General features: G+C 69.1%; 53 protein-coding genes and 1 riboswitch. Of the genes, 24 read left to right on the forward strand and 29 right to left on the reverse strand.

What is annotated here, in order from left to right:
* Nucleotides 1-333: SDR family oxidoreductase (locus AB0J91_RS26650; protein ID WP_363874000.1), on the forward strand; the 333-nt coding region annotated here is incomplete at its 5' end.
* Nucleotides 334-409: 76 nt separating this feature from the next.
* Here AB0J91_RS26650 and AB0J91_RS26655 read toward each other — a convergent pair.
* The 6 genes from AB0J91_RS26655 to AB0J91_RS26680 all read right to left on the reverse strand — a co-directional run bounded on the left by AB0J91_RS26655 (nt 410) and on the right by AB0J91_RS26680 (nt 6,265).
* Nucleotides 410-1,081, reverse strand: coding sequence for a helix-turn-helix domain-containing protein (locus tag AB0J91_RS26655; RefSeq protein ID WP_363874003.1), 672 nt, complete (start codon nt 1,079-1,081; stop codon nt 410-412).
* A 46-nt stretch (nt 1,082-1,127) separates the two neighbouring features.
* Nucleotides 1,128-2,084 (reverse strand): alpha/beta hydrolase, encoded by a 957-nt coding sequence (locus AB0J91_RS26660; RefSeq protein WP_363874006.1) that lies wholly within the window; start codon nt 2,082-2,084, stop codon nt 1,128-1,130.
* Complete coding sequence (locus AB0J91_RS26665; protein WP_363874009.1) at nt 2,068-2,610, reverse strand: gamma carbonic anhydrase family protein; 543 nt, start codon at nt 2,608-2,610, stop codon at nt 2,068-2,070. The genes AB0J91_RS26660 and AB0J91_RS26665 overlap by 17 nt, the downstream gene beginning before the upstream one ends.
* A 30-nt stretch (nt 2,611-2,640) precedes the next feature.
* Nucleotides 2,641-4,044: a 2-hydroxycarboxylate transporter family protein gene (locus AB0J91_RS26670; protein WP_363874012.1), complete on the reverse strand. Its 1,404-nt coding sequence runs from the start codon at nt 4,042-4,044 to the stop codon at nt 2,641-2,643.
* A gap of 122 nt (nt 4,045-4,166) precedes the next feature.
* Nucleotides 4,167-5,030 carry a hydroxymethylglutaryl-CoA lyase gene (locus AB0J91_RS26675; protein ID WP_363874015.1) on the reverse strand — a complete coding sequence of 288 codons (864 nt, stop codon included), beginning with the start codon at nt 5,028-5,030 and terminating at the stop codon, nt 4,167-4,169.
* Nucleotides 5,030-6,265, reverse strand: a complete 1,236-nt coding sequence (locus AB0J91_RS26680) for a CaiB/BaiF CoA-transferase family protein (RefSeq protein WP_363874018.1) — start codon at nt 6,263-6,265, stop codon at nt 5,030-5,032. Before AB0J91_RS26680 ends, AB0J91_RS26675 begins: the two co-directional genes overlap by 1 nt.
* A 373-nt stretch (nt 6,266-6,638) precedes the next feature.
* Between AB0J91_RS26680 and AB0J91_RS26685 the strand changes: the two genes are divergently transcribed.
* On the forward strand, nt 6,639-6,764 hold the full coding sequence (locus AB0J91_RS26685; protein ID WP_363791396.1) for a hypothetical protein: 126 nt from the start codon (nt 6,639-6,641) through the stop codon (nt 6,762-6,764).
* A 185-nt stretch (nt 6,765-6,949) separates the two neighbouring features.
* Here the strand turns inward: AB0J91_RS26685 and AB0J91_RS26690 are convergent, their stop codons facing one another.
* The 5 genes from AB0J91_RS26690 to AB0J91_RS26710 form a co-directional block, all read right to left on the reverse strand.
* Entirely contained in the window at nt 6,950-7,744 is a 795-nt protein-coding gene (locus tag AB0J91_RS26690; protein ID WP_363874021.1) for an SDR family oxidoreductase, read from the reverse strand.
* Between the two features lie 3 nt (nt 7,745-7,747).
* Entirely contained in the window at nt 7,748-9,097 is a 1,350-nt protein-coding gene (locus AB0J91_RS26695; protein ID WP_363874024.1) for an MFS transporter, read from the reverse strand.
* A gap of 97 nt (nt 9,098-9,194) precedes the next feature.
* Nucleotides 9,195-10,193 (reverse strand): alcohol dehydrogenase catalytic domain-containing protein, encoded by a 999-nt coding sequence (locus AB0J91_RS26700; RefSeq protein WP_363874027.1) that lies wholly within the window; start codon nt 10,191-10,193, stop codon nt 9,195-9,197.
* Between the two features lie 31 nt (nt 10,194-10,224).
* Nucleotides 10,225-10,764 carry a 2,4'-dihydroxyacetophenone dioxygenase family protein gene (locus AB0J91_RS26705; RefSeq protein ID WP_363791390.1) on the reverse strand — a complete coding sequence of 180 codons (540 nt, stop codon included), beginning with the start codon at nt 10,762-10,764 and terminating at the stop codon, nt 10,225-10,227.
* Nucleotides 10,765-10,919: 155 nt separating this feature from the next.
* Nucleotides 10,920-11,732, reverse strand: coding sequence for an IclR family transcriptional regulator (locus tag AB0J91_RS26710; protein ID WP_363874030.1), 813 nt, complete (start codon nt 11,730-11,732; stop codon nt 10,920-10,922).
* 367 nt (nt 11,733-12,099) lie between these two features.
* On the opposite strand from AB0J91_RS26710, the gene AB0J91_RS26715 reads away from it, so the two are divergent.
* The 8 genes from AB0J91_RS26715 (at nt 12,100) to chrA (ending at nt 20,163) form a co-directional block, all read left to right on the forward strand.
* On the forward strand, nt 12,100-13,452 hold the full coding sequence (locus AB0J91_RS26715) for an MFS transporter (RefSeq protein ID WP_363874033.1): 1,353 nt from the start codon (nt 12,100-12,102) through the stop codon (nt 13,450-13,452).
* 62 nt (nt 13,453-13,514) lie between these two features.
* Nucleotides 13,515-14,447, forward strand: a complete 933-nt coding sequence (locus AB0J91_RS26720) for a 3-keto-5-aminohexanoate cleavage protein (protein WP_363874036.1) — start codon at nt 13,515-13,517, stop codon at nt 14,445-14,447.
* A gap of 11 nt (nt 14,448-14,458) precedes the next feature.
* Nucleotides 14,459-15,439, forward strand: coding sequence for a 3-hydroxyacyl-CoA dehydrogenase family protein (locus tag AB0J91_RS26725; protein ID WP_363874039.1), 981 nt, complete (start codon nt 14,459-14,461; stop codon nt 15,437-15,439).
* Between the two features lie 50 nt (nt 15,440-15,489).
* Nucleotides 15,490-16,581 (forward strand): LacI family DNA-binding transcriptional regulator, encoded by a 1,092-nt coding sequence (locus tag AB0J91_RS26730; protein ID WP_363874042.1) that lies wholly within the window; start codon nt 15,490-15,492, stop codon nt 16,579-16,581.
* Between the two features lie 17 nt (nt 16,582-16,598).
* Complete coding sequence (locus AB0J91_RS26735) at nt 16,599-17,630, forward strand: 2-dehydropantoate 2-reductase (RefSeq protein ID WP_363874045.1); 1,032 nt, start codon at nt 16,599-16,601, stop codon at nt 17,628-17,630.
* Nucleotides 17,631-17,764: 134 nt separating this feature from the next.
* Nucleotides 17,765-18,268 (forward strand): Chromate resistance protein ChrB, encoded by a 504-nt coding sequence (locus tag AB0J91_RS26740; RefSeq protein ID WP_363874048.1) that lies wholly within the window; start codon nt 17,765-17,767, stop codon nt 18,266-18,268.
* Nucleotides 18,265-18,696, forward strand: a complete 432-nt coding sequence (locus AB0J91_RS26745; protein ID WP_363874051.1) for a chromate resistance protein ChrB domain-containing protein — start codon at nt 18,265-18,267, stop codon at nt 18,694-18,696. Before AB0J91_RS26740 ends, AB0J91_RS26745 begins: the two co-directional genes overlap by 4 nt.
* Before the next feature lie 42 nt (nt 18,697-18,738).
* Nucleotides 18,739-20,163: a chromate efflux transporter gene (chrA, locus tag AB0J91_RS26750; protein ID WP_363874054.1), complete on the forward strand. Its 1,425-nt coding sequence runs from the start codon at nt 18,739-18,741 to the stop codon at nt 20,161-20,163.
* A gap of 12 nt (nt 20,164-20,175) precedes the next feature.
* On the opposite strand, the gene AB0J91_RS26755 is transcribed toward chrA, so the two are convergent.
* On the reverse strand, nt 20,176-20,862 hold the full coding sequence (locus tag AB0J91_RS26755; protein WP_363874057.1) for a hypothetical protein: 687 nt from the start codon (nt 20,860-20,862) through the stop codon (nt 20,176-20,178).
* Between the two features lie 90 nt (nt 20,863-20,952).
* Nucleotides 20,953-21,126: riboswitch (cobalamin riboswitch) on the forward strand.
* A gap of 26 nt (nt 21,127-21,152) precedes the next feature.
* Between AB0J91_RS26755 and AB0J91_RS26760 the strand changes: the two genes are divergently transcribed.
* Nucleotides 21,153-21,347: a CbtB-domain containing protein gene (locus tag AB0J91_RS26760; RefSeq protein WP_363791368.1), complete on the forward strand. Its 195-nt coding sequence runs from the start codon at nt 21,153-21,155 to the stop codon at nt 21,345-21,347.
* Between the two features lie 11 nt (nt 21,348-21,358).
* Nucleotides 21,359-22,108 carry a CbtA family protein gene (locus AB0J91_RS26765; protein ID WP_363874060.1) on the forward strand — a complete coding sequence of 250 codons (750 nt, stop codon included), beginning with the start codon at nt 21,359-21,361 and terminating at the stop codon, nt 22,106-22,108.
* Between the two features lie 119 nt (nt 22,109-22,227).
* Here AB0J91_RS26765 and AB0J91_RS26770 read toward each other — a convergent pair whose 3' ends face one another.
* From AB0J91_RS26770 to AB0J91_RS26780, 3 genes are read right to left on the reverse strand one after another with little or no spacing between them, the layout of a single operon-like run.
* Nucleotides 22,228-23,562 (reverse strand): MFS transporter, encoded by a 1,335-nt coding sequence (locus tag AB0J91_RS26770; protein ID WP_363874063.1) that lies wholly within the window; start codon nt 23,560-23,562, stop codon nt 22,228-22,230.
* 37 nt (nt 23,563-23,599) lie between these two features.
* Nucleotides 23,600-24,601 (reverse strand): PDR/VanB family oxidoreductase, encoded by a 1,002-nt coding sequence (locus AB0J91_RS26775; RefSeq protein ID WP_363874067.1) that lies wholly within the window; start codon nt 24,599-24,601, stop codon nt 23,600-23,602.
* On the reverse strand, nt 24,601-25,734 hold the full coding sequence (locus AB0J91_RS26780; protein ID WP_363874070.1) for an aromatic ring-hydroxylating dioxygenase subunit alpha: 1,134 nt from the start codon (nt 25,732-25,734) through the stop codon (nt 24,601-24,603). Before AB0J91_RS26780 ends, AB0J91_RS26775 begins: the two co-directional genes overlap by 1 nt.
* Before the next feature lie 110 nt (nt 25,735-25,844).
* On the opposite strand from AB0J91_RS26780, the gene AB0J91_RS26785 reads away from it, so the two are divergent.
* A complete protein-coding gene (locus AB0J91_RS26785; protein ID WP_363874073.1) occupies nt 25,845-26,429 on the forward strand; it encodes a PadR family transcriptional regulator in 585 nt (194 codons plus the stop codon).
* 147 nt (nt 26,430-26,576) lie between these two features.
* Here the strand turns inward: AB0J91_RS26785 and AB0J91_RS26790 are convergent, their stop codons facing one another.
* From AB0J91_RS26790 to AB0J91_RS26825, 8 genes are all read right to left on the reverse strand, one after another.
* Nucleotides 26,577-27,344: a GntR family transcriptional regulator gene (locus tag AB0J91_RS26790; protein WP_363874076.1), complete on the reverse strand. Its 768-nt coding sequence runs from the start codon at nt 27,342-27,344 to the stop codon at nt 26,577-26,579.
* Nucleotides 27,341-28,168 (reverse strand): carbohydrate ABC transporter permease, encoded by an 828-nt coding sequence (locus AB0J91_RS26795; protein WP_363874079.1) that lies wholly within the window; start codon nt 28,166-28,168, stop codon nt 27,341-27,343. The genes AB0J91_RS26790 and AB0J91_RS26795 overlap by 4 nt, the downstream gene beginning before the upstream one ends.
* The gene (locus AB0J91_RS26800; RefSeq protein WP_363874082.1) at nt 28,158-29,159 is read right to left on the reverse strand and encodes a sugar ABC transporter permease; all 1,002 of its coding nucleotides are present in this window, start codon (nt 29,157-29,159) and stop codon (nt 28,158-28,160) included. The genes AB0J91_RS26795 and AB0J91_RS26800 overlap by 11 nt, the downstream gene beginning before the upstream one ends.
* Nucleotides 29,156-30,529, reverse strand: a complete 1,374-nt coding sequence (locus AB0J91_RS26805; RefSeq protein ID WP_363874085.1) for an ABC transporter substrate-binding protein — start codon at nt 30,527-30,529, stop codon at nt 29,156-29,158. Before AB0J91_RS26805 ends, AB0J91_RS26800 begins: the two co-directional genes overlap by 4 nt.
* 17 nt (nt 30,530-30,546) lie before the next feature.
* Nucleotides 30,547-31,674: an ABC transporter ATP-binding protein gene (locus tag AB0J91_RS26810; RefSeq protein WP_363874088.1), complete on the reverse strand. Its 1,128-nt coding sequence runs from the start codon at nt 31,672-31,674 to the stop codon at nt 30,547-30,549.
* Between the two features lie 3 nt (nt 31,675-31,677).
* Nucleotides 31,678-32,517 (reverse strand): metallophosphoesterase, encoded by an 840-nt coding sequence (locus tag AB0J91_RS26815; RefSeq protein WP_363874091.1) that lies wholly within the window; start codon nt 32,515-32,517, stop codon nt 31,678-31,680.
* Nucleotides 32,514-33,266: a tyrosine-protein phosphatase gene (locus tag AB0J91_RS26820; RefSeq protein ID WP_363874094.1), complete on the reverse strand. Its 753-nt coding sequence runs from the start codon at nt 33,264-33,266 to the stop codon at nt 32,514-32,516. The genes AB0J91_RS26815 and AB0J91_RS26820 overlap by 4 nt, the downstream gene beginning before the upstream one ends.
* 206 nt (nt 33,267-33,472) lie before the next feature.
* On the reverse strand, nt 33,473-34,147 hold the full coding sequence (locus AB0J91_RS26825) for a TetR/AcrR family transcriptional regulator (RefSeq protein WP_363874097.1): 675 nt from the start codon (nt 34,145-34,147) through the stop codon (nt 33,473-33,475).
* Between the two features lie 276 nt (nt 34,148-34,423).
* Between AB0J91_RS26825 and AB0J91_RS26830 the strand changes: the two genes are divergently transcribed.
* From AB0J91_RS26830 to AB0J91_RS26855, 6 genes are all read left to right on the forward strand, one after another.
* Nucleotides 34,424-35,218 carry an enoyl-CoA hydratase-related protein gene (locus tag AB0J91_RS26830; protein WP_363874100.1) on the forward strand — a complete coding sequence of 265 codons (795 nt, stop codon included), beginning with the start codon at nt 34,424-34,426 and terminating at the stop codon, nt 35,216-35,218.
* Between the two features lie 38 nt (nt 35,219-35,256).
* Nucleotides 35,257-36,405 (forward strand): acyl-CoA dehydrogenase family protein, encoded by a 1,149-nt coding sequence (locus AB0J91_RS26835; RefSeq protein WP_363874103.1) that lies wholly within the window; start codon nt 35,257-35,259, stop codon nt 36,403-36,405.
* A 69-nt stretch (nt 36,406-36,474) separates the two neighbouring features.
* Entirely contained in the window at nt 36,475-37,221 is a 747-nt protein-coding gene (locus tag AB0J91_RS26840) for a 3-oxoacyl-ACP reductase family protein (RefSeq protein WP_363874106.1), read from the forward strand.
* Between the two features lie 75 nt (nt 37,222-37,296).
* Entirely contained in the window at nt 37,297-38,502 is a 1,206-nt protein-coding gene (locus tag AB0J91_RS26845) for an acyl-CoA dehydrogenase family protein (RefSeq protein ID WP_363874109.1), read from the forward strand.
* A gap of 9 nt (nt 38,503-38,511) precedes the next feature.
* On the forward strand, nt 38,512-39,288 hold the full coding sequence (locus AB0J91_RS26850) for an enoyl-CoA hydratase-related protein (RefSeq protein ID WP_363874112.1): 777 nt from the start codon (nt 38,512-38,514) through the stop codon (nt 39,286-39,288).
* Between the two features lie 49 nt (nt 39,289-39,337).
* Nucleotides 39,338-41,017, forward strand: coding sequence for an AMP-binding protein (locus tag AB0J91_RS26855; protein WP_363874115.1), 1,680 nt, complete (start codon nt 39,338-39,340; stop codon nt 41,015-41,017).
* A 32-nt stretch (nt 41,018-41,049) separates the two neighbouring features.
* Here the strand turns inward: AB0J91_RS26855 and AB0J91_RS26860 are convergent, their stop codons facing one another.
* A complete protein-coding gene (locus tag AB0J91_RS26860; protein ID WP_363874118.1) occupies nt 41,050-41,493 on the reverse strand; it encodes a hypothetical protein in 444 nt (147 codons plus the stop codon).
* Nucleotides 41,494-41,990: 497 nt separating this feature from the next.
* Nucleotides 41,991-44,312, reverse strand: coding sequence for a LuxR C-terminal-related transcriptional regulator (locus AB0J91_RS26865; protein WP_363874121.1), 2,322 nt, complete (start codon nt 44,310-44,312; stop codon nt 41,991-41,993).
* Between the two features lie 549 nt (nt 44,313-44,861).
* Between AB0J91_RS26865 and AB0J91_RS26870 the strand changes: the two genes are divergently transcribed.
* The 4 genes from AB0J91_RS26870 (at nt 44,862) to AB0J91_RS26885 (ending at nt 50,339) form a co-directional block, all read left to right on the forward strand.
* Nucleotides 44,862-46,259 (forward strand): family 2B encapsulin nanocompartment shell protein, encoded by a 1,398-nt coding sequence (locus AB0J91_RS26870; protein WP_363874124.1) that lies wholly within the window; start codon nt 44,862-44,864, stop codon nt 46,257-46,259.
* On the forward strand, nt 46,256-47,320 hold the full coding sequence (locus AB0J91_RS26875) for a family 2 encapsulin nanocompartment cargo protein terpene cyclase (protein ID WP_363874127.1): 1,065 nt from the start codon (nt 46,256-46,258) through the stop codon (nt 47,318-47,320). Before AB0J91_RS26870 ends, AB0J91_RS26875 begins: the two co-directional genes overlap by 4 nt.
* An 18-nt stretch (nt 47,321-47,338) precedes the next feature.
* Nucleotides 47,339-48,184, forward strand: a complete 846-nt coding sequence (locus AB0J91_RS26880) for a geranyl diphosphate 2-C-methyltransferase (protein WP_363874130.1) — start codon at nt 47,339-47,341, stop codon at nt 48,182-48,184.
* 268 nt (nt 48,185-48,452) lie between these two features.
* Entirely contained in the window at nt 48,453-50,339 is a 1,887-nt protein-coding gene (locus tag AB0J91_RS26885) for an ABC transporter ATP-binding protein (RefSeq protein WP_363874133.1), read from the forward strand.
* A gap of 24 nt (nt 50,340-50,363) precedes the next feature.
* Here the strand turns inward: AB0J91_RS26885 and AB0J91_RS26890 are convergent, their stop codons facing one another.
* The 4 genes from AB0J91_RS26890 to AB0J91_RS26905 form a co-directional block, all read right to left on the reverse strand.
* A complete protein-coding gene (locus tag AB0J91_RS26890) occupies nt 50,364-51,257 on the reverse strand; it encodes a carbohydrate ABC transporter permease (protein WP_363874136.1) in 894 nt (297 codons plus the stop codon).
* Between the two features lie 32 nt (nt 51,258-51,289).
* Nucleotides 51,290-52,228, reverse strand: a complete 939-nt coding sequence (locus tag AB0J91_RS26895) for a sugar ABC transporter permease (RefSeq protein ID WP_363874139.1) — start codon at nt 52,226-52,228, stop codon at nt 51,290-51,292.
* A 136-nt stretch (nt 52,229-52,364) separates the two neighbouring features.
* Nucleotides 52,365-53,747, reverse strand: a complete 1,383-nt coding sequence (locus AB0J91_RS26900; protein ID WP_363874142.1) for an ABC transporter substrate-binding protein — start codon at nt 53,745-53,747, stop codon at nt 52,365-52,367.
* 68 nt (nt 53,748-53,815) lie between these two features.
* Nucleotides 53,816-54,895: an ATP-binding cassette domain-containing protein gene (locus AB0J91_RS26905; protein WP_363874145.1), complete on the reverse strand. Its 1,080-nt coding sequence runs from the start codon at nt 54,893-54,895 to the stop codon at nt 53,816-53,818.
* A 527-nt stretch (nt 54,896-55,422) separates the two neighbouring features.
* Between AB0J91_RS26905 and AB0J91_RS26910 the strand changes: the two genes are divergently transcribed.
* A complete protein-coding gene (locus AB0J91_RS26910) occupies nt 55,423-56,235 on the forward strand; it encodes an MBL fold metallo-hydrolase (protein WP_363874148.1) in 813 nt (270 codons plus the stop codon).
* The last annotated feature ends 12 nt before the right edge of the window (nt 56,236-56,247 follow it).

Genomic DNA, 56,247 nt, shown 5'->3' on the forward strand with positions numbered 1-56,247 from the left:
GGTGCGACGAAGGCCGATCAGGCGCACCAGGTGCGGCTGCTGGCCGCGGAGCTGGGCGAGCACGGCATCCGGGTCAACGGCGTCAACCCCGACGGCGTGGTGCGGGGGTCGGGCATCTTCGCCGGCGGCTGGGGCGCGCAGCGCGCCGCGGTCTACGGCGTCGCGGAGGACGAACTCGGTGCGTTCTACGCGCAGCGCACCCTGCTCAAGCGCGAAGTGCTGCCCGAGCACATCGCCGCAGCGGTGTTCGCCCTCACCGGCGGTGAGCTGACCCGCACCACCGGGCTGCACGTGCCCGTCGACTCCGGCGTCGTCGGCGCGTTCCTGCGCTGAACGAACCGCACCCGGCTGCGGGGCCGGCGAACCCGGCCCCGCAGCGCCGGTCGCATGGTGATCGGCGCCCCGGCGATCAAGCGCGGTCGAGGGCTTCCGACAGCCGCGCGGCGGCGCCGATCACCGCATCGCCGTAGAGGGCGCCGGGGCCCGTGTCGCCGACCCGGAGCACGGGCGCGGAAACGCAGACCGCCGCGACCGTCTCACCCGACTGGCGGCGGACCGGGGCGCTGACCGAGCACAGGCCCGGTGTCCGCCGGGAGATGCTCTCAACCCATCCCGGAGCCGTCGTCGGTTCGGTGAGGACGATGGCGGCCGAGCCGCCCGCCGTCAGCGGGAGCAGCGTTCCGACCGGGACCGAGGCGCGAAGTTCGGCAGCGGAATCCACGCTCGCCAGGCACAGCCGGTGTTCGCATCGCCGAACCCAGATCTGCACGGTTTCCCCGGTCTCCTGCTGCAGGTCCGTCAGCACAGGGCTGGCGATCTGCTCGAGGAACGGGAGCGAGAACCGTGCTCCCAGGCGCAAGCGCCCGTCCTCGTCGCGGCTGAGCAGCCCGTGGGTCACCATCGACGTGACCAGGCGGTGCGCGGTCGGAACGGACAGTCCCAGGTACCGCGCGAGCTCCGATGCCGTCATCCGCTCCAGCTTGACGGCATCGAGCACGGCGACGGCCCGGTCCAGCACGCCCACCCCGGTGGACGGGATGACAGGCCCGGTTTCCGCCTCTGCGAGAGGATCGATCGTCACGTCTACAGGGTAGGGCGGGACCCGGAGGTGGGCGGGTGTGGAGTCGTCACTCATCGGTCCGCGCCGGGTCCGAACCGCTCGGCCCAGAGCTCTGCAGGTGCGCGCCGAAGAAGTCCGCCACGGAGGCGAAGTCGAACAGCACCTCCGCGTCGCCGCGTCCGGCGTTGCGCACGGCCCGTGCTGGTTGTTCGGCGATCAGTCGCCCCGCGTCGTGCAGGCCGGCGGTGTCGACGTCGTTCTCGTCGGCGGGGTTGAGGAAGGCGTGTCCGAAGCCGGTCACGGTGATCAGCTCGCTGTCGTTCCCGGCGGCCAGCAGCCTCTCGTGCAGACGGATGCTGTGCTGCGGGTTGACCAGGAGGTCCGCATCGCCGCAGCAGATCTGGAATGGCGGAGCGGGCCCGGCGACCTGCAGCAGCGGGCTCGCGGCTCGTGCCAGTTCGGGCAGGTCGGCCGGCCGACCGCCGAGCAGCAGCTCTTCCGGCGACGCGCCGCCCAGCGCGGGAATCGTGACGGACGGGCGCGGTGCCCCATCGGTGAGGTCCGTCAGCGGATAGGCGGTGGCGACCGCGCGGATCGGCACCGCCGGACCGTCCGGCTCCCCGGGCAATGCGGGGACGTGGGCCATCAGCCCGGCCAGCGCTGCGAGGTGCCCGCCGGCGGAGGCGCCCCACACGCCGATCGAACCTGAATCGAGGCCGAGCTCGGCGCCGTGGTGGTGCAGGTGGCGCAGCGCCGCCCGGACATCCCGCAGCTGGGCCGGGAAGGGAGCTTCGTGGCTGAGCCGGTACTCCAGCGAGGCGAGCGCGATTCCCCGCGAGGTCAGCGCGGTGATGTCGGCAGGCAGCCGCTTGCGGTCTCCGCGCATGAAGGCGCCGCCGTGCAGCCAGGCGACCACCGGGTGCGGTCCTGGCGCCGCGGGCAGGACCAGGTCGAGCATCAGGTCCCGCCCGCGGTGCCGGGCCACCACGACGTCCTGCGACGCGGTCCTAGCCGAGCGGGGCATCGGGCACCTCGGCGATCTCCCGGTGCTGCCGGGTGAGGTCCCGGTACACGGCGGCGTTGTGGCGCAGGTGTTCCAGCTCCGCGTCGCGCAGCTCCCGGCGCACCTCGGCCGGCACGCCTGCGACCAGGGACCGTGGTGGAACTTCCATGTTTTCGGGAACGAGCGCGTTCGCCGCGACCAAGGACTCGGCGCCGATGACGGCGCCGTTGAGCACGGTGGCGTTCATGCCGATGAGGCACCCGTCCTCGACGGTGCAGCCGTGCAGGACGGCACCGTGACCGACCGACACCCCGTCGCCGATCCGAGCCGGGGAGCCGGGATCGGCGTGCACCGTGGCACTGTCCTGCACGTTGCTGCCGACGCCGACTGAGACCGACTCGGTGTCGGCACGCAGGACCGCGCCGTAGAACACCCCGGTGCCGGCTCCGACGACCACCTCGCCGACGACCGTGCCGGTGTCGGCGACCCATGCGGTCGGGTCGACCTCGGGAGTCCGGCTTCCGATCGCCAGGACGTTCCGACGCATCGTGGTTCTCCTTCTTCTCGCGTTGCGGGGTCAGATGGCCGCGGCGAGCAGTGGTGCGATGAGCGAGGTCACGAACAGCACTACCGCTCCGCCGAGCCGGTTGGTCAGGGCGGCGAAGGGCATCAGGTGCATCCGGTCAGCGGCGCTGAGGACCGAGACGTCCCCGCTGCCGCCGGTGTCGGCCATGACCAGGCCCGGGGTGATCGCGGCCTCGACGAAGTAGAACTTGACCAGCCAGCCCAGCAGCCCCGAGGTCAGCGTCGCGACGATCACGGTGGCCGCGGTGAGCACCAGGAACATCGGGTCGCTGACCGCGGCCAGGACGTCGCCGATGTCGATGTAGGTCACGCTGACGGCGACCAGCAGGGCCGGCACGAACAGCGTCGTGGCCATCTCTCCCCAGCAGGTGCTCGACTCCTCGAGCTGCTTGGGGAGCAGACCGGCGATCTTGACGATCGCGGCGACGATGATCGTCCAAGCGTAGGGGTGCAGGAAGGGCAGCATCCCACCCAGCAGCTGGCCGAACACGAACAGCACGGCCGCGATCAGCAGCCCCTGGCCGAGAGCCACGAAGGTCGCCCCGTCGCGAGCGGGCCTGGTGTCGATCTGGATGTCGCGACGCTGGATCCGCATCAGCTGGCCGTGGCCGTTGAAGCCGACGAACAGTTGGCGCTCGCGCTTGCCCAGACCGTTGTAGATGCCGGCGACGAGGATGCACAGGATGTTGGCCACGACCACGGCCGACATGAGCTGCCCCATGAACGCGTCGGCGTTGCCGGCGGTCGCCCCGGCGTACATCTGCGACATCGGGACCGCGCCAATGCCCAGGCCTCCGGCCATGATCGGCGCGGCGATGAACAGGATTCCCCGCACGAAGCCGAATTTCAGCGCCGCGCCGAGTGCGCCGACCAGGAAGAAGGTCAGAGCGAGGCAGCCCAGCAGCGGGACCGCGAACCGCGGACCGGCCTTGAGCAGCAGCGTGCGCGGCATCCCGAGGATGCTGCCGGCGATGATCGTGATCACCAGGAAGTCCAGGAACCCGCTGTCCTCGACGAAGCCGGCGACCACGTCGGCGGCGATCTGCGGGAAGAACCCGGCGAACAGCAGGATCGCAGGCACGAAGGTGCACAGGATCGTCGGTAGGCCGAAGTCGCGCAGCACCGGTACGCGCTGACCGAGCCACATCAGCAGTCCGCCGCACAGCATCGTGATGGCGAACCCGGACAGCAGGGAGCTGGGCAGGTTGTCGGTGAGGGCGGCGATCAGCACGATCGCGGCGGCGCACAGGAACAGGAGCGGCGGAAGCCCGGCCAGCCGCGGGCCGCGCAGCAGTCGAGGGGTGGACTCGTCGGCGGCAGCGCTGTCCGAGTGCGAGGGGCTCTCGGACGCGTCGCCCGGCCGGGTGGTCGAAGCGCTGTCGGGAATCGAGGACATCGTTGTCTCCCGGAAGGAACACCGGCCGTGGCGGCCGATGTGAGCAGCAGAGGTTACCCGCGACATCGCGGGATCGTGCGACGTGCGACGGCCCGGGACGGGCCGACCAAGGACGTGCCGGGTCAGCCGATCGGGCTTCCCCGGCGCAACGCCTCCTCGACGACGGCGGCGGCCTCCGCGAGGCGGGCGTCGTCGATGCCGGTGTCGATCCCCTGGGAGTGGAGGTGGTCGACCAGGGTTTCGGTGGCGATGTTGCCGTGGGCGCCGGGAGCGAACGGGCAACCTCCGTAGCCTCCGGTGGCGGCGTCGAAGCGGGTGACGCCCAGATCGAGGGCGATGTCGACGGTGCGGAGCGCCTGCCCGAGGGCGTCGTGCAGGTGCAGCCCGATCTCCGCGTCCGGGACGACCTCGCGAACGGTTCCCACCGCGCGGCCGACGTGCTGCGGGTCGGCGGTGCCGATGGTGTCGGCGAATCCGAGGCGGGTCACGCCGATCCGCGCGTAGGCCTCGGCGATCGCGGCCAGCCGGGACGGCTCGATCTCGCCGTCGAACGGGCAGACGAACGCCGTGGCGACACCACCGGTGAACCGGACGTGGGGGTGGTCGTCGACCACGCCCCGCAGATCGTCGAGCGCGTCCTGCACACCTCGGCCGGCGTTGGCCCGGCTGTGGCCCTCACCGGCGGAAACGACCAGGCACACGTCGGTCACTCCGGCGGCGGCCGCGCGCTGCACGCCCTTGCGGTTGAGGGCGAGCGCGCTCCACCGGACACCTGCGGGCAGCGGAAGGGACGCGACGAGCTCCTCGGCACCGGCCATCTGCGGCACCCGGGCCGGGTTGACGAACGAGGCGGCCTCGATGCTGGTGAGTCCGGCCGCGACCAGCGCCTCGGCGATCTTCAGCCGATCGGCCACCGACACGACGACCGGTTCGTCCTGCAGACCGTCGCGCATGACGACGTCGGTGATGTGGACCTGGACGGCCATCAGATGACCCCCCGCTCGCGCAGGGCAGCGAGTCGTTCGACCCGCAAGCCGAGCACCCCGCTGAGCACCTCGTCGGTGTGCTCGCCGAGTTCCGGCCCGGCCCAGCGGAGCTCGCCCGGCGCACCGGGAACCCGCGGCACCACGCCGGGAAAGCGGATCTCCTCCGGCTCGTCGTCCACGACCACCTTCAACGGCCGCAGCATGCCGCGGGCCAGGACGTGCGGATCCTCGGCGATCGCGGTCGCGTCGTGCACCGGGCCGACCGGTACCCCGGCCGCACCGAGGACCTCGACGACCTCGGGTGCGCTGTGCCGACCGGTCCACTCGCTGATCGAACCGTCCAACTCGACCTCGCGCGCGTACCGGGCGTCGCCGTCGGCCAGCGTCGGGTCCTCGGCCAGATCCGTTCTCCCGATCGCGGTCATCAGCCGGGTGAACGCGCCGCTGGAGTTGCCGGCGATCACCACGGACTGCCCATCGGCGGTCGGGTATACGCCGCTGGGCACGACCCCGGGAAGGTTCCCGGCGGTGCGCTGGCGCACGGTGCCGTAGGCGTCCAGATCGGGAACCAAGGACTCCATGGCCATGAAAACAGATTCGTAGAGGGCGACGTCGGCGACGCGAGGCCCGTCGTGCGGGCGCCCGTTGGCCCGTGCCAGCAGCAGCATCAGGGCACCCACAGCGCCGTAGAGCCCGGCGAGCGCGTCACCGATCGGAGCGGCGGGGCGCACCGGCGCCCGGTCAGCGTGTCCGGTGACGTGCCGCAGCCCCGCGAAGGCTTCGGCCACTCCGCCGAAACCGGCGCGGTCCCGGTACGGGCCCGTCTGCCCGTAGCCGGAGATCCGCACCAGGACCACGTCGGGGTTCGCCTCGCTCAGCTCCACCGGTCCGAGGCCCCATCGTTCGAGCGTGCCGGGGCGGAAGTTCTCGATCACCACGTCCGTCTTCCGGACGAGGTCGAGGACCAGCTGGCGCCCCTCGTCCGTGCGCAGGTCGAGGGTCAACGACTTCTTGTTCCGCGCCACGGTCCGGAACATCATCGAGGTCTTGCCCCGGCTCCGCCGCCATCCACGGAGCTCGTCACCGACGCCAGGGCGCTCGATCTTCACGACCTCGGCGCCGAAGTCAGCGAAGATCCTGCTCGCGAACGGTGCGGCGATGAAGTTGCCGAGCTCGAGCACGCGGAATCCGGAAAGCGGTGGATCAACCTGCACCGCGATCTCCGTGGGGGTCATCAGCCCTCCCAAGATGTTCTCGTTATTTGAGTAACACGTACTCAGTGTGCGAGAACCATAGCGGCGCGGTCGCAATCGGAGCAATAGCCGGGTTCGGAGTCGACACCGCGGGCGCGCAGGGCCTCAGCGGCCTCTGGCTTCGCCGGAGTCGGCGGGACGGCGGCGCCACGAGACGATCCGGTGTGTTCTGCGTCGCTGTGCCGCTGGTGAGGTCCGGGTTTCAGGCCGAATGTTGATCAGACCGCGCGTGATCGCCGAAATGTCGGGACTTTCGGCACATGTCGGCGTTGCGTCCAGGCGCTTCACTACTGACAGCACCCCGGCCAATCGCGGTTGGGGCATCACCGACGACTCAGGGGTCAGGGGGCGCAGCATGACCACACCGCAGCACGGCGCAGGAACCAGGATCGCGATCGACTGGACCACCCTCAGCATCGGACTCGTCATGCTGCTGGTCCTCGCCACGGTGATGCTGTCCGTGTTCGTCGTCGGCGCCTAGCTCTGAGCAGCGGACATCATCGAGCCCGACCGGCTCCGAAAGATCAACCCCGTGGGGAAATCCTGATTCCGCGTGAACCGCGTGCGCGGACTTCGTCGAGGTGTCCCAGCTGCTGGCCTGGGACGCACCTGAGCGGCCAGCAGCTGGGACGTGACGGAGCCGCCCGGGGCGTTCGCGGGCTGGATCTAGCGTGCCAGCCAACCGCCGTCGACGGTCAGGACGCTGCCGGTGACATAACCGGAGGCGGATGAGGCCAGGTAGACGACGGCTCCGGCGAGGTCGTCGGCGTTGCCCCACCGGTCGGCCGGCATCCTGTCCCGCATCGCCTCGTACTTGGTCGCGTCTTGTTGGTGCGCCGCGGTGAAGTCGGTGAGCATGTAGCCCGGGGCGATGGCGTTGACGCGCACGCCGTGCGCGGTCCACTCGTTGGCCAGTGCCCGGGTGAGGCCCAGCAGCCCGTGCTTGGAGGCCGCGTACGCGGGGACCTCGACTCCGCCTTGGAAGCTGTTGATCGAGGCTATGTTGATCACGCTTCCCGGTGTGCTCGTCTCGGTGAGCGCTTGTGCGAAGGCCTGGGCCAGCACGAACGGTGTGGTCAGGTTCAGGTCGATCACCGCGTGCCAGTCCTCGGCCCTGGTGCGCATCGCCGGACCGCGACGGATCGTGCCCGCGTTGTTGACGAGCACGCTGGTGTCCGGCGCCGCGCTGAGCGCCTGGCCGATCAGCTCCTGGGCGGCCGCAGGACTCAGCGATCGCAGGTCGGCCTGGTGCGGGTGGCACAGCGCTCCGCGCGACTCGACTTCCCTCGCCAGTTCGGCGAGCGGTGCGGCGTCGAGGGCGACGATGTCGGCGCCGGCTTCCGCGAGGGCGAGCGCCATCGCTCTGCCGAGCCCTCTGGCCGCACCCGTGACGATGGCGGTGCGCCCGTGCAGGCGGAAGAGGTCCAGTGAGCTGGGCGGCCGGTCTTCGGATGGTTGCATCGGTCAGTGGCTCCCGAGCTCGTCGAGCGTCCGGTCGTGGCGCAGGGAGGATCCGGCCGTCTCCTTGGCGGCGGCGACGGCGACCAGCGTGATCACCGCGGCGATCGCGAGGTAGATGCTGACCGCGGTGGTGTTGCGCTCGTCGACGGTTCCGAGCAGGGCGACGGAGATCATCGGCGCGAGGCCGCCGGCGAACACCGATGCCAGCTGGTAGCCCAGCGACGCGCCGCTGTAGCGGACGGTCGTGCCGAACAACTCGGAGAACAGCGCGGCCTGGGGTGCGTACATGAAGGTCGTGAAGCTCAGGCCGATCACGATGGCCAGCGTGATCATCAGCGGGTCGCCGGTGTCGACCATCGGGAAGAACACGAAGCCCCAGATCCCGGTGCCGATCGCGCCGATGAGGTAGAGCGGGCGGCGTCCGACCCGATCCGACAGCGCGCCGATGACGGGAGTCAGGACGAGCTGGGCCGCGGAGCCTGCCAGGACGCCGACGATGGCCACGGACTTGGGCATGTGCATGTAGGTCACCAGGTAGGTGAGCACCACGATCGAGAAGATGTAGTAGGCGATGTTCTCGGTCATGCGCAGCCCCATCGCGATGAGCACCTCGCGGGGGTAGTTGCGGATGACCTGCAGCAGCGGAGCGCGCTTGTCGGGCTCGGCTTCGCGAACGGCCTTGGCCTCGGCGAAGATCGGGGATTCCTCGATGCTGAGCCGGACCCACATGCCGATGAGCACCAGCAATGCGCTGAGCAGGAACGGGATTCGCCATCCCCACGCCTGGAAGTCCTGGTCGGACTGGACCGCGGCGAGCACCCACAGCACCGCCGCCGACAGCAGGTTGCCCGCCGGAACGCCGGCCTGGGGCCATGAGGACCAGAACCCGCGTCGGGTGTCGTCGCCGTGCTCGGCAGCCATGAGAACGGCGCCGCCCCACTCGCCGCCGACCGCGAATCCTTGCAGCATGCGGCAGGTCAGCAGCAGCAGGGGAGCGGCGATGCCGACGGTGGCGTAGGTCGGCAGGAGGCCGATCGCGAAGGTCGCGGCGCCCATGAGCAGGAGGCTGACGACCAGCATGGTCTTGCGGCCGAGCTTGTCACCGAAGTGCCCGAAGATGATGCCGCCCAGCGGGCGGGCGACGAATCCGATCGCGTAGGTGCCGAAGGCGAGCATGGTCGCCGCAGCTGGTTCGGATTCGGGGAAGAACAGCGGTCCGAACACCAGCGCGGCGGCGGATCCGTAGAGGAAGAAGTCGTACCACTCGATCGCGGTGCCGATCAGGCTCGCGAACACGACCTTGCCGATCGACGTGCGCGATGAGGTGCGCGTGGTGGTGCCGTTTCTGGCCATGGTGTCTCCTCCTTGAAACGCCGGCCCATGCGTGCAATGAATTGAGTTGGGACGGAACTGATCGGGGAATGGCGGGGTGTCACATCGCGTGCCTGGTTCAGGGAACGAGCACGGCCTTGAAAACCTCAGCCGCCGCAGCTGTTTCCAGCGCCCGGACGCCCTCGGAAAGGGGGAAGGTCGTGACCAGGGAGGACCACGGATCCGGGTCGGCCGCCAGGGTCCTCATGGCGTCGCGGTAATCCACCGCCAGCGAGCCGTAGCTGCCCTGCAGTCGAATTTCGTTGCGGGTCAGCACGTTCACGTCCGGATCTGTGGTACCGCCGAACAGCGCCGGAACCACCACGGTTCCACCGGATCTGATCTGGTGCACCGCCGCGTTGAGCGCTTGGGACGATCCCGACGCCTCGACCCAACCGCCGGGACGCGTCCCGGAACTCTCGCCGGCGACCCTGGTCTCCAGTCCCAACGAGGCGGCGACCGCGAGCCGTTGCCGACGGTCTCGCTCGGCGCCCACCAGCACCACGCGGTGGCCGCGTTGTCGCAGCAGCAGGGCGATCATCAGACCGATCGGACCTGGACCGCTGACCACCGCGTCGTGGGCGGCGTCGGCGCGCTCGAGGTGCTTGACCGCCCGGAGCGCCACCGAGAGCGGCTCGGTGAGCACCAGCGTGCTCGCGGGCAGGTCGACCTCGACCGGAACGAGCCGCCGTTGGTCGATGGTGAAGTACTCCGCCGCCGCCCCGTCGAAGGACAACCCGAGCACCGTCCGGTCCGGGCAGATCTGCCGGAGACCTTCGTGGCAGGTCGGGCAGTCTCCGCAGCCGTCGATGGACACGGGCACGGCTCGGCGCCCGACCCATCCTCGATCGGCCCCCGGGCCGACGGCGACCACTTCGCCGATCGCCTCGTGCCCCAGCGTCACCGGTGTCCGCACCCAGTCGTAGCCCGCTTCCTGGCGCCACGCGTGGACGTCGCTGCCGCACAGCCCGCACGCCTCCGTGCGCACCAGCACGTGCCCGGCGGGCGGGCGGGGGATCTCCCGCCCGCCGACACCGGCGTCCTCGGGAAGGCCGCTGCGCTTGACCAGCGCGTTCATGGTCCCGTCCGAGAGAGGCGCTGCTGCGGGCTCAGCGGATGAACTGGTCGACATAGTCCGCGCCGAGACCCACGGCCGCGTAGTGCTCGCGCGCGGCTTCGAGCTTGGTGAACACGTCCTCGACACCGACCGGGTTGCCGTCCGGGTCGACGTAGATGTAGGCGCCGGTGACGTGGAACATGGTCACCATCTCCTGCACGCCGTCGGGCACCTCGAGGGTGTGGATGTCGCCCGGCGGCTCGAAGGCGTAGCTGCCTTCCTCGGCCCACCAGTCGTGCTCCAGGTAGTGCCAACGGCCCTTGAGCGTGGTCGCGTGCACCGGTCCCGCGTGCCGGTGGCGGGACAGGATGCCCGTCTTGCGGACCCGGAGGATGTTGACGAAGTAGCCCTGGCTCACCGACAGCAGCAGCGGCCGGAAGGTCACGTCCGGAGCCTGGGGGACCCACAACCGCTCATCGCAGTCCAGGCCCAGGACCTGCGGAACCACCAGGTCCTCGAGCATGCCGTAGGGCTTCTCGCCGCGGTACGGCACTGCGGCGTCCTGCTGCGGTCGTTCTGACGTCGTGCTCATGCACCCCTCCTCGAAAACGTCCGGCGGGAACCGGCGTTGGTGTTGCGGAGAAGTGATACGTCCGCCGCCGGCGATGCGGCGGAAAAGCTCCCGAACGTCCCACGAGGCGGTTCAAAGATGTCCGCATCGTGATAAGAGGAGGGTTTGGTTCCGATTCAGGACGGCTCCTGCGACCGAGCCCTGCCCGCTCGCGGGGTGCTGAGGTCGCCGATCTGCTGCGCCGCTCGCCGCACCACCTCGGCGAGGACCGGCTGACGGTCCCTGTTGAGGATCTCTTCGGGCGAACCCGCGATCGACACGGCCGCCAAGCAGCGGCCGTCGGCGGCCCAGATCGGCGCGCCGATCGCGGCGATGCCGATGGTGTTGTCCTCGGAGCTGACCGCGAACCCGTTGGCCCGCACCTTCCGCACCAGCGCCTCGATGTCGGCCAGACGCCGGGGAGTCCGCTGGGTGAAGGCCTCGGCCTCGCCCCCGCGCTCCTTCACGTGCTCGCGCCAACGCTGGTAGAGCGCCTCGCCGCCGAAGGCGAGCAGCACCCGTGCCCCGGCTCCGGCGTGCAACGGCAGCGAGCCGCCGAACTGGAGGCCGAAGCTGAGCAGTTCGCGTCCGTCGATGCGCTCCACGCACACGGCACGCAGCCCGCGCAGGACGTGGAGGTAGACCGTCAACCCGGTCTCGGTCCGCAACGCCCGGAGGACGGGCGCCGCGAGCCGGTGCTCGATGCCGTGCTCGACCGCCGCCCGGCCGAGCTGCATGAGCGTGAGCCCCAGCGCGTAACGACCGCGCTTGGTGGTCTCCTCGACCCAACCCATCTCCTGCAGAGTGGCGAGCACGCGGTAGATCGTGGTCCGCGGTTCACCGGTCGCCTCAGCGAGCTCGACAACGGTCTGCGGGCCCCGGTACGCCAGCGCTTCCATGAGCGCACCGGCCTTCTCGATGACCCTGACACCGCCGGTGGGCGACCCCATGCTCGTGTCCCTCCTGGCTGAGATGGACCAGCAACTTACCACGATGCGGACATCGAACCTGAGGGTCTCGTGGCGCGCGTGAACACCGTTTCCGCAGCGCTGCAGCGGTGGCCACCAACGACCGGGCCGCGGGCGAAGTCCGGCAGAGCCGCGACCGTCTCCTCAGGTCCGATGGGCGCCAGGCGCGCGAGGTTAACGTTGCTTAAGGCGAGAGGCCGTACTTAGCGTGCGTCACACGTCGCCGCTCGAAGTGCCGGGCGGCCGACTCCGATCCGGTTGACGTTCGCCCGATGCCGAAGCTCGCCGGGACTCGAAGCGGGCACCGCGGCACGACCTACACGCCCACGCAACGAGGAAAGGGACAACGATGTCCTCCACTTCCGAGAGTTCGTCCGCGGTGCACGCTGCGGAGGACCCGCGCCTGACGCGGTTGATCACCCGCAAGCTGATGCCGCTGCTGATGATCGCCTACGTCATCTCCTTCATCGACCGCACGAACATCGGACTCGCGAAGTCCCACCTGGAGGCCGATCTCGGTATCTCGGCGGCGGCGTTCGGGCTGGGCGCGGGCCTGTTCTTCCTCGCGTACTCGTTGTGCGAGGTGCCCAGCAACTTCATGATGCACCGCTTCGGGGCGCGGTTCTGGATCACGCGGATCATGGTCACCTGGGGACTGCTCTCGGCAGGCATGGCATTCGTGCAGGGGGAGACCTCGTTCTACGTGATGCGGGTGCTCCTGGGCATCGCCGAGGCCGGTTTCTTCCCGGGAGTCATGCTCTACCTGACCTACTGGTTCACCCGCCGCCAGCGCGCCGCGGCGATGGGCATGTTCCTCGCCGCGGTTCCGGTCGCCAACATCATCGGCGCACCGCTGGGCGGAGCGATCCTCGGGCTCGATGGTGCCGCCGGTCTGCACGGCTGGCAGTGGATGTTCATCGTGGAGGGGCTGCCTGCGGTCTTCCTCGCGGTGGTCGTCTGGAAGCTGCTGCCCAACGGTCCGCGTGATGCGAAGTGGCTCAGCGAGGAGCAGGCCGGTCGGCTCGAGGCGCACCTCAAGGCCGAGCAGGAGGCCGGTGCCGCGGAATCCGGCACCCACTCCTTCGCCGGTGTGCTCCGGGACAAGTTCATCGTGATGGCCATCGCGATCTACTTCTGCCACCAGATCGCGGTCTACAGCCTCACCTACTTCCTGCCCACGATCATCGATTCGTGGGGCGAGATGAGCAGCTTCACCATCGGCCTGATCACCGCCCTGCCGTGGTTGGCCTCGGCGGCCGGTGCTCTCCTGGTGCCGCGCTACGCGACCAACGCCGCGCGCTCCCGCAGCATCCTGGTAGGTGGCCTCGCGGCGATGACGGTCGGATTGCTGATCGCTGCGGTCGCACCGGCCATCGTCGCGCTGCTGGGCTTCTGCCTGACCGCCGCGTGCTTCTTCGTCGTGCAGCCGATCATGTTCGCGGTGCCCTCCACCCGCTTGTCCGGTGCGACGCTGGCCGGTGGGATCGCGCTGATGAACACCCTCGGCATCCTCGGCGGGTTCGTCGGTCCCTACGTGATGGGACTGCTGGAGGAAGCGACCGGCAGCGCGGTGTCAGGGCTGTGGTTCGTCGCCGCACTCGTGGCGATCGGTGCCGTCCTCGGACTCGGATTCCCCAAGCGCGACCCGCTCGTTGAGGGGCGTGCCACGAAGCCGGATCAGCAGACCGCGGACCGGGAGTGATCCGGTTTGCGGGGCGTTGCCGGGGATCTTGTCCGACACTGAAATCAATCTGAGAGGTACCCATGCCTGCGGCCAGGAAAGTCATCATCACCAGCGCCGTCACCGGTGCGATCCACACGCCGTCGATGTCGAAGCACCTGCCGGTGTCGGCGCAGGAGATCGCCGAAGCCGCGATCGGCGCTGCCGAGGCCGGTGCCGCGGTCGTGCACATGCACGCCAGGGATCCCGAGGACGGCCGCCCGTCGCAGAACCCCGAGCACTTCGCGCCGATCCTGGACTCGCTCAAGCGCAACACCGACGCGGTCATCAACCTCACCACCGGCGGTTCCCCGCACATGACGGTCGCCGAGCGGATGCGGCCCGCGGTGGAGTTCAAACCCGAACTGGCGTCGCTGAACATGGGCTCGATGAACTTCGGGCTGTACCCGATGCTCGACCGGTTCAAGGAGTTCGAGCACGACTGGGAGCGGGAGAACCTGGAGAACAGCCGCGATCTGGTCTTCAAGAACACCTTCGCCGACATCGAGACCATCCTCGAGCTCGGCCGCGCGAACGGCACGCGCTTCGAGTTCGAGTGCTACGACATCTCGCACCTGAACAACCTCGCGCACTTCCAGGGCCGCGGACTCACCGACGGCCCGCTGTTCGTCCAGTCCGTCTTCGGTCTGCTGGGCGGTATCGGGGCGCACCCCGAGGACCTCATGCACATGCGCCGCACGGCCGACCGGCTGCTCGGTGCGGACTACCAGTGGTCCGTGCTGGGTGCCGGGCGCAACCAGATGCCGCTGGCCAGCATCGGCGCCGCGATGGGCTCGCACGTGCGCGTCGGCCTGGAGGACTCGCTGTGGATCGGGCCCGGGCAGCTGGCGGAGAGCAACGCCCAGCAGGTCACGCGCATCCGCACGGTCTTGGAGGCGCTCAACCTCGAGGTCGCCACGCCCGACGAGGCTCGCGAGATGCTGCAGCTCAAGGGCCGCTCGGCCGTGGGCTTCTGATGGGCGGGCAGATGGCGAACCACGACGTGCGCGTCGCGGTGGTCGGCGCCGGGTACATGGGCGGCGGTATCGCCCAGTCCTTTTCGGCTCGCGGCATCGACTGCGTCGTCGTCGACGAGTCGGCGCAGCGGTCGCGGGAGCGGGTGCGGGAGCTGCACGAGGAGGCGGACGAGTTCGCCGCTGACGGGCTGCTCCCCGCAGCGATGGCCGACGCCGTTCGGGCCCACCTGCGCGCTGCCGAGTCGCTCGACTCGGCGCTGGTCGACGTCAACTACGTCGCCGAGGTGGTCCCCGAGCGGATCGAGGTGAAAAGGACGGTCCTGGAACGGATCTCGACCGCAGTCGGACCGGAGGTCGTGATCGGGACGAACACCTCGGCGATCCCGATCGGGGAGCTGGCCACGAGTGTGACCGCGCCCGAGCGGTTCCTCGGGGTGCACTGGATGAACCCGGCTCCCTTCGTGCCCAGCGTCGAGGTCATCTCGGGAGTCCGGACGAGTCCGTCGGTGGTCGAGGACGTCGTTGGCTTCCTGCGCGCCATCGGGAAGGTGCCGACCGTGGTCGGCGACTCCCCGGGGTTCGTCGCGAACCGGCTCCAGTACGCGCTGTTCCGGGAGGCCGCGCGCCTGGTGGAGGACGGCGTGGCCGACCCGGCTCAGGTCGACGAGGTCGTCCGCAACTCCTTCGGCTTCCGGCTGCCGTTCTTCGGCCCGTTCGCCATCGCCGACATCGCCGGCCTCGACGTGTACCGCGACGGGTTCACGACGCTGGAAGCCGCCTACGGCGACCGCATCGGCACCCCGCGCATGCTCGTCGACCAGGTCGAACGGGGACGGCACGGGCTCAAGACCGGGCAGGGCTTCTACGAGTTCGACGACGGCGTCGGCACCGACGTGGCCCGCTACCGCGATCGCGCCTACGCCGGGCTCGACCGGCTGCGCCAGGAACTCGGGGAGATCGATCTCGTCGAGCGGCGCGACCAGCTGCGGTGAGGGCTCGGCCTGCGCTGTCCCCCGAGGCGAACGGAGAGGAGGCTACCGGCATGAAGTCGAGCAACCACGGGCGCAAGACGGGCGTCCGAGCCCTCCGGGTCTCCGCCGCGGACGTCGCCAGGGAAGCCGGGGTCACCCCGGCCACGGTCTCCTACGTCTTCAACGGCCGTGGCGGTGTGTCCGCCGAGATGCGCCAACGCGTGCTGCGGATCGCGCGCGAGATGGGCTACCCGCTCGAACGCCACCACGCCAAGCTCGACGCCGACCGCACCCGCGTGCTCGGTCTGGTCCTGGCCCACATCGACAACCCCTTCTACGCCGACGTCGCGGCAGGCACCATCGACGCGGCACGCGGCCAGGACTACGAGGTCTTCCTCGCCCACACCCAGGAGAGCCCGGAGACGCTGGCGAGCGTCGTCGAGGCGATGATCACCCGGCGCGTCGACGGCATCGTGCTCACGGTGCTGCACCCCGACGACGGCGGGATCGTCCGGCGGCTGCGCCGGGCCAGGATGCCCTTCGTGCAGTTGATCCGCCGGATCCCCGACCTGCCCGCGGACTTCATCGGCATCGACGACGTCTCAGCGGCCGAGGAGATCCTGCGCCACGTCGTCGAGCACGGGTACACCGACCTCGCGGTGGTGACCGGACCGCACAACTCGTCGTCGTCGGGCAGCAGGGCGGAGGCGTTCGTCGCCACGGCGCAGCGGCTCGGCGCCCCGGTGCCGTCGCACCGCCGGTTCACCACGAGCCTCACCGCCGAAGGCGGCAACCACGCGGCCCAGCACCTGATCGAAACCGGCGATGTTCCCCGCGCGATCGTCTGCGGATCGGACGCGATCGCCTCCGGCGTGATCGGAAGCCTGCGCGGGAACGGGATCAGGATCCCCGAGGACGTCGCCGTCACCGGCATCGACGGGGTCTTCCCGCCCGCCTCGATGCTGGCCGAGCTGACCACCATCTGCGTTCCCCGCCGGCACATGGCGGAGTTGGCCGTCGACCAGCTCATCCGCCGGATCGATGGCGCGGGAGGGCCCACCCGCGAATCCATCCGGCCCTACGAACTCCACATCGGCACCACCTGCGGTTGTCCACCGCATGCGATCCCCCCGGTGCCCGGCGCGCTCGCCCGCGCCACCTGAACCTCGAAGGAGCGAACATGCCAGAACGCATCATCGTCGTCGGAGGCGGCGCGATCGGCGGGGTCGCGGCCGCGCAGATGACCAGCGCGGGCCACGACGTCACGGTGCTCGACGCCGACCACCGGCACGTCACCTCGCTTCGCGACCCGGGACTGCTGTTCGAGCAGGTCGACGGCCAGGTCTCGCGCCGCCGCCTGCAGGCTGTCTCGGACCCGGCGGAACTGGCAGGGCACTTCGATTTCGCGCTTCTCACCGTGAAATCCCTCGCGCTGCGGCCTGCCGTCACACCGCTGGTCGAGGCCGGACTGGTGGACACCTACGTCGCGCTGGGCAACGGCCTGGTCCACGACCTCGTGCAGTCCCTGGTCGGGCGGGACCGGTTGATCGTCGGTCTGATCGAGTGGGGAGCGACCAACCTCGGTCCCGGGCACCTGCAGCAGACCACCGACGCCCCCACGGTCGTCGGCGAGCTCGACGGCAGCAGCACCGAACGGCTCTCCAGGCTGCGACAGATCCTCGCGGCCATCGCCGAAGCGAAGAGCACCGCCACCATCGCCAGCCAGGTGTGGACGAAACTCCTGCTCAACAGCACCTTCTCGGGCCTCGGCGCAGCGGGCGGCTGCCTGTACCGGGACGTGGTGGCCGACCCGGTCGGGCGCGAGGTGGGCCTGCAGCTCTGGCGCGAGGGCTACGACACGGCCCGCGCCCTGGGCATGACGCTGGGGGAGGTGTTCGCGACCCCCGCCGATCAGCTGGTCACCCGCGACGCCACCGACCGCGCGGCCGCCGAGGACGCCCTCGATCGGCTCATGGTCCGGGCAGGACCCACCAAGGCGTCGATGCTCCAGGACCTGCAGCGGTCCCGTCCGACCGAGGTCGACGTCATCAACGGCGGCGTCGTCGAAGCGGCCCGGAGCATCGGGCGTGAAGCACCGCTCAACGCGGAACTGACCCGGATCATCCACGAGATCGAGTCAGGCGCGTTTCAAGCGGGTCCCGAGGCATTCCGCCGCCTGGCCAGGGTCAGCGGCGACGTCGGAGCCCGGTGAACAGCCGACAACGCCCCTGATCCAGCTCGCCCCACACCCACGATCCACCGCGCTGACGCTCGGGCCGTCCCACGAAGTGGTCGCACCCGCCACGAGTCTTGCTGTAACCGTGGTTGCAATGCAACCCTGGTTGCATGACGTTGGACAGTGCCGGGGGCTCGCCGGGGGAGTGGGTGCTGCTGTCGTACCGCATGCCGCGGGAACCCTCAACGCGGCGGATCGCGGTGTGGCGCAAGCTCAAGCGCTTGGGTGTGGCTCAGCTCGCTGATGGTGTGGTCGGGTTGCCCGCAGATGCTCGCACGCGGGAGCACCTGGAGTGGCTCGCTGACGAGGTCATCGACGCCGGTGGGACGGCGGGCATCTGGACGGCTCGGCCCGCGACTTCGGCGCAGGAGCGGGAGCTGGCCGGCAGCATGGCCGCGGCACGTTCGGAGGAGTACCGGGCGATCATCGCCGAGGCCGGCCAGGCGGCTGGTCTCGACGAGGGCGGGCGGACGTCGGCCGCGCGGCGGCTGCGAGCCGAGCTGCGCCGGGTGACCCGACGCGACTACTTCCCGCCCGAAGAGCGCGACCACGCCCGGCAGGCCGTCGACGCCTTGGTGCGGCCAGTGGCCGAAGTGGATCGGGAGGCGCGATGAAGTGGGCCACGCGAGCGAACATTCACATCGATCGAGCCGCCTGCGCCTGGTTGATCCGGCGCGCGGTCGACGCCGATGCGCAGTTCGTGTTCGTCGCCGACCCGGCCGACGTGCCCGAGGACGCGACGCCGTTCGACATGCGCGGGGTCGAACTGTCGCACCACCACGGCGATTGCAGCTTCGAGACCATCCTGCGCCGCTACGAGATCACCGATCCGGTGCTGTGGCGCATCGCCGAGATCATCCACGAAGCCGATATCGACGACGAGCGCTACGACGCTCCCGAAGCACCTGGTTTCGACGTGGCGCTGCGGGCTTTGTCGATGGTCTGCGACGACGAAGAGGTGCTGGTCCACACGCGGCCGATCTTCGACGGGCTCTACGAGTACTACCGCCGCGCGACCCTTCTCGGTCGCGAACCTGCCTGACAAACCTGGCTTTTCACGCCCCCACTGGAGGAATGGTCGTCGATGACGCACGACTCGGCCCACGGCCGCAACGAGCACGCCAACCCTGATGCGACCGAGGGAGCGCCGCGGCCCGACACCGACCTGGTGCCGTTCCGGCAGGCGGTGCGCACGTGGTTCGGGATCTCGTTGCAGACCTTCGGTGGGCCTGCTGGGCAGATCGCGGTGATGCAGCGGACCTTGGTGGAGCAGAAGCGCTGGATCGGTCAGCGGCGGTTCCTGCACGCGCTGAACTACTGCATGTTGCTGCCCGGTCCAGAAGCTCAGCAGCTGGCCATCTACATCGGATGGTTGCTCAACGGTCTGCGCGGTGGCCTGGTCGCCGGGGTCCTGTTCGTGCTTCCCGGTGTGGTCGCGTTGCTCGGGTTGTCGGCGATCTACGTGGCCTTCGGTGACACGACCGCGGTCACCGCGATCTTCGCCGGCCTGGCACCGGCGGTGGTGGCCATCGTCGCCCAGGCCGTGGTCCGAGTGGGTCGGCGGGCGCTGGGCCATCCCGCGCTCATCGCGCTGGCCGTCGGGGCGTTCGTGGCCATCGCCGTGTTCGGCATCGCCTTCCCGATCGTCATCGCCGCCGCCGGTCTGACCGGCTGGCTGCTGGCCCGGTTCGCCCCGCACATCATGAACCGCGCCGAGAGCGACGGTGCCGCTGACGGCACGGCACCGTTGATCTCCGATGGCGCTTTGCACCACGAGACGCCCTCGCTGCGCCGCGGGCTGCAGATCCTGGCGGTCGGGCTGATCGCCTGGGGGCTGCCGGTCGCAGCGGTCGCCCTGTTCACCGGTGCGGGCAGCGTGTTCACCACGCAGGGGGTGTTCTTCTCCGGAACGGCACTGGTCACCTTCGGTGGCGCCTACGCCGTTCTGGCCTTCGTCGCGCAGCGCGCCGTGGAGGTCTACGGGTGGCTGTCGGCCTCGGACATGGTGCGCGGCCTGGCGTTGGCCGAGACGACTCCGGGGCCGCTGATCATGGTGGTGCAGTTCGTCGCCTTCCTCGGCGCGTACAACAATCCAGGGACGCTCGACCCGTGGGTCGCCGCCGTGCTGGGTGCGCTGCTGACGACGTGGGTGACGTTCGTGCCGTGCTTCCTGTTCATCCTGCTGGGCGCCCCGCACGTCGAACGCCTCCGCCACAACCACGCGCTGTCGGCCGCGCTGACCGGGATCACCGCCGCTGTGGTCGGTGTGATCGCCAACCTCGCCCTGTACTTCGCGGGCCACACCCTGTTCGCCAGCACGCATCTCCAGCAGCTCGGGCCCCTGTCGCTGAACCTGCCCGATCTGGCCGGCATCCGGCCTGTCGCAGCCGCCATCACCGCGATCGCCCTCGTGCTCGTGTTCGCCCTGCGCTGGCCGATGCTGAGGGTGCTGGCGATCTGCGCTGGACTCGGCGCCGCAGCCGCCCTCGTCGGGCTCCCGGTCTCCTGATCGGTTCGAGGCTCACCCGCGTTGGGTCCGCCTGGATCGGGGTGCGTTGTGGAGCACGCACTCGGTGCAGCAGCCGGCGTTGGCGCGCCACAGCTGGCAGCAGGTTCGGCGCCGGGAGCGCAGACCGCGTGGTGTGTTGCTGAGGTCGAGCAGGTCGTCGCGTCCGGTGGCGTTGCGCAGTTCGACGGCGGTGTCGAAGACGTTCCCGCCGGCTCCGTCGATGGCCATGCGCCGGAGCACTTCACCGATCAAGCCGACGGCGTTGCCCCAGTACTGGTCGCTGTCGGGTGGTGGGCCGCCCAGGGAGGCCAGTCCTTCGGTGAGGGGTGAGAGGAAACCGGAAACGGTGGCCCACCAGGCGTGTTCGGTGTTCTGGGGATCGAGGACGAGGCCCCGCAGCATCCCCCGGTCGTCGACCGCGGCTCGTGCGGTGGCCAGCGAGGGGATGGGCAAACCCAGGTGGCGTTCAGGAACCGTCGCGCACAACGCGAGCCAGGACGCGCGGAAGGCGACGAGAACGGTTGCGGCCCGGTGGTGTTGAAAACCGCCCAGCCGTTGCCATTCCCGCACGTTGCAGGAGAGCAGGCCTGAAAGCGGACGGCAGAACTCCGCCCACGGCACGAGCTTTCCGGGATGCTCGGGTGCGCGAGCGAGGGATCGGGTGCATCGGTCCAGCAGGCGAGCGGTCGAATCGTCCACGAAGTCATTGCACCTGAACAACGGTCGTGCGCAAGGCGCGCGGTGACGTTCGTCGCTTGATCGGCTGTTGTGCCCGCGCGGATCTCCCTCTACCGTTCCGGATGCCGCAGTGCACGGGAAGCCGGTGGAAATCCGGCGTGGTCCTCGCCACTGTGACCGGGGAGCGACCCTGACAGCGCCACTGGACACCGGCAGGTGACTGGGAAGGCCAGGGGAAGCGTCGATCCGGAAGCCAGGAGACCGGCTGCGGCACGCACCGAGTTCCACGAGAGATGGAAAGAGGATTCGACATGACCGCTCCTGCTCTGTCCGCTGCCGCACCGCGGATCCACGTTCCTGCCTGGGCTTGGGCGCTCGCCGCGTTCGCCCTGGTGGCCTTGTACGTCGTGCTGCAGGACAACGGCCTCCTGCTCGCGCAGGCCGCCGATGTCGTGCACGAGTTCACCCACGACGGCAGGCACGCCCTCGGCGTTCCGTGCCACTGAGCGGGGGCGTGATGAGCTCGCCGTTCAACGCTGTCCTCCGGCGCGGTCTGCTCGCCGGAGCGTTCGCCGGTCTGACCGCAGCGCTGTTCTCGTTGCTGCTGGTGCAAGCCCCGCTGCAGGCATCGCTCGGGATCGAGGAAGCTCGCTCGCACGCCTCGGGTGAGCACGCGCACGAGGAGATGTTCTCCCGGCCCGTCCAGGTGGTCGGCGGCATGGTCGCCGCCGTCCTGGTGGGGGTGGCCATCGGCGTGATCTTCGCGGTCGTGTTCGCCAGCGTCCGTCATCGGATGACCGCGCGCACCGACTTCGGGCGCAGCCTCCAGCTGACCGCGGTGGGATTCTTCGCGGTGTCGCTGCTGCCCGCGTTGAAGTACCCGGCGAATCCGCCCGGCGTCGGTGAAACCGAGTCGGTGTCGGGCCGGACGCTGTCGTACTTCTCGTTCATCGCCGCAGGCGTCCTGATCGTGCTCGCGGCCCACCACCTGCACGGCTACCTGCGGGCCCGCGGGTGGAACCCGAGCCGGTCCACCACCGCCACCGCGGCAGCGACAGCGGTGCTCGCCGGCGTTGCGCTGTGGGCCTGGCCGGCGAACCCCGATCCGATACCGGCCGACGTTCCCGCCGCGTTGTTGTGGCAGTTCCGGCTCGCCTCGCTCGCCGAGCTCGCGGGCATGTGGGCGGTGCTCGGCTTCTCCTTCGGCCTGCTCAACGAGTCCAGCCGCAGCGCAGCCGCAACGGAGGCGTTGGCCGCCCAGCGGTAGATCTGCCGCGGCGACGTCGAGGGCGACGTCGGCTTCCCCCGGCCGACGCGACGAAGTTCGTGCCCCACACCCGATCTCGTGTGGGGCACGAACTTCGCGGCGGACCAGGTCAGGATTCCTCAGGCCGTGGCCGGTTCCTCGGCCGCCGGGGTGGATTCCGGGTCGTGCTTGCGCACTGCGACCAGGGCGACCGCGCAGAGCGCGACGACTGCGGCGGCGCCGACGTAGAGCTGGGTCGCCGAGGCGCCCGCGTCCTTGAGCAGCCCCGCGATGGTCGGGGAGAGGATGGCGCCGATCCGGCCCATGCCCAGCGCCCAGCCCATGCCGACGCTGCGGAGGTTGGACGGGTACAGCGGTGGCCCGACGGTGTACGCACCGGCGATGCAGCCGTTGATCAGCGCGCCGACGATGACGCCGATCCCGAACCCGAGCCACAGGATCGAGGTGCTCAGGATGAACACGACCATCATCGCGGCCGACAGCAGGGAGAACCCGATCAGCACGACCCGCGGCGGGCGCACCCGGGCGGCCAGGCCGTAGAGCACTGAGCCGACGGTGCCGCCGATCGAGATCGCCATCCCGGCGGTGACCGCAGCGCTCTTCGAAAGCCCCTCCTCGGCGAGAAGCGTTGGGGTCCAGCTGTTCACGAAGTAGAAGCCGAACATGATGGTGATGAAGATGATCCAGAGCAGGATCGTGGGGGCGAGCAGCTGCTTCAACCAGCCCGAACCGGCCTGCTCGGCGTCCTTGCGAGCCGAGCTCGCCCGGTCGAGGTCGTGCGTGCTGGTGGAGTCCATCCCCATTCGCGCCAGGGTTCGGTTGATGCGCTCCAGGGCGCCGCGGGGACGGCGCTGCTCGAGGAAGGCGATCGACTCGGGCAGCAGCACGGCGATGACGATCAGGGCGAGCAGGGTTCCGAAGCCGCCGGCGTAGAAGACGATCCGCCAGTCACCACCGACCGTGGTCTTCGCGACTAGGCTCGCGAGGGTCGCGCCGATGCCGTACCCGGCGGTGTAGATGCCGATGGCGAGCCCGCGGTTCTTCGTGTTCGAGAACTCGCTGGCGATCACGTTGGTGCTGGCCAGGATGCCGCCCACGCCGATGCCGGTCACGAGCCGGAAGAGGCCCATCACCAGCACCGAGGGGGCCATCGCGGCGCCGAACATGCCGATCGTGCCCAAGGCGAGGCTGATCAGGATCAGCGGGCGACGCCCGATCAGGTCGGCGAAGGGCGCGAGCAGCATCGAACCCAGGGCCATTCCGATCAGGCCGACCGAGACCAGCAGTCCGAACTGGGAACCGCTGAGACCGAACTCCTCGGTGACCGAGGGGCCGGTGAACGCGACCGCCATGACGTCGAAGCCGTCGAGGCAGTTCATGAAGGTGCAGAGCGCGACGATCAGCCATTGGTAGCCGGACATGGGCGCCGCGCCGATGCGTGCCGTGAGAGTCATGGAAGTATCCAGTGGTGAGGGATCCGTTGCGCCCGGATCAGGTGAGGTGGAGGGAGACGGATGCGCGGTCGCCGGTGTTGCCGGCCACCGCGCGGGAGACGCAGAGGCACAGGTTGGTGCAGCGCTGCTTCTGCGCTTCGCTGAGGAAGACGTCGCGGTGGTCGATTGCGCCCTCGACCCCGACGATCTTGGCCAGGCAGAGTCCGCACTCGCCCTTGCGGCAGTCCGAGAGCGTGTCCACCCCGGCCGCGTTCAGGGCGTCCAGGATCGACGTGTCGGGTGCGACGGCGACCTCCCGGTCGAGCTGGGGGAGGCGGACCACGAACTCCTCGGACTCGAACCGGCCGCTGGACCCGAAGGTCTCGAACCGCAGGTTGGTCCGCGCGAGCGCGTGCTCGGTCCAGCTCGACCTGATCGCGTCCATCAGGCCGATCGGGCCGCACGTGTAGAGCTCGGTCGTGGCCGCGTTCGGCGCCGCGGCGATCTCGCCGACCAGACCGGGCACCGACAACGGCGTTCCTTCGTCGTCGACGTGCACCCGGAGCCGATCGCCGTGCTCGGCGCCGAGCTCGTCGAGGTAGGCCATGACCCGACGACTGCGGCCGACGAGCACGAGCTCGTAGTCGGCGCCGCGGCGGCGCAGAGCCGAGGCCATCGCGACCAGTGCGGTGACGCCGATACCACCGGCGACCAGGACGTAACGACCGGCGCCGACCGCGAGCGGGAAGCTCTGCACCGGCCCGGTGACGGTCAGCTCGTCACCGACGGCCAATGCGTGCATGGCCTGCGAACCACCTCGCGAGGTGGGGGAGAGCTGCACGCTGAGCGTGATCCGCCGGCCCCCCTCCTCGGATCGCACGACGGAGTAGGAGCGGACCTGCTGTCGGCCCTGGACGGGCAGAGCGACGTCGACGTGCGTGCCGGGCGCCGCGTGCTCGGGGTGTTCGACCTCCAGCACGATCCGGCGGACACCATCGGCCACGAGGTGGGCTTCGACGACCTGCGCCCGCTGCCAGCGGGACTGGGAGTGGGCCGCCATCAGGCACCCCGGCCCGCAGCGGGAGCCGCCGACGGCCGCCCTTCGGCCGCCAGCATCCGCTCCAGGATCTGGCGGACCCACATGCCGCCCGCGTCGATGTTGAGGCTGTAGAACGCGTGCTCCGGGTTGGCGTCGATCGCGCGCTGCTGGGCGCGCAGCATGTCCTCGTCCTCGCCGAAGACGCCGTGCACGCCTTGGCGCAGCTGGGTGGTGATGGTCTGGCTGTCGAGGCGGTAGTTGCGCATGAACGCCCAGAAGTAGTGGCTGGTGCGGTCGGTCTCGGGGGTGATCGTGTTCATGACGTACCCGTTGACGCCTTGGCTGCGGTCCCCCTCGGGCGCGCCGGTGCCGGCCTTGGCGACACCGACGTCGATGCAGATCGTGGCCGGCGCCTGGAACCTGATGATCTGCCAGCGGTCGACCTTGCCCTCGAAGCCGGGGAACTTGTCGCGCATGTTCTTCAACCAGAACGGCGGGGCGTCGATGTCGCGCATCCAGCGGGTGACGGTGACCGTGTCGCCTTCGTGGGTCACGTCGAACTCGGACTCGGAGAGCTCCTCCTGGCCGATGCTCGAGGAGTGCACGAACTCCTCGTGGGTGAGGTCCATCAGGTTGTCGAGGACCAGCTGGTAGTTGCAGTCGGCGTGGATGGTCTCGCCGTCTCCCGCCCAGGACGGATCGTCCATCTGGTGCATGTCGGGCACCGTGGCGGGATCGGCGAGGTCGGGGTCGCCCACCCACACCCAGACGTAGCGGTAGCGCTCGACGACGGGGTAGGAGGGGACGACCGCGCTCGGGTTGATCGTCTCCTGCGCGGGCATGGCGGTGCAACGACCGGTCGAGTTGTAGCGCAGGCCGTGGTAGGGGCACTGCAGCTCGTTGCCGAGGATCTTGCCCTGCGACAGCGGTGCGAGCCGGTGCCAGCAGGCGTCGGCGAGTGCGACGGCGCGCCCCTCGGCGTTGCGCCACAGCGCGAGCGGAACACCGGCCACGGTGCGCGCCAGCGGCCGCTTGCCGGTGACCTCGTGGTCCCAGGCCGCCACGTACCAGGCGTTGCGGGGGTGGTTGAAGATCTTCGCCGCGGCCGTGGTCGGTGCTGCGGTTGCCACCGGTGCGGGGGTTGTGAGCGTCATTGGCCAACTCCCTATGAAGAGAGGTATCTGTTGCGTGAGCCACAAGCTATCTATGGATATAGTGAGTTGGCAAGGGTGGATAGCGTGGCTGATCCGGAAGGGAGGCCATCTTGTCGCTGCGGTACGCGCTGATCGCGCTGCTGACGGGGCGTCCGATGACCGGCTACGACATCTCGAAGAGCTTCAGCCGCTCGGTCGCGCACGTCTGGCACGCCCCGGACTCGCAGATCTACCCCGCGCTCAACCGGATGGAGCGCGACGGGCTGCTCACCTCGGTCGAGGTCCCCTGGGGCAAGAAGGGGACCAAGAAGGAGTACCACGTCACCGACGCGGGCCTCGCCGAGTTCCAGGAGTGGATGGAATCGCCCCTGGTGCCGCAGTGGCAGCGCGACCCCGCCTACCTGAAGGCCGCGTACTTCGACTTCGCCGACCCCGAGGCGGTGCGTGAGCAGCTGCGGCAGCAGCAGGCGTACTGGGACGAGCACCTGGCGATGCTCGAGGACACCCGGGCGACCCTCGCCGACCGCACTCACCCCACTCTGGCGGCGCGGATCGCCAAGCTGGACGAGCGCGAGGCAGAGCTGACCGTCCGCTACAAGATCTACGCCTACGACGGACTGATCGCCCGCGCCCGCACCGAGCTGGCGTGGATCCAGGACGGCTTCGCGCTCCTCGACGAGCTGCACGGCAGCTGAAGGCCCCGAGGTCGCGCGGAGGTCAGCGGTGCTCGCCTGCGGGCGGTTCCACCGTCGCTCGATCACCACTTCCTGATCGCCGAGGTGGCGCCGCGGATCGGCGCCACCTCGGCGATGCCGGGGAAGCGGAAGTGGCGAACTCGGCTCCTACGCGGTGCTGTAGTTCATGGTGAACTTGATGCGGTCACCGCGTATTCGGCGTTGGAGGTAGAGGGTCGGAACGCGCTGCTCGTCGACGTTGGCGCCTTCGCGGAACATGACCGGGCTGCCGGGCACGATGTCGAGCAGCGTGGCGTCCGCGCTGGACGCCAGGGTCGCGGTCAACGCGCGCCAGGCATGCCGGAGGTTGACGCCGTAGTGCTCGCGAAGGACCTCCAGGGGCGCGATGCGATCGGCCAGGTGACCGGCGAAGCCGGGAAATCGCTCGGCGTGCAGCCAATAGCTGCTCATCAGCAGCGGCTGACCTCCGGCCTCGACGAGGGTGTCCACCCGCAGCAGCGGCTCTGAGAGGCCAAGCGCCTCCTGCGCTGCGGGGAACGCGTCCTGTTCGGACACTTCCACCAGCGTCTCGGTCTGGTCCTCCTGTCCGGGGATCGGCATCGCGGTGGCGCTCCCGACGTCGGCGTCCGCGGACGCCAACGTCGGGAGCGCGTACTCGACGGTGAGCTGCTCCGCGGCCACGTGGGTGCCGGATCCCTGCCGAACCGTCACGTGTCCGGCTCGGGCCAACTCCCCGATGGCTTGGCGGATGGTGAGCCGGTTGACGCCCCACTCGGCGGCGAGTTCCGGCTCGGTGGGGAGCCGCTCGCCGGGTTTGAGGGTGCCCGCCCGGATCCGGCGGAGGAGTTCGGCCTCGACCTGCCGGTACAACGGGACTCGGCCGCTGGGGCGGCCGTTCTGCCGGGCGGCGTTCACCGCAGACCCGACCGGATGAAGGCGTTGACGACCTGCCGCTGCAGCACCAGGTACACGGCCAGGATCGGCAGGCAGAGGGCACCGGCGGCAGCCATCATCGCACCGTAGTCGGTGCCTGCCTCGGTGATCAGGCTCTGGAGTCCGATCTGCACCACCGTGTTCGGTTCGGACAGCACGAGCAGCGGCCAGAAGTATTCGTTCCAAGCGGTCACGAACAACAGGATGGCCAACGCCGACAGCGGCCCGCGCAGCGAGGGCACCACGACGGTCCAGAGCGTGTTCCAGTGCGAGCGACCGTCCATCCGCGCGGCGTCGAGCAACTCGCGGGGGAACGACCGCATGTGCTGTCGGAGCAGGAGCACCGCGAAGGGGGCGGCGGCCTGCGGGACGATGACGCCGGTCAGGGTCTGCAGCCAACCGAGCTGGGACAGCAGCACGTAGTTCGGCAGCATGGTGACCTGGAACGGCACCTGCCAAGTGGCGACGAACACCAGGAACAGCACGCGTTCGCCGCGGAAGCGCCAGCGGCCGAAGGCGTAGGCCGCCAGCAGCGCGGTGAACAGCTGGCAGGTCGCCACGCCGGCGGCCATCAGGGCGGTGTTGCCGATCAGGCCGCCCAACGGCAGCAGCTGGGCGGCGGAGTGCAGGTTCTCCAGGCTGAGCCCGCTGGGCAGGACCGACCGGTCGAGCGCGTCGTCGCGGGGTCGCAGCGCGGTCAGGTACATCCAGGCGATCGGCGCCAGGCTGAACACGGTGATGAGGGTCAGGACGAGGTGGCCGGCGAAGGTGCCGAACCGCCCGGACCGGGTCACGTCAGTCGTCATGGAAGCTCCAGCGGTCCATCAGCCACACCGCACCCCAGGCGACCAGCCCGAACCCCAGGAAGAACAGCACGCTCGCCGCCGAGGCGAGGCCGACGTCGAACGAGCCGAACGCGGTGTCGTAGAGCAAGTGGTACAGGTTGCTCGTGGAGCCGCCCGGACCGCCCTGGGTGAGGATCTGGATCATCGGGAAGACCATCTGCGCGGCGGAGAGGATGGTCAGGGTGGTCATGAACAGAAGGGTCGGTGACAGCAGCGGCAGCGTGATCCGCCCGACCACCTGGCGTTCGGTTGCGCCGTCGGTGCGCGCGGCTGCGGCGTAGTCCTCGTCGATGCCGGAGAGCCCGGCGGACACCACCAGCACTGCGAACCCGAGCAGCTGCCAGCCGACGATCACGACGATTGACCACAACGCGTAGTGCGGGTCGCGCAGGAACGAGATCGGGCCGATGCCGACCAACTCGAGCACCTGGTTGATCAGGCCGCCACCCGGGTCGAGCAGCCACCGCCAGATGATCGCCGTGGCGACCGGTGCGATGAGGTACGGGGCGAAGATCGACGTGCGGTAGAACGCCCGCGCCCGGCCGTGGATCCGTTGCGAGGCCAGCACGACCAGCACCGGCACCACGATGGTGAACGGCAGCAGGCCCAGCAGGTACAGCAGGGTGTTCACGGTGGCCTGGCCCAGTTCGGGCAGGCTCAACGCCTCACCGTAGTTCGACCAGCCGGCGGGGTGCGCCGGTGAGGTCGGGATGAGGTTCCAGTCGTAGAAGGAGAGTTGGAAGGTCTGGATCAGGGGCGAGTAGACCCAGACGAGCAGTGCGGCCAGCGCAGGCGCCAGGTAGAGGTACGGCGCCGACCCGTCGAGCAAGCGGCGTGACAGCGGCCGGCGGGCCACCGGGAGCGGACGCTCGCCCCGTGGAGCCGGCGCAGCCGACTCCACGAAGCGCCCGCTACCCGGCAGCGCGCCGGGACGGTCGATGAGATCGGTCATTTCTTCGGCATCAGAGCTTGTCCGGCGGTCTGCGCCGCGCTCAGCGTTGCCTGCGGGTCCGCGCCGTGGAAGACGACGTCCTCAACGGCCCGGGCGAACCCGGTTCGGATCTGCTGGTAGTTGGGGCCGGGGTAGGAGACCCAAGGCTCCAGCCGGTTCAACTGGGCGATGTTCGGCAGCACGAACCCGGGGTGCGCGTCGGCGAATCCCTTGAGGTGGGCCGGGTCCTCGACCAGCGAGCTCCGCAGCGGGACGTAGCCGATGTTCTCGGTGATGGTCGTCTGGCTCTCGGCACTGGTCAGGAACTTGATCAGCTCCCACGCGGCGCGCTGCTTGGCGGGGTCCTCGGACAGGATGAACAACGCCGAACCGGAGTTGGTCGGCACGGCGGGGGTGTCACCGAAGCCCGGCAGGGCGGCGGCACGCGCCTCCCACTTGCCCGCCGAGGACTTGAGGATCGTGTTCTGCAGCGCCGACGAGGTCAGCAGCATGCCCGTTTCTCCGCGCAGGAACGAGTCCTGACCGTCGGTACCGGTGATGTTCGGCATGGACCGCGGCCCGGATTGGGCGAGCTGCTGCAGCATGGTGATCGCCTGCGTGGACTGCGGATCGGCCCAGGTGATGTTCTTCGCGTCCTCGGACAGCACCCGGCCCCCGTTGGACCGGATGATGCCCTGCAGGCACCACTCGCCGTCCTGGGGCGGGTCGAGGCAGGCGATGGACGCACCGTTGGTGTTCGGCAGCGCCCCGATGGCCTGGGCGGCGGCGCGAACCTCGTCCCAGTTCTTCGGCGGCTTGTTCGGGTCGAGGCCGGCCTTGCGGAACAGGTCGGCGTTGTAGAACAGCATCGGGGTGGAGAAGACGTACGGAACGCCGTAGGTCTTGCCGTTGACGTCGCCGAGGGTCGCCGCCCGCGGGTTGTAGGGGTGCGGACCCGAGTTGAGCTGCTGCTGCACGGCGTCCTCGCCGACGAGGTCGTCGATCGGCCGCGCGCCGAGATCGCTGGCGGCGTACCGGAGGCCGGCGAAGGTCAGCTGGCTCACGTCCGGCGGATTCCCGGCGACGACCTGCCGCTGCACGCTCTGCACGATCTCGCCCACGCCGCCCTGCGGCGGGACGGCTTCCACATCGATGTTGGGGTGCATCCTCTCGAACTCGGCGACGAGGTCGTTGGCGGTCTTGCCGAAGATCCCGGCACTGGCCAGGTTGTAGCTCTCCCAGCGGATCGAGACCTTCTGGCCCGGCGCCAGCTCAGGGATGATCTGCGCGGAACCCGAGGAGTCCGAGCCGGTGGTCGTGGAGGGGACCGCGCAGCCGGACAACGCCACGAGCGCCACCCCGAGGACGGGGAGTATGCGACGGAGGAACATGGGAAATCCTTCGATGATCAGGAAACGAGGACGGAATCGGCGTTTTCCGGTTCGGGAAGCCACTCCAGGCGCCGGCCGCTCTGCCGGCTGAACAGGTGCACGAGATCTGGCCGCACGGCGAGCGTTGCGGTGTCACCGGGGTTCAGGCCGATCGGCCGCGCCCCGCGGACGCTCACCCGGAGATCGCCGATCTCGCAATCGGCGATCTCCTCGCTGCCGAGGTTCTCGACGATGTCCACGCGTCCGCGCAGCGCGGGTCCGGTGTGATCGGCCGCTACGGGCGTCAGGTGCTCCGGCCGGATGCCGAGCAGCACCTCGCGCACCCCGGGATCTCTCCCGGCGGTGCGCGGCAGCGGGATCTCCACACCGGGCGCACGCAGCACCAGCCGTGCGTCGGCGTCGGTACCCAGCTCAGCCGGGATGAGGTTCATCGGCGGCGCACCCATGAACCCGGCGACGAACGCCGATGCCGGTTCGTCGTAGATCTCCACCGGCGTCCCGAGCTGCTCGATGCGCCCACCGTTGAGCACGGCAACCTTGGTCGCCATGGTCATGGCGTCGATCTGGTCGTGGGTGACGTAGACGAACGTGGTGTCCAGTCGGCGGTGCAGCGAGATCAGCCGGGTTCGGGTGCTCGACCGCAGCTTCGCGTCCAAATTGGACAGCGGTTCGTCCATGAGGAAGGCCTTCGGGTCGCGCACCATCGCGCGGCCCAGCGCGACGCGCTGGCGCTGTCCGCCGGAGAGCTCCTTGGGGCGGCGGCGCAGCAGCGGACCCAGGTCGAGCAGCTCCGCGACCTCGTTCACCCGCCGCCGCAGCTCCTCCTTGGGGATGCGCCGGACGCTGAGCCCGAAACCCAGGTTCCGGTCGACCGTCAGGTGCGGGTAGAGCGCGTAGTTCTGGAAGACCATGGCCAGGTCGCGCTCACGCGGCGGCAGCGCCGTGACGTCCTTGCCGTCGACCAGGATCCGCCCCTCGCTCGGCGGGAGCAGACCAGCGATCATCCGCAGCAGCGTGGTCTTGCCGCAACCGCTCGGACCGAGCAGCACCAGGAACTCGTTGCGGTCGGTTTCGAGGCTGACGTCGCTCACCGCCGCCGTTTCGCCGAACCGCCGGGAAACTCCTTGGAGTTGGATGGTCGCCATGTCCTACTCCGCGGTCATGGCCGCGATGGCCTCGGCGATCGCCGGGACATCTTCGACGGTGAGCTGGGGCATGCCCGGCACGGTCCGGAACTCCGCCGTCACCTCGCCGTCGTCCACGACGTACTCGACATAGCCGAGTTCGTGACGGGTCTCGGGCAGCCGGTCGTCTTCGGAGGGCACGAGGAACGCCGTCGCGGGCGCCCACACCTCGATCGCCTGGTCGCGCTGGGTCTGCCGGTACTGATGCAGGTGACCGGAGCCGACCGCACGCAGCTCGACTCCGTCGAGCAGGCCGAGCAGCCGGTCCCGTGCGACCGGGCCGACGTCGACCTGATGCTCGGTCGGGCCATCGGTGACCGCCCACAACGGCTTGTGCAGGAACAGCAGCACCGGGACGCCGACGGGAAGCTCGGCGAGGGTCTTCTCCAGCCAGCGCCACTGGTCCGCCTCGCGCTGCAGGTCCGAGGTGAGCAGCTCGCTGTTGATCCCGAGCAGCACGGCCGCCTCGTCGTCATGCCGCCAGTGGTCGGGGCCCCACACCGCTTCGTGGGCGGCCACGCGCTCGTCGGTGACGTTGATCCCGGCCCAGGCGTTCAGCCCGGGCTGGCCGACGTCGTGGTTGCCCGGCACGACCAGCAGGGGAGCCTCGATGAGGTCCACGAGCGCCTTGGAATGGGTTCGGTCGGCGGCGTCGTCGGGGTGCAACACCACGATGTCGCCGGAGTGGACGACGAGATCGGGGCGAACCTCCTCGTTGAGGTGCTTGACGAGGAGGCGGAAACCGTCCTCGGTGGGGCCGCCCGTGTGAGTGAGGTGGGTGTCGGAGATCTGAACGATCTTCACGGGTGTTTCCTTTCCGTTCGCGCGGTGAGGGCTGTGCGGAGGTGGTCGATCCGGTCCGAGGGCACTCCGTTGGCGACGAGGTATTCGCGGGCGGATCCGTGGCTTTCCCCGACCGCGCGCAACATCGCGCTGATCGACTCGGGGCGTGCGGTGCGCAGCGACTCGTCCGTGACATCGGCCGCCCCGGACTCGCCGGGCATGTTGGCGAAGAAGCTCTCGGTGAGGTACTCGGCGGTGAGCGCGAAATCGGCGTGGATCACGTCGTCGGGAACACCGATCGCGCTGAGCACCAAGGCGATGACCACGCCCGTCCGGTCCTTGCCCGCCGCGCAGTGCACGAGTGCGGGCAGTGCCCCGTCCTGCGCGAGCTCGTTCACGATCGCGGCGATCAGATCGCCACGCTCGCGCACGAGCGCGACGTACAGCTCGCCGAGCAGGTCGTCGGAACCGGGCTGGAGGTCGGACAGCAGGGCGTGGGGATCGAGCGGGCTCGCCAGCACCCGCGGAACCAGCTCGTCGAGACCGGTTGGCAGCGCGGCGCGTTCGGCGTCTTCCCGGAGGTCGATGACGGTCCGCAGGCCGAGGTTCGCCAGTTCCTCCTGTCCGCTCTCGGCGAATCGAGCGGCATCGGAGCGGAAGAGCATGCCCCAGCGGGTGAGGCCACCGCCGGTGACTGGGTAGCCACCGACGTCACGAAGGTTGAAGGTCGCCCCGACGGTCAGGCGTCGGGCACGTGGTTGCGCGGTCACGCCTCCATTCATCTAGATGAAAGTGACGAGCCGAGGGTTCGTGCCGTACCGCTGGATGAACGATGGTTGGCGGTGGGGCGACTCGATGCGGAGTGAAAGTCGCCGGTGCCGGGCCTGTTCCTGCCAACGCTGCTGACCGGCGCTGAGAAGCGCCAGCGGAATGATCTTGGATCAGGTGGGGATGGCTTGCGGACGGATCGGTTGCGTTAGCCCGTCGCGAGCAGGTGTTCGTACCGGCTCCGGCATTCCGGCTCGAGGAGTGCGCTGAGCAGCAGTGCTGTTTGCTTCGTGACGTAGTCCTCGAACTGCATCGTTCGTTCGAGGTGCCAGTGCTTCAGTGCCCAGCCGTGGGCCATGAGGAGGAAGTCGTGGGCTGCGAGCTCGACGTCCACGTCGACGAGCCGGCCGGAGTCCACACCGCTTCGAATCGAGTTGCGCAGCGGCTCGCTGGTGTCGATCTCCATCTGCTTGATCTTGTTGCGGCCTTCGGGACTGAGGGTTCCGCTCTCGCGGTAGGTCAGCACCGCGGCGTGCCGGTGCTCGTCGATCACTTCGCAGTGCGCCCGGAACGCGGCTGCGATGCGTTCCACCGGATCGTCACCGGCGGCTTCGATCGCCGCGGGCACTTGGGTGGCGAAGGCGTTGAGGACGTTGACGATCACGGCGAGCAGCAGTTCGTCCTTGTTGCCGAAGTAGCGGTAGATCAGCCCGACGCTGACCGAGGCCTCGTCGGCGAGCGCTTGCATCGAGACCCCGTGGAAGCCGTCCCGCTCCATCAGCCGGGCGGCGGCCGTGAGCAACTGCCGGGTGCGCCACTCCGCGCGGACCGCGCGAGCGGCCTCGTTGGGGTCTTGCGGCTCCGACCGGGCTGTCGTGGTCACGTCGGTCTCCCTGCGCTTCGGTGAACGTCCGTTCATTCTCGATGGCTCCATGTTCACAGATGCCCCGCTCGCCACCGCTGGGGGCTGCAGCGCGCCTCACGAGTCGCTCCGAGGTCGGCGCGGTTCGTGAGCCCTCCCTTGACATCATGCCAGAAAATGAACCACTATTCATCGCAAGTGAACCTACGTTCATTCCGCGTGAATAGACGTTCGATCCGGCCTCGCTGGCTGTTCCGTCGCAGGTCAGCGAGCAGTGTGGGTGAGGAGAGCGCGACCATGGGCAGCTACGAGGACATCCAGTACGCGGTCGAAGGCTCGGCCGCCGTGGTGACGATCAACCGGCCGGAGCGCTACAACGCCTTCCGGGGGAAGACGGTCGAGGAGCTGATCGCCGCGTTTCGCGCGGCGTGGGCCGACTCGCGGGTGCGCGTCGTGATCCTCACGGGCACCGGGGAGAAGGCGTTCTGCACCGGCGGGGACGTCAAGCAGCGCGCCGAGACCGGGGACTACGGGCCCACCGAGAGCGGCCTGTTCGAGATCGGCTACCTGCACAAGCTCATCCGCGACATCCCGAAGCCGGTCATCGCCGCCGTCAACGGCGTGGCGATCGGCGGCGGGCACGTGCTGCACGTGCTGTGCGATCTCTCGATCGCAGCGGAGACCGCCAAGTTCGGTCAGGCCGGGCCTCGGGTGGGTTCGTTCGACGCGGGTTTCGGGTCGGCGTTCCTGGCGCGGGTCGTGGGGGAGAAGCGGGCACGCGAGATCTGGTTCCTGTGCCGCCAGTACGACGCCGCGACGGCCGAGCGCTGGGGCCTGGTGAACGCGGTCGTGCCGGGCGCGGATCTGTTGGACGAGGCCAAGCGGTGGGCCGAGGAGATCGCGGTGCTGAGCCCGACCGCCATCAAGTTCCTCAAGCAGTCCTTCAACGCCGACACCGATCACCAGGCCGGTCTGAGCAACCTGGCGATGTCCGCGCTCAGCGTCTTCGGCGAGACGGATGAGGCGCAGGAGGGCGCGTCGGCGTTCGCCGAGAAGCGCACGCCCGACTTCACCAAGCACGCCACGGTCTGAGACCCGTGATCACCTCGACCACGAGCGGGAGTGCGGCGATGGATTTCACGCTGTCCACGGACCAGCGGCGGTACCGAGACGAGGCGCGCCGCTACGCGGAGCAACGCCTCGCCCCCTCGTACCGGGCGCGTGAGGAGAAGGGCTTCGTCGAGCCGGAAGTGCGGCGGGAGATGGGGGAACTGGGGCTCATCGCTCCAGAGCTCCCGGCGTCGCTCGGCGGCCGGGACTGCGACCGGGTCACGACCGGAATCCTCGCCGAGGAGATCGCTCGCGGCGACTTCTCCGTGTCCTACCTGCAGATCGTCGGTTCACTGGTGGGTCAGATCCTGGCCGGCAACGCCGAGTCGGAGATCGCAGCCGAGTGGGTGCCCAAGATCTGCAGCGGTGAGGAGATCGTCGGCATCGGGCTGACCGAACCCCACGCCGGATCCGACGCCGGGATGCCGCGCTTGCGGGGGCGCCGGGACGGGGACGACTACGTCCTCAGCGGAATCAAGTCGCTGTCGTTCTGCAACGAGGCCGCGGCCGTCGTGGTCTTCGCGCGGACCGGTGATCAGGAGGCGCGTGGCAAGGGCATCAGCGCCTTCCTGGTTCCGCTGCACCTGGACGGCGTCACGCGCGAACCGTATCCGGACATGGGCACCAAGGCCGTCGGACGCGGTGCCGTGCACCTGGACGAGGTTCGGATTCCCGCGAACCACCTGCTGGGAGCGGAAGGCGAGGGCTTCACTCAGGTGATGCAGGGCTTCGACTTCAGCCGTGCCCTCATCGGTCTGCAGTGCGTGGGGATCGCGCAGATCACAGTGGACGAGACCTGGCGCCACGTCAGCGAGCGAGAGGCATTCGACAAGCCCTTGAGCAAGTTCCAGGGCGTCTCGTTCCCGCTGGCCGAGGCCGAAACACTGCTGTCGGCCGCCAGACTGCTGTGCCACCAGACGCTTTCGCTGAAGGACCGGGGGTTGTCGCACACCGCGCAGGCCGCGATGTGCAAGTGGTGGGCTCCGAAGACGGCGTTCGACGTCATCCAGAACTGCCTGCTGCTGCACGGCCAGTACGGCTACCGCACCGATCTGCCCGTCGAGCAACGTCTCCGGGACGTGCTGGGGCTGCAGATCGGGGACGGTACCGCCCAGATCATGAAACTCATCATCGCCAGGGAGAAGCTCGGGCGCGCCAAGGCGCCGTGAGCCACCCACCGCTGCAACCGCATCGACAACCCGCACCGGCCTCAGCCGGTGAGCGTGGAAGGAACGCAAATGGGACGACTGGACAGCCAGATCGCAGTGGTGACCGGCGCGGGCCGGGGAATCGGTCGCGCGATCGCTGAGAAGCTCGCCGAGGAGGGTGCGACCGTCGTCGTCTCCGACATCGACGAGACCACTGCGGCTTCTACCGCTGCGGCGATCGGCGGCAAGGCGATCGGGCTGCGCGCCGACGTGACCTCCAAGGAGTCCGTCGAGGCCATGGTCGGTCAGGTGCGCAGCCAGTTCGGGCAGGTCGACGTTCTGGTCAACAACGCCGGCTGGGACAAGGCCGGACCGTTCATCGACAGCGACGAGGCCGACTGGGAGCGAGTCGTTGCGATCAACCTGTTCGGGATGCTCCACACGACCAAGGCCGTGTTGCCGTTGATGGTCGAGCGGGGCAGGGGTGCCATCGTCAACCTGGGCTCCGACGCCGGGCGCGTGGGTTCCTCCGGCGAGGCGGTCTACTCGGCCGCCAAGGGCGGCGTGATCGCCTTCACCAAGACGATCGCGCGCGAGATGGCCCGCGACCAGATCAACGTCAACTGCGTGTGCCCCGGCCCGACCGACACCGAGCTGTTCGCCTCCATCGGTGGAGACAGCCCGAAGCTGCGCGAGGCGCTGACCAAGGCCATCCCGCTCCGCCGCCTCGGAGATCCGCAGGACCTCGCCAACGCGGTGGCGTTCCTCGCCTCCGACGAGGCCGAGTACATCACCGGCCAGACCGTCAGCGTCAGCGGCGGCCTGACGATGAGCTGAGACCCGCGTTGGCGAAACGAGCTCGGCCAACAGGTTTCCGCGCTGTTCGAGGCACCTCGATCTAGGAGAACGGACATGACAACTGCGACCCCAGCGGCAACGGGTGCGCACAGCGCTACGGGCAGCCTGGCCGACGACTACCTCGACCTGGACTCCTTGCTCTCCGCCGACGAGATCGCACTGCGCGACCGGGTGCGGGCGTTCGTCGGCTCGGAGATCGCACCGCACATCGCCGAGTGGTACGAGTCGGCGACCTTCCCCCGGGAGATCACCACGAAGTTGGGGAACCTCGGCGTGCTCGGCATGCACCTGGAAGGCCACGGCTGCGCGGGCCGCAGCGCGGTCGAGTACGGGCTCGCGTGCATGGAGCTCGAGGCCGGGGACTCCGGGCTGCGGACCTTCGTCAGCGTGCAGGGCTCGCTGGCGATGAGCGCGATCCACACGTTCGGCTCCGAGGAGCAGAAGCAGCTGTGGCTTCCGGGCATGGCCGCCGGAGAGCTCATCGGCTGCTTCGGACTGACCGAGCCCTCCGCGGGCAGCGACCCGTCGAGCATGCGGACCACGGCCCGCCGAGAAGGTTCGGACTGGGTGCTCTCCGGGCAGAAGCGCTGGATCGGACTCGCGTCGATCGCCGACGTCGCCGTCGTCTGGTGCCAGACCGACGACGGCGTTCGCGGGTTCCTGGTGCCGACGGATTCACCGGGTTTCACCGCGACGCCGATCGAACCGAAGCTGTCCATGCGGGTCTCCATCCAGTGCGACGTCGAGCTGGACGACGTGCGCCTGCCGGCAGAGGCGGTGCTTCCCGGAGCAGTCGGGCTCAGAGGACCGTTCTCGTGCCTGAACGAGGCGCGCTACGGGATCATCTGGGGAGCGATGGGCGCCGCTCGTGACAGCTACGAGGCCGCCCTGACCTACGCGGTGGGCCGGGCGCAGTTCGACCAGCCGATCGCGGGCTTCCAGACCACCCAGCACAAGCTCGTCGACATGGTGCTGGAGATCCAGAAGGGCACCTTGGTGGCCTTGCGGATCGGGCGGATGAAGGACGCCGGAACGCTGAAACCGCCGCAGATCTCCTTCGGCAAGCTCAACAACGTCCGCGAGGCGATCGCGATCGCGCGAGAGGCCCGGACCATCCTCGGCGGCAACGGGATCACCCTCGAGCACTCACCGCTGCGCCACGCGAACAACCTGGAGAGCGTGATGACCTACGAGGGCACCGGCGAGATTCACTCCCTGATCATGGGACAGGCCATCACCGGCCTGCCGGCGTTTCGGTAGGAGCGACTGATGAGTTACCAGACACTGCGCACCGAGATCGCCGATGGCGTCGCGGTCGTCACGATCAACCGCCCGGAGGTGCGCAACGCGGTCAGCCGCCAGGTTCAGAACGACCTGAGGGCAGCGCTGGCGGCGTTCAAGCAGGACGACGGGGTGGGCGTCGTCGTCATCACCGGCGCCGGTGACCGGGCGTTCGTCGCAGGCGCCGACATCGCGGAGCTCAAGCACTACACCAAGCACACCGGGCTCGCCTCCGAGATGCAGCGGCTCCACGACGAGGTCGAGGCCTTCGACAAGCCCACGATCGCCGCGGTCAACGGCTACGCCCTCGGTGGCGGATGCGAACTCGCGATGGCCTGCGACATCCGCATCGCCGCCACCAACGCGCAGTTCGGCCTGCCCGAGACGAACCTGTCGGTCCTGCCCGGTGCCGGCGGTACGCAACGCCTGGCGCGGCTGGTCGGCACCGGCCGCGCGAGCGAGATGATCCTCACCGGCCGCCGGATCGATGCCGAGCAGGCACGCGAGATCGGTCTCGTCACCTCGGTCGTCCCGCCGGTTGACCTGATGGCGACCGCGCGCGCGACCGCGGCGCAGATCCTGAACAAGGGTCCGCTGGCCGTGCGCTTGGCGAAACTGGTGATCCGCTCCGGCACGGACGCCGACCAGCGCACCGGCATGGTCATCGAGCGCTTGGCGCAGGCCCTGCTCTACACCAGCGAGGACAAGCTCGAAGGTGCGAGCGCCTTCCTGGACAAGCGCACGCCCGCGTTCAAGGGGAACTAGCCGGCCCATGACAGCCCCGAGTTTCACCCTCAACGAGGAGGACTGAAGCATGAACACCTACGATCCTGCGGCGTACAAGCGGTTCTTCGAGCACGAGTTCACCTACCTCGCCGGTTTTCGGCGCAACACGCACCGCTTCGCCGATCGGGTGGCGATCCACTGCCCGCGAACCGGCGCTCCCTGGACCTACGAGGAGTTGGGGACCCGCGTGGACCAGCTGGCCGCCGGGCTGGCCGCAGCGGGCGTGCGACCCGGGGACGTGGTCGTCTACCAGCTCTACAACGGCCCGGAGTTCGCACAGCTCTACCTGGCCACCCAGGCCTGCGGCGCGGTGGGATCTCCGATCAACTTCCGCCTCTCACCGGGCGAAACCGCGTTCATCCTGGACGACAGCCGCACACGCGCCTACGTGTACGACGCTGCGCTGGCAGAGGTCGCGCGGGGAGCCCTGGAACGCGCGCAGCATCGTCCGGAGCTCATCGTCGAAGTGGGTGATGGCGAAGCGCCGTCCGCGCACCACGGTGCCTCGGCGGTGCGGTTCGAAGACCTCCTCGCCGCACCGGGGACGCAGCCTCCGGTCGTCTCGCGCACGGTCTACGAGGAGACGACGCGCTTGTACACCTCGGGCACGACCGGCATGCCCAAGGGCGTGCCGCTCAACAGCGTGGTCGAGATCTTCAGCGCGCACGACGTGATCATGCACTTCCTCCTGACCCCGGAGGACCGCGTGCTGAACATGACTCCGTGGTTCCACCGCGGCGGCCTGTACGCGGGCGGGCCGAACCCGGCCTTCTACCTGGGCGCGCAGGTCGTGCCGATGCGGACGTTCGACCCGGCGCTGTGCCTCGACCACGTCGAGCGGTTCGGTCTGACCTTCCTCGTCGGCGCACCGACCAACCTGGCGATGCTGACGCAGGTCCAGTCGGAGCGGCCGAGAGATCTGTCCACGCTGCGCGGCATCGTCACGATGGGTGCACCGCTGGAGCGCGAGGCGGCCCTGCACTACCAGGAGGTCCTCTGCCCGCGGATCTTCAACGGGTACGGCACCACCGAGGCGTTCTGGAACAGCTTCCTGCGCCCGGCCGATCTGCCAGAGCACGCGGGCAGCGCCGGTCGTGCCTGCACCGATGACGACGTGGCCGTGGTCAAGGTTCTCGACGATCGGCTGGCGACTCCCGACGAGACGGTGGCCAAGGACGGCTCGGAGGTCGGCGAGGTGATCGTCCGGTCGCCGAAGTGCGGTTACGCCTACGCCAACGCCCCTGAGCAGGAAGCCGCGAAGTTCCACCACGGTTGGCTCTACATCGGTGACCTGGCCACGTGGGACTCCGAGGAGTACGTGACGATCGTCGGACGCAAGGACGACATGATCGTCTCCGGCGGGGAGAACGTGCACCCCGTGCAGGTGGAGGAAGTCCTCAACGAGCACCCGGACGTCGAGGACTCGATGGTCGTCGGAATTCCGCACGAGCGGTGGGGCCGTCTCGTGGTCGCCTACGTGGTGCCTGCCAGCGGCGAGCTGGGCGTCGCCGACTGCGAGCGGCATTGTCGCCAGCACCCCATGCTCGCCGGGTACAAACGCCCCCGTGCCTACCGGTTCGTCGACTCGCTGCCGATGACCGCCACGGGCAAGAAGGTGCACTACAAAGCCCGGCAGCAGGCCGCTGATGAGTACGCGCAGGGCCTGTTCGAGAGCACCGAACCCACCTGTGCGCCCCATGCCGGCTGACGAGCGCCCTGGAACCAGTCGGGGCCGCGGTGTCAGCCGGCGGTGGTCTTCGCTTTGCGGCGGTTCTCGAGGGCGGCGGCCAGGCTCGCTCGGCAGGTGCGGAGGATCTGCCGTGTCGCCGGCGTGGCCGGGCTCAGGCCGCAGCGCGTGCAGTCCACGGAGACGTCGCCCGTCAGCTCGTCCACCGCGACGGTTGCTTCGGCCTCGCACGGGCGGCACCAGCGGTGCCCGGTGACGGCGATGACGTGCGTCGGGGAGCTGATGCACTCGTGCGCCCACCGGCGGTGCACGTGGCAGCTGATGCGTTCGAGGCCGGAGAGCTCCTCGCGGTCCTCGGCGACGTCCTCCCTGATGAGAACGTCGGCCAGACGACGGTCGCGGAGATGCGCGTAGCGTTCGCCGAACCGCAGGATCTCAGCGGGTGCGGGTCGATCCGCACGGGGGCGTTGGTGCTGTCCGTTCTTCTGCAAGAGCATCGGGGTGCCTAGGTCGGACGTTCTGGGACTTGTCCAGGGTCCAAGGTCCCGGTCGCGGAGACATCCGTGGCACTGCGTAGTTGGCTGCGTATCCCGGGGTGGGGGGGTGCGCGGCCTGCCGAGATCGAGGGCGAACTACGTAGGAAACTCGGTAGTTCTGCCCTGTTCGAGCGAGCGTCCGCGGGGGACTTTGGAGGGCATCAGACCCGCCCTCGGCATCACGTGAGAAAGCTCGACCATGTCTTCGCCTCGAAACACAAGTCATGCGCCGCAACAGACATCCCATGTGTATCGCAACCCGTGCACCGGCAACTGGATCTGCGACTCCGTGGGCACCCGCGCCCGGCCTGGGCCCGACCGCGCTCGCACCGTCTGCCGGACCCACCTCGAGGCGGTCCGCGTAGCGGTGGGCATGGCTGCCGTGCCCCGGCTGCCCGCGGATGCCCGAGTCCCGGACCTCGACGACGTTCACCCCGCGAGGCGTGAGGACGTCCGGCTCACCGGGATTGAGCCGGACGGGAATCAGGGCTGAGATCCGCGCGGACGTAGGTGGCGATCTGCGCCCGCGACGTAAAGCCCAGCTTGCTCAGGATGTTCTCGACGTGCGCCTCGGCGGTGCGCGGTGAGATGATCAGGTGCTCGGCGATCTCCCGGTTCGACAGTCCCTCCGCCACGAGTTGTGCGACCTGCCCTTCCCTGCGGGTCAGCGGTGAGGAATCGGCCCTGCGGGTCTGTCGAGGTGTCCCGAGCGCGTAGTCGACGGTGGCGTCCGGTGAGAGGTGGGTGCCCGCGGTGTGCTCCGCTTCGAACTGCGCATCGCCCAGCGCCGCTCGCAGGGTGGCGGTGTAGTTCTCGTGGGCCTCCAGGTAGGTGACGAAGCCGAACATGGGCTGGCCGATCGGTAGCCAGAGCTCCCGGTTCGCGCCCATGAGCCGGGCTGCGCGCCGGTGCTGGCCGGATTCCGCCAGCATCCAGGCCAGCACCTCCACGCAGCAGGGGATGCCGAGCCAGTCGCCGAGGTCTCGCTTGATCTCGATGGCCTCGCGCAGCGCCGCCGTGGCGAGGATCTCGTCTGAACGGGTCCAGCCGATGAGCCCCAGCACCCACAGCGCCCACGTCGCCGCCCAGCTTTCGCCGATGTCCCGGCTGAGCCGGCGGCATTCCTCGGCGATCCGTTCGGCCTCCTGGCTGTCGCCCTCGATCAGGCGCAGCCAGCCGTGGGCGGCCAACCCGATCAGCGACTCCGAGTCCGCAGCTCCGAGCGACCGATAGGTCGCTTGGGCACCGGACAGCAGCGTCTCCGCGTCGTCGAGGTGGTAGCCGAGCAGCTCGTTGACGCCGAGGAACTGCTCGGCTCGGGCGAGCGTCACCTGATCGCCGAGTCGCCTGGCGGCGTCGACGCACTCGGTCAAGATCGTCGTGGAACCGATCGGTTCGCCCTGGACCTGGCGGACCCATCCCGCCACCCAGAGCGCCCTGGCCCGCAGCGGCGTGTCGGCGCGGAGCGCGGCGAGAGCCTTGTCGATCCACTCCCGGCCCTCGCGGCTGGCGCCCATGACCCAGAGGTGGCGCAGGTCCACCGTCGTCCGCACCGCCACGGACGGGTCCGCGTCGTTGTCGAAGCCGAAGCGGAGCGCCTCCCGGAAGTTGACCTGCTCGCGCCGCAGCATCGAGGCCCACTCCCGCTGCCGCGGTCCCGACCAGTCCTGGCAGGCGCGAGTGGCCAGGTCGGCGAAGTGGTGCATGTGCCGCCGGCCCACGTCGAGCTCGGCGTCGCTGCCGTGGAGGAGCTCCCGGCCGAACTGCCTGATGGTCTCCAGCATGTGGTAGCGGGCTCCGGTGCTGTGGGTCTGGCGGAGCACGACCGATTTGCTCACCAGGCCCGTCACCGCGTCGGTGGCCTCCTGCGCGGTCAAGGAGTCGTGCCCGATGACGGCGAGGGCCGCGTCGAGGTCGAATCCTCCTGGGAAGATCGACAGCCGCGCCCACGCGGTCTGCTCGGCGGGCGAGCACAGCGCGTAGCTCCACTCCACCGCAGCGCGCAGGGTCTGCTGGCGGGCCGGTGCGCCCCGGATCACGGTGGACAGCGCCTGGAACCGGTCTTCGAGGCGGTCCAGGATCTCGGTGACGCCCATCGCCTGGAGCCGCACCGCAGCGAGCTCGATGGCCAGCGGCATCCCCTCGAGCCGGGCGCACAACCTGGCTACGACCTCGCGGTTCTCGGCATCGAGGGTGAACCCGGGTACCGCGGCGGCCGCCCGTTGGACGAACAGCTCGACCGCCTCGTACTTGAGGGGGTTGCGGTCCGCGCGACCTTCGTCGTTGGTGAAGCTGAGCGGGGGAACGGGGACGACGTGCTCCCCGGGGACGTGCAGCGCTTCGCGGCTGGTCGCGATGATGCGCACCCCGGGCGCCGCGCGCAGCACGGCGGCGATCAGGTTCCCGCACGCGTCGAGCAGGTGCTCGCAGTTGTCGATGACCAAGAGCAGGTTCTTGTCCTGCAGGTGCTCGACCAGCACCTCCTCGGCGGACTCCGCCGACCGGTCCGGGACGCCGAGGGCGTCGATGATGGCGTGATCGGTCAGGGCCGGATCGCTGAGCTCGGCGAGCTCGACGAGCCAGACGCCGTCCGCGAAAGCCCGGTGCGCTGTCTCGGCGACGCGAATGGCCAACCGGGTCTTGCCCATCCCACCGGGGCCGAGCAGCGTCACCAGCCGGGCGGACCCGAGCAGCGTTCGAACCTCACCGACCATCGCCCGTCGGCCGACGAAGCTGGTGACGGTCTCCGAGCCGGGGAGGTTGCCCAGACGCCGGGTCATGTCACCACCAGCTCACGGTCAGCTCGATTCGCAGTGACGCGCATCACTGCTGCCCAAGTGTAGACCTCGACCGCGGCCGGCTCGGGCGCCGCGCCCCGGCTCAGCAGGCCGAGGGCACGTGGTCGAGGGCTGAACCAGCACGCGTCGGCGATGTGGGTCGGTGCGCGCGCTGCGCGAGACCGGTTCGGGATGGTCGGCCGGAATTCTCCCGAACATCATCGCTTTCGGCTTCGCCGCAGAATGCGCGGTCGCACGGATGAACCGATCGGCAAACGATGTGGACGCCACGAATGGCCGTCACACAATTATCTGTACAGGCGCGAAAATCGTTGCCATAGACTCGGTCCCGGCCAGATCGGTACCGGAAACCCGTGGGCGAAAACGTCGTTTCCACACAATTGAATTCACATATCGTGAACCGCGTTCATCTGCTGCGCAACAAATTCTGAATTCGCGGCGACCACATCGACAACCCCTTTCCGCGGCGCCGAGAACTCTTCGGGCGCCCGACGGCTGCACAGTCGAGTTCACCGACGAAAGGTTCGTGACGTGACTGCACCCCCTGACGTTCCATTCTCATCGCTGCAGACCGAGGCGGCGCGTCTGCTGGCGACCACGACCAAGACGCCTCCGCAGATGCAGAACATCAGCTCTCGGCATCTGCTCAACCAGCTTCCGTGGGAGACCGTCGAAGCCGGGACGTACCGGGTGAACCGGCGCCTGCAGCACAAGATCGGCCGCGGTCGCGTGGCGTTCGTCCAGGAAGGAACCGACGTCCGCGTCGTTCCGGAAACGCTCGCCGAACTGCCCGCGCTGCGCGGCTATTCCGACGTCGACGTGCTGACGCGGCTCGCCAGGTTGTTCACGCCTCGGACGGTCGATCCCGGCGAAGTCCTCGCGGCGGAGGGAGACCCCGTCCGGGAGGTGTTCATCGTCGCGCACGGCCGGATCGAGCGGCTCGCGACAGGTGAGTACGGGACCGTCGACAAACTCGGTGTGATCACCGATGGCGCGCAGGTCGGTGACGAAGCGGTCGGAGTCGACGAGCCGACCTGGTCGGCCACGCTGCGCTGCGCGACCTCGGGCACGGTCCTGGTTCTGAACTGGAACGCCTTCGAAGAACTGCGCGACAACGCGGAGAGCCTGCGCACGCACCTGGCGGCGTTCGCACGACGGCGGGACCTCCCGCAGAACCGCAAGGGCGAGGCCGAGGTCGCCCTCTCCGCGGGCCACGCGGGCGAGGTCGGCCTGCCCGGGAGCTACGTCGACTACGAGTTGACCCCCCGGGAGTACGGACTGTCGTTGACGCAGACGGTCCTGCAGGTCCACACGCGGGTCGCCGATCTGTACAACCAGCCGATGAACCAGACCGAGGAGCAGATCCGGCTCGCCATCGAGGAGATCCGCGAGACTCAGGAGCACGAGCTGGTGCACAACCAGGATTTCGGGCTGCTGCACAACACGGCCTTCGACCAGCGGATCTCCACCCGCGGCGGGCCGCCCACGCCGGACGACATGGACGATCTGCTGTCCATGCGGCGATCCACGGATGCGTTCTTCGCGCACCCCAAGGCGATCACGGCGTTCCTGCGGGAGTGCAACCGCCGCGGGCTGGTGGTCGACGCCACCGAGCTCAGCGACGGTTCGAAAGCCCTCACCTGGCGCGGTGTGCCGGTGTACCCGCTGGGCAAGATCGGCGTCACCGAGCACAACACGTCGACGATCATCGCGATGCGGCGTGGTGCGGGCCGGCAGGGTGTCGTGGGGCTGCGGCCCGGAGAGCTGCCCGACCAGGTGCAGCCGGGGTTGAACGTGCGGTTCATGGGCATCACCGAGCAGGCCATCGTGCGCTACCTGGTCACCGCCTACTACAGCGTCGCCCCGCTGGTCCCGGATGCGGTCGGCCTGCTGGAGCACGTGGAGATCGGACGGGAGGAGCCCCTGTGATCGAGCTCGTCCAGCACGACACACCGGTGCCCTCCCGGCAGCAGCACACCGACGGGGTGTGGGGCACCAGCGCGTGCACGCCTTCCGGCACGCAGCGGAGAACGACGCCGTTGTACTGCCCGCCGACGCCGCCCGAACGGCCGGAGCTGGCCGCGGAGCTCAACCGCAGGGTCATCGTCTGGATGAACGAGATGGGCCTCGGCACCGAGGAGAACGTCGCCGGCGTCTACGACCACGATCCCGGGCGCGGCATCACGCTGTGCCACCCGGGCGGCGACGACGTCGAGCGGATGACCGCGGCGACCAAGATGATCATCGCCGAGACCGTGGTGGACGACTACTTCTGCGAGACCAACAGCCGCCGCGCCGCCGACGACCAGCAGATCGGGCCGAACCTCTCGCTGGCCCAGTCCGCGATCGACGCCCCGTGCCTGACCGGCACCTACCAGGCGTTGTGGGAGAAGCACCGGAACGACGACCCGGTGCTGCGAGCGCAGCACGACGCGTTCAACGACCTCAAGAGGTTCAGCACGCCCGCCCAGGCGCGACGCACCACGCACGACATCGCCCAGCTCTACCTCGGCTACAACGCGGAGAACGGCTGGCGCTTGATCAACCGGCTGCCCCCGGTCTGGCAGTACCTCGCCAACCGGCAGATGAACTCGTTCCGGCCGTGCCTCGCGCTCACCGACATGCTCGACGGCTACGAAATACCGCCGGAGCTCTACGCCCACCCACTGGTGCAGGACTGCACCGCTCGCGCTTCGCTGATCGCCACGCTGCACAACGATCTGGCCTCCTGCGAGCGGGAGATCCGCGGCCCCGGGCTGCCGTTCAACCTCCCCGCCGCGATCCAGGCCGAGGAGCACATCCCGCTCGACGAAGCGTTCATCAAGTCCTGCGAGGTCCACAACGAGCTGATCCAGGAACTCGAAACCGACACCGAACGCACCACCGCGGCCCTTCCGGATCCGGCGGTGGCCCGCTACCTGACCGGCCTGTGGGCGTGGATCGCCGGATGCAGGCACTGGCACTTCACGACCGCACGCCACGCCGCGTAACAAGGGAGGACTCGGACGATGAGCACGAACACCTCTGTCGCCAGCCACTACCAGGGCAGTGTCGCGGACTACTGGAACAAGGAGGCCAACCCGGTCAACATCGAGCTCGGCGAGGTCGACGGCTACTTCCACCACCACTACGGCATCGGTGAGCCGGACTGGTCGGTCGTGGAGGGCGATCCGGACACCGCACGGGAACGAACCACCCGGGAACTGCACCGCTTGGAGACCCAGCAGGCCGTGTTCCTGCTCGACCACCTCGGCGCGGTGCAACCGGATCAGCGGATCATGGACGCCGGGTGCGGCCGCGGCGGTTCCTGCTTCATGGCGCACGACCGGTTCGGCTGCCAGGTCGACGGCATCTCGATCTCCCGCAAGCAGGTCGAGTTCGCCAACGAGCAGGCGAAGGAACGCGAGGTCGAGGGCAAGGTCGCGTTCCACCTGAAGAACATGCTCGGCACCGGCTTCGAATCCGGCTGCATGCAGGCGATCTGGAACAACGAGTCCACGATGTACGTGGACCTGCACGACCTGTTCGCCGAGCACTCCCGGCTGCTGGCGCGCGGTGGCCGCTACGTGACGATCACCGGCTGCTACAACGACGTCTACGGCCTGCCCTCGCGCGCCGTGTCCACCATCAACGCCCACTACATCTGCGACATCCACCCGCGCTCCAACTACTTCCGCGCCATGTCCGCGAACAGGTTGGTGCCCACGGAGGTGGTCGACATGACCGAGATGACGCTGCCCTACTGGCGCCTGCGGGCGAAGTCCCCGCTGGCGACCGGCATCGAGCAGACCTTCATCGACGCCTACACCTCCGGCAGCTTCCAGTACCTGCTCATCGCCGCCGACCGGGTGTGAGACGACGTTGAGGGCACCTCAGCGGTCCTCTGGCTCCGGAAGCCACAGGCGTTGTGGCTGTCCTGGCCAGAGGACCGCTGAGAGGCTCCTCGCCCGCAGGGTGTTCGGAGTGCAGGTGTGCGGCGTGGTCGGCGGTGCGTCGAGCCCGGGTTGAGGAAACGTGCGGAGTTGCATGCTGGGGAGCAGGAACGGGCACCGACGCACGTCCGGGTCGGCGGACGGTGCGCTGATCGGTGTTGAGGACTTGGAGCCGCCGAGGTGGGCGGAGGTGGATCAGAAGGTCGCGGGCGCGAGCTTGTGGCAGACGGTCCGCGAGCTGCCGATGGCGGCGAGGCTGGTGGTCGGGCTGTCGTTTCGGGCTTCGCCCGGCCGGACGGTGCTGGCCGGTGTGGTCCAGTTGGCTTCGGGCTGCGCTTCGGCGTTCGGCCTGTTCGCCACGGCCGGGGTGCTGACGCAACTGCTGACGGCCGGACCCACGCCGGAGCGGGTGGTCGCGTCGCTGCCGGCGATCGCCGCTGTGGTGGCGGCTTTCGCCTTGCGCGGCTTGTTGGACAGCGCGGTGTCGGCGGTGCAAGGGGTGCTGATGCCGCTCGTGCGTCGTGCGGCCCAGGATCGGCTCAATTCCGAGGTCGCCGAGGTGGAGCTGCTGGCGTGGGAGGACTCCGACTTCCAGGAACTGGCCCGGCAGGGCGGCTATCAAGGTGTTCAGGCCGTGGAGTCGAGCGTGCGCAGCATCGCTTCGATCTCCTCGGCGCTGGTGTCGCTGGCGGCCGCGCTGATCACGGCGGCGCTGCTCGATCCCTGGTTGTTGCCTGCGCTGCTGGTGCCCACGGTGGCCGAAGCGTGGGCGTCGATGCGCGCGGCGAAGCAGGGCTACGTGAACTTCCTGAGCCTGGTGACCCGCCGGCTGCGGCTGCACGTCGTGGAGAACTTGCTGGTCGCACGCGATGTGGGCACGGAACGCGCCGCGCTGAACCTGCAGGAGCCGCTGCTGACCGAACACCGCCGCATCGCCGATCAGGTCACCGAGGAGGCGATCCGCGCCGAACATCGGCAGACCTGGACGCGGTTGATCGGACGCACCTTGGCCGGCACCGGCACCGGCCTGGCCTACTGCGTGCTCGGCGCGCTGCTCTACACCGGCGCGATGCCACTGGCCATCGCCGGAGCCGCCGTCATCGCGATGCGGGCCGCGGCGAGCTCGCTGTCGACCACGATGGTGTCGGTCAACCGCCTCTACGAGCACTCGTTCTACCTGCGGTTCTACACCCAACTGCTCGCCGAGTCGGCGCGACGCCACAGGCCCGCGGCCGGGGTGCGCGCTCCCCGCAACCCGGAGACCATTCGGCTGGAGAACGTCTCGTTCACCTATCCCGACGCCGACGAACCCGCGCTGGTCGACATCGACCTGACCTTCCACCGCGGCGAGGTCGTGGCGCTGGTCGGGGAGAACGGATCCGGCAAGACCACGCTGGGAAAGCTCATCACCGGGCTGTATCCACCGACCGAGGGCAGAGTGCTGTGGGACGAGGTGGATCTGGCCACCGCGGACGCCCGAAGCGTGTACGAGCAGATCGCCCTGATCGACCAGGACCCCGCGCGGTGGCCCATGACCGCCGACACCAACATCCGCATCGGAAACCTCGCGGCCCCGCAGCCCTACGGCGCCACCTGGGAGACCGCCCTGCGCGAGTCCGGCGCCGATGAAGTCCTCGCCAAGCTCCCGCAAGGGCCGGGCACGGTCCTGTCGCGGCAGTTCCGCGGAGGCCATGAGCTCTCCGGCGGATCGTGGCAACGACTCAGCGTCGGGCGCGGGATCTTCCGCGAACACGCGGCGGTGCTGATCGCCGACGAACCCACCGCCGCGCTCGACGCGAAGGCCGAAGCCCGGGTGTTCGCCGGCTTGCAGCGCGCGACCAAGGGATCCCTGGACGACGCCCATCGCACCACGGTCCTCGTCACGCACAGGCTGGCCAACATCCGGCGCGCACACCGCATCGTCGTCATGGAATCAGGACGCGTCGCCGAGACCGGAACCCACGAAGAACTGATGCGAGCCAACGGCCTGTACCGAGAACTGTTCACCATCCAGGCCCGCGCCTACGAAACCGAGCAAGCGTGCCACGAGTGCAGCGCGGCGCCACGCCAACGGTAAGACGATGGCGCTGTTGTGCACGGGTCATTTCAGGCCGGAACGGATGAAGGCGTTGACGATGTGGCGTTGGAGGACGAGGTAGAGGGCGAACACCGGTAGGCATGCCAGTCCGGCTGTTGCCATGAGGGGACCCCAGTCGTTGCCTTCGGTGCCCATGAAGCTGCGGATGCCGAGTTGGACCATGGCGTTGCTGCGTTGGAGCACCAGGGCGGGCCAGAAGTACTCGTTCCAGGCCTGCACGAACAGCAGGATGCCCAGTGCCGCTAGCGCTGGACGCAGGTTGGGCACGACGACGGTCCACAGCGTTGCCCAGGACGACCGTCCGTCGATCTTTGCTGCGTCGAGCAGCTCCTTGGGGAAGCTGCGCATGTGCTGGCGGAGCATGAGGACGCTCAGTGCAGAGCACAGGGACGGCAGGATCACGCCTGCGATGGTGTTGAGCACGCCGAGCTGGAGCAGCAGCAGGTAGTTGGGCAGCATCGACACCTGGAACGGCACCAGCCAGGTGCCGACGAACAGCAGGTACAGCACCTGCTTGCCGCGGAACTCCCAGACCGCGAAGGCGTAGGCGGCGAACAGGCCGGTGAGCAGTTGGCCGATCGCGGTCACCAGTGCCACCACGAGGGTGTTGGCCAGCATGGGCCCGATGGGAATCGTGGTCCAGGCGTAGACGTAGTTGTCCACCGACAGCGGCCAGGGCAGCGGTGACAGCGAGAGCACGTCGCCGGGCGCGCGGAGCGAGGTCGCGTACATCCAGTAGATGGGAAGCACGCACAGCAGGCCCAGCACGCCCAGGATGACGTGCCCCAAGATGGCCCGCGATCGGCTTCGGGTCCCGACGGGGAGATCGGACTCCGCATGTTGCTCGACGGCCGCGATGTCGCTCGTCGCATCGCGTTCCAGCGTGGAGGTGGTCATGAGATCGGTCGCCTGCTTTCGCACTTCAGCGATCAGTCGTCGTGGTGGCTGATGCGGTCGGACAGCCAGACGAGGAACAGCGCGACGACGCCGAAGGTCGCGAAGAAGATCACGCCCGCTGCCGCGCCGAGACCGGCCTGGTGGCTGTGGAAGCCGTAGTCCCACAGCAGGTAGTAGAGGTGCGTGGTCGCTGCTGCGGGACCGCCCTGGGTCAGGGTGTCGATCAGCGGGAACGTCCACTGCGCTCCGAGGAGCACCGTCATGAGCACGAGGAAGACCAGCGTCGGTGACAGCAGCGGCAAGGTGATCCAGCGGGTGGCCTGCCAGCGGGTGGCGCCGTCGAGCTGGGCTGCGGCCGAGTAGTCGTCGTTGATGCCGGACAGGCCCGCCGACACCAGCAGAACGGCGAACCCGAGCAGGTGCCAGCCGGTGATGCCGATGATCGAGATCTGCGCCGGGACGCTCTCGTACAACCAGTTGACGTCCACACCCAGGAACCGGTTCACCGCACCGGATCCCGGATCGAGAAGCCACTGCCACACCGCCGCGCTGGCAACCGGTGCGACCAGCATGGGTGTGAAGATCAGCGCGCGGTACAGCTCCCGGGCGCGTCCGCTGACCTGGCGGGTCGCCAGCGCCACGACGACCGGGATCACCACGGTGAACGGCAGCAGTCCGGCGATGACCGCGAGGGTGTACCCCACGGCGTTTCCCAGCTCGGGTGCCGCGAGGAGCTGCTCGTAGTTGTCGGTGCCTGCCGGCACCATGGGGGACGTGGGCAGCAGGTTCCACGAGTAGAAGGACAGCTGCGCGGTTTGCACCAGCGGCCGGTAGGTCCAGATGACCAGCAGCGCGAGTCCCGGCGCCAGGTAGAGGTAGGGAGGTGCTGCCCGCAGGATTCGCCTGAGCGGCGAAGCCCGGTGCGCGGTCGGCGGCGCGGTCCGCGCGGGTGCGGGTACTTCGACGAACACGGGTTCACTCCGCTTCGGAGAGGTGGGTGTGGATCATGCTCGGGAGCTCGGCTTCGTCGTCCCCGGTGAGCAGCAGGGCCGGCGCCCCTGCCCCGGAGGCCGCCACTGCGGACAGGGCGGCCTCCAGGAACGTTTTTCAGCCCTTCGGAAGCAGAGCTGCCGCCTGGTCCTGCTCTGCCCGCAGCGTGGCCTGCGGATCGGCGCCCTGGTAGACGCTCTTCTCCACGGCGGCCATCATCCCGTCGCGAATCTGCTGGTAGTTCACTCCGGGCATGGAGGTCCAGGGCTCCAGGCGGGCCAGCTGCTCGACGTTGGGCTGCATCAGCGGGTTCTGCTCCGCCCAGGACTTCAGCCCGTCCGGGTCGTCGAGGAGCCCGGTGCGCAGCGGTAGGTAGCCGATCTTGCTGGAGATCATCTCGTAGGCGTCCGCGCTGGTGAGGAACTTGATCAGCTCCCAGGACGCGCGCTGCTTGGCCGGGTCGTCGGACAGCACGAACAGCGACGCCCCCGAGTTGGTCGGCACCGTGGCCTTGCCGTCGAAAGCCGGCATCGGGGCGGCGCGCAGGTCCCACTTGCCCTTCGCGGCCTTCTCGAAGTTGCCCTGCAGGGAACTGGATTCGAGGATCATGCCCATCTCACCGCGCCCGAAGCCCTCGTAGGCCTGCCGCTGGCCGAGAACCGGTGTCGCGCCGGACTTCACCATCTGCTGCGCCATCGTCACGACCTCGGCGGCGGGCTGCTCGGCGAAGGTGAGCGTCTTGCGGTCCTCGGACAGGACTCGCCCGCCGTTGGAGCGCACCATGGCCTGGTAGCACCAGTCCTTGCTGGTCTCGGTGAGGCAGTCGGAGTACGCGCCGTTCTTGCCGGTGGCCGCCTTGATGGCCAGCGCCGCCTTCTCGACATCGGACCAGGTCGCGGGGGGCTTCGCCGGGTCGAGCCCGGCCTGCTGGAACAGCGAGGCGTTGTAGTACAGCACCGGCGTGGAGAACACGAACGGCACGCCGTAGGTCTTGCCGTTCCAGTCGCCGAGGTCACGCGCGGACTCGTGGAACGGGTGACGGGGGCCGTCGAAGTTGGCCTGCACGGCCTCGCGTCCCACCAGGTCGTCCAGCGGCTTGGCGCGGAGCTGGTTGATGGTGAAGTCGAGCTCGCTGAAACCGAGCTGCGCGACGTCAGGCGCGTGTCCGGCCATCATCTGGTTCTGGACGCTGGAAACGGTGTCCGACACCGGGTTCGGGCTGTTGCCCTGCGGTTTCTGCGCGGTCACCTTGATGTTCGGGTGCTGCCGCTGGAACTCGTCGATCAGCGCGTTGAACGTGTCCGTCCACGCACCGGCCTGACCGAAGTTGTAGCTCTCGAACACGATCTGGACCTGCTGGTCAGGTCGCAGCTCGGGTACCGGGGCGGAGGAGGTGGGCTGGGTTTCGGTGCTGCCGAGCCCGCCGATTCCGCATGCCGAAGTGGTCAGTGCGAGCACGGCGACGGCGGCGAGGCCGCTGAGCGTGCGTCTTGCCCTCATGTGGTTCTCCTGTCGGTGGAACGGTTTACCCGCTGCTCCGTGCCGGGAGCGGGGTGCGTCTGCGGTGGTCAGACGGCGGGGGCGTCGAGTGCGACGTGCCTGACGCTGTCGGGCTGCGGGCGCCAGACCAGGCGGCGACCCGTCGTCGGGTCGAACAAGTGGGTGTGCTCGGGCAGCGTGGTGAAGGCGACGGGTTGGCCCGCGCGAAGTCCCAGGGGCCGGGGGCCGCGGGCGGCGAGCTCGGTGTCGCCGACCGAGCACAGCGCTACCTCTTCGTTGCCGAGGTTCTCGATCGCGTCGACGACACCCCGCAACAGCGGGCCGCGCGTGTGCTCGCTGACCAGGACGAGGTGTTCGGGGCGAACACCGAGCACGACATCGCGCGACGGCAGGTCGCCGGTCAGGTGCTCCAAGGGCACGTCGACGTCGCGGGCCGTGACGCGCAAGTGGTCGCCGCGGCTCTCCAAGCGGGCGTCGATGAGGTTCATGGGAGGAGAACCCATGAAACCTGCGACGAAAACCGATTCCGGGGTGTCGTAGACCTCGGACGGTGTGCCCGCCTGCTCCAGGCGGCCGTCGTTGAGCACCGCGATCCTGGTGGCCATCGTCATGGCCTCGACCTGGTCGTGGGTGACGTAGAGGAAGGTCGATCCGAGCTGCTGGTGCAGCGCGGCCAGTTCGGTGCGGGTCGCGGTGCGCAGCTTCGCGTCCAGGTTGGACAACGGCTCGTCCATCAGGAACGCGCCCGGATCGCGAACCAGCGCGCGGCCCAGCGCGACCCGCTGCCGCTGACCACCGGAGAGCTCCTTGGGGCGGCGCTTGAGCAGCTCCTCGAGCCCGAGCAGCGCGGCGACCTCGCCAACCTTGCCGTCGATCCCCGTGCGCGACCAACCGCGGGTGCGCAGCGGGAAACCCAGGTTGCGCGCGACGCTCAGGTGCGGGTAGAGCGCGTAGCTCTGGAAGACCATCGCCAGGTCGCGGTCCTTCGGCGCGACGTGGGTGATGTCGCGGTCGTCGAGGAGGATGCGCCCCTCGGTGGGCGGGAGGAGCCCGGCGATCATCCGCAGCAGCGTCGACTTGCCGCACCCGCTCGGTCCCAGCAGGACCAGGAACTCGCCGTGGTCGATGTCGAGGGAGACCGAATCCACCGCGGCGGTGCTGCCGCGCCGGGCATTTCCGAATGCTTTGCTCAGTCCCTCAATTCGGATACGGCTCACTGCGGGTCTCGCCTCCGGTCGTGGTTCTTGGTCGGGCACGTTTGTTCCGCCGGCTCCGAGAAGGATCCTGGCTGCCGCGGCTCGGGGCGTGCTCGGGGGAATGTGAGCATGCCCGTGTGGAATTCCGGTGAACACCCGGTGATTCGCCGATTCGCCGACGGCCTGGCGCGAACGTGATGTTCATGCTGGCCAGCGACGATTGGAAGGCGTGCACGTCCGATTCCCAGTGGCGGGGCAATGGAGCGAGCGACTCACGATTGAGATCTCGAATCGAGCGAGATCGAAATGGTGGTTGACGTCTCCTGCTCAAGGCGATCGGTGGGATTTCATTCTCGCCTGATAGGGGATATCAATTGCTCAATTCCGGTGGAGATCTTGTCGTCGCGGTTGGTCTTCCGGAAAGCTCGGCCGGAACCGTCGCTGCGCCGTAGCGGCCTGGGATTCGCTGGAGGAAGAGGATGCGGCTTACCGTGCTGGGTTGCCGAGCGGGGATGCCCGCCGACGGTCAGGCGAGTTCGGGCTACCTGCTGGAGACGCGGACGACTCGCCTGCTGTTGGACTGCGGCCCGGGCATCGCCACCGCGCTCAGCTCGGTCGCCGAGACCGCGAGCCTGGACGGCATCGTGATCAGCCACTTCCACTCCGACCACTGCTACGACCTGCTGCCCATCGGCAAGAGCCTGCTCAGCGGCCTCGCCCACGAGCCCGGGGCCACCGTTGAAACGATCAGGAGCAGCGGGTTCACACCCGTGCCGCTGTACGTGCCGCGCGGATCGGGAGACCTGTTCGCCCGCTGGGCCGGACTGTTCCCGGTGCACACCTTCCCGTTGCTCGACCGGGCCTTCGAGATCGCCTTCGACGTCCGCGAGTACGAACCGGGGGAGACCCACGTCCTGGGCGAGTTCAGCGTGGCGATGCACGAGACGCGACACGCGATCCCCAACTGCGGTGTCCGGGTCGAGTCGGCGACGGCGACGTTCGCCTACACCGGGGACACCGGGACGACACCGGCGCTCCACGAGCTCGCCGAGGACGCCGACCTGCTGCTCACCGAGGCGACGCTGGCCGAGCCGGAGACCGGCGACCACGGGCACCTCTCCGGCACCGACGCCGGCGTCATCGCCGCGAAGGCCGGCGTGGGCAGGCTCGTGCTGACGCACTTCGCCGTCGCCGACGAGAGCAGCCTGGAGCACCTGCGCGCGTGCGCGGCGGAGAGCTACGAAGGCCCGATCGCTCTCGCGGCACCGGGCGCGCGGTTCGACATCGGCTGAGTTCCCAGGCGG

The sequence above is a fragment of the Saccharopolyspora sp. NPDC049357 genome (assembly GCF_040677225.1).
Classification (GTDB): domain Bacteria; phylum Actinomycetota; class Actinomycetes; order Mycobacteriales; family Pseudonocardiaceae; genus Saccharopolyspora.

Coding starts and splice junctions, on each gene's coding strand:
- AB0J91_RS26660 (WP_363874006.1), bottom strand. CDS start 2,084: ATGCCCCGCTCGGCTAGGACCGCGTCGCAGGACGTCGTGGTGGCCCGG.
- AB0J91_RS26665 (WP_363874009.1), bottom strand. CDS start 2,610: ATGCGTCGGAACGTCCTGGCGATCGGAAGCCGGACTCCCGAGGTCGAC.
- AB0J91_RS26670 (WP_363874012.1), bottom strand. CDS start 4,044: ATGTCCTCGATTCCCGACAGCGCTTCGACCACCCGGCCGGGCGACGCG.
- AB0J91_RS26675 (WP_363874015.1), bottom strand. CDS start 5,030: ATGGCCGTCCAGGTCCACATCACCGACGTCGTCATGCGCGACGGTCTG.
- AB0J91_RS26680 (WP_363874018.1), bottom strand. CDS start 6,265: ATGACCCCCACGGAGATCGCGGTGCAGGTTGATCCACCGCTTTCCGGA.
- AB0J91_RS26685 (WP_363791396.1), top strand. CDS start 6,639: ATGACCACACCGCAGCACGGCGCAGGAACCAGGATCGCGATCGACTGG.
- AB0J91_RS26690 (WP_363874021.1), bottom strand. CDS start 7,744: ATGCAACCATCCGAAGACCGGCCGCCCAGCTCACTGGACCTCTTCCGC.
- AB0J91_RS26695 (WP_363874024.1), bottom strand. CDS start 9,097: ATGGCCAGAAACGGCACCACCACGCGCACCTCATCGCGCACGTCGATC.
- AB0J91_RS26700 (WP_363874027.1), bottom strand. CDS start 10,193: ATGAACGCGCTGGTCAAGCGCAGCGGCCTTCCCGAGGACGCCGGTGTC.
- AB0J91_RS26705 (WP_363791390.1), bottom strand. CDS start 10,764: ATGAGCACGACGTCAGAACGACCGCAGCAGGACGCCGCAGTGCCGTAC.
- AB0J91_RS26710 (WP_363874030.1), bottom strand. CDS start 11,732: ATGGGGTCGCCCACCGGCGGTGTCAGGGTCATCGAGAAGGCCGGTGCG.
- AB0J91_RS26715 (WP_363874033.1), top strand. CDS start 12,100: ATGTCCTCCACTTCCGAGAGTTCGTCCGCGGTGCACGCTGCGGAGGAC.
- AB0J91_RS26720 (WP_363874036.1), top strand. CDS start 13,515: ATGCCTGCGGCCAGGAAAGTCATCATCACCAGCGCCGTCACCGGTGCG.
- AB0J91_RS26725 (WP_363874039.1), top strand. CDS start 14,459: ATGGCGAACCACGACGTGCGCGTCGCGGTGGTCGGCGCCGGGTACATG.
- AB0J91_RS26730 (WP_363874042.1), top strand. CDS start 15,490: ATGAAGTCGAGCAACCACGGGCGCAAGACGGGCGTCCGAGCCCTCCGG.
- AB0J91_RS26735 (WP_363874045.1), top strand. CDS start 16,599: ATGCCAGAACGCATCATCGTCGTCGGAGGCGGCGCGATCGGCGGGGTC.
- AB0J91_RS26740 (WP_363874048.1), top strand. CDS start 17,765: ATGACGTTGGACAGTGCCGGGGGCTCGCCGGGGGAGTGGGTGCTGCTG.
- AB0J91_RS26745 (WP_363874051.1), top strand. CDS start 18,265: ATGAAGTGGGCCACGCGAGCGAACATTCACATCGATCGAGCCGCCTGC.
- chrA (WP_363874054.1), top strand. CDS start 18,739: ATGACGCACGACTCGGCCCACGGCCGCAACGAGCACGCCAACCCTGAT.
- AB0J91_RS26760 (WP_363791368.1), top strand. CDS start 21,153: ATGACCGCTCCTGCTCTGTCCGCTGCCGCACCGCGGATCCACGTTCCT.
- AB0J91_RS26765 (WP_363874060.1), top strand. CDS start 21,359: ATGAGCTCGCCGTTCAACGCTGTCCTCCGGCGCGGTCTGCTCGCCGGA.
- AB0J91_RS26770 (WP_363874063.1), bottom strand. CDS start 23,562: ATGACTCTCACGGCACGCATCGGCGCGGCGCCCATGTCCGGCTACCAA.
- AB0J91_RS26775 (WP_363874067.1), bottom strand. CDS start 24,601: ATGGCGGCCCACTCCCAGTCCCGCTGGCAGCGGGCGCAGGTCGTCGAA.
- AB0J91_RS26780 (WP_363874070.1), bottom strand. CDS start 25,734: ATGACGCTCACAACCCCCGCACCGGTGGCAACCGCAGCACCGACCACG.
- AB0J91_RS26795 (WP_363874079.1), bottom strand. CDS start 28,168: ATGACGACTGACGTGACCCGGTCCGGGCGGTTCGGCACCTTCGCCGGC.
- AB0J91_RS26800 (WP_363874082.1), bottom strand. CDS start 29,159: ATGACCGATCTCATCGACCGTCCCGGCGCGCTGCCGGGTAGCGGGCGC.
- AB0J91_RS26805 (WP_363874085.1), bottom strand. CDS start 30,529: ATGTTCCTCCGTCGCATACTCCCCGTCCTCGGGGTGGCGCTCGTGGCG.
- AB0J91_RS26810 (WP_363874088.1), bottom strand. CDS start 31,674: ATGGCGACCATCCAACTCCAAGGAGTTTCCCGGCGGTTCGGCGAAACG.
- AB0J91_RS26830 (WP_363874100.1), top strand. CDS start 34,424: ATGGGCAGCTACGAGGACATCCAGTACGCGGTCGAAGGCTCGGCCGCC.
- AB0J91_RS26835 (WP_363874103.1), top strand. CDS start 35,257: ATGGATTTCACGCTGTCCACGGACCAGCGGCGGTACCGAGACGAGGCG.
- AB0J91_RS26840 (WP_363874106.1), top strand. CDS start 36,475: ATGGGACGACTGGACAGCCAGATCGCAGTGGTGACCGGCGCGGGCCGG.
- AB0J91_RS26845 (WP_363874109.1), top strand. CDS start 37,297: ATGACAACTGCGACCCCAGCGGCAACGGGTGCGCACAGCGCTACGGGC.
- AB0J91_RS26850 (WP_363874112.1), top strand. CDS start 38,512: ATGAGTTACCAGACACTGCGCACCGAGATCGCCGATGGCGTCGCGGTC.
- AB0J91_RS26855 (WP_363874115.1), top strand. CDS start 39,338: ATGAACACCTACGATCCTGCGGCGTACAAGCGGTTCTTCGAGCACGAG.
- AB0J91_RS26860 (WP_363874118.1), bottom strand. CDS start 41,493: ATGCTCTTGCAGAAGAACGGACAGCACCAACGCCCCCGTGCGGATCGA.
- AB0J91_RS26865 (WP_363874121.1), bottom strand. CDS start 44,312: ATGACCCGGCGTCTGGGCAACCTCCCCGGCTCGGAGACCGTCACCAGC.
- AB0J91_RS26880 (WP_363874130.1), top strand. CDS start 47,339: ATGAGCACGAACACCTCTGTCGCCAGCCACTACCAGGGCAGTGTCGCG.
- AB0J91_RS26890 (WP_363874136.1), bottom strand. CDS start 51,257: ATGACCACCTCCACGCTGGAACGCGATGCGACGAGCGACATCGCGGCC.
- AB0J91_RS26900 (WP_363874142.1), bottom strand. CDS start 53,747: ATGAGGGCAAGACGCACGCTCAGCGGCCTCGCCGCCGTCGCCGTGCTC.
- AB0J91_RS26910 (WP_363874148.1), top strand. CDS start 55,423: ATGCGGCTTACCGTGCTGGGTTGCCGAGCGGGGATGCCCGCCGACGGT.